At 56.8% G+C, this 49063-nt stretch carries 48 protein-coding genes and 1 pseudogene; 23 read left to right on the top strand and 26 right to left on the bottom strand.

From position 1 onward, the window contains the following. Positions 1-29: 29 nt before the first annotated feature. The 3 genes and pseudogenes from KP708_RS13715 to spt all read left to right on the top strand — a co-directional run. A pseudogene (locus KP708_RS13715) lies at positions 30-1175 on the top strand (fatty acyl-AMP ligase); the annotation flags it as partial. Between the two features lie 113 nt (positions 1176-1288). Continuing rightward, positions 1289-1543, top strand: a complete 255-nt coding sequence (locus KP708_RS13710; RefSeq protein WP_046899528.1) for an acyl carrier protein — start codon at positions 1289-1291, stop codon at positions 1541-1543. Next, positions 1540-2733, top strand: a complete 1194-nt coding sequence (spt, locus tag KP708_RS13705) for a serine palmitoyltransferase (RefSeq protein ID WP_215748761.1) — start codon at positions 1540-1542, stop codon at positions 2731-2733. Before KP708_RS13710 ends, spt begins: the two co-directional genes overlap by 4 nt. 81 nt (positions 2734-2814) lie before the next feature. On the opposite strand, the gene KP708_RS13700 is transcribed toward spt, so the two are convergent. Further along, positions 2815-3747 (bottom strand): hypothetical protein, encoded by a 933-nt coding sequence (locus tag KP708_RS13700; RefSeq protein ID WP_215749398.1) that lies wholly within the window; start codon positions 3745-3747, stop codon positions 2815-2817. Further along, entirely contained in the window at positions 3740-4690 is a 951-nt protein-coding gene (locus KP708_RS13695; RefSeq protein WP_202206698.1) for a diacylglycerol kinase family protein, read from the bottom strand. The genes KP708_RS13700 and KP708_RS13695 overlap by 8 nt, the downstream gene beginning before the upstream one ends. A 123-nt stretch (positions 4691-4813) precedes the next feature. Between KP708_RS13695 and KP708_RS13690 the strand changes: the two genes are divergently transcribed. The 6 genes from KP708_RS13690 to KP708_RS13665 are packed head-to-tail and all read left to right on the top strand — an operon-like array spanning position 4814 to position 10610. Continuing rightward, positions 4814-5722, top strand: coding sequence for a metallophosphoesterase (locus KP708_RS13690; RefSeq protein WP_215757200.1), 909 nt, complete (start codon positions 4814-4816; stop codon positions 5720-5722). Next, positions 5719-6870, top strand: a complete 1152-nt coding sequence (locus KP708_RS13685) for an LptF/LptG family permease (protein WP_215748763.1) — start codon at positions 5719-5721, stop codon at positions 6868-6870. The genes KP708_RS13690 and KP708_RS13685 overlap by 4 nt, the downstream gene beginning before the upstream one ends. Beyond that, a complete protein-coding gene (locus tag KP708_RS13680) occupies positions 6867-7967 on the top strand; it encodes an LptF/LptG family permease (RefSeq protein ID WP_215748764.1) in 1101 nt (366 codons plus the stop codon). The genes KP708_RS13685 and KP708_RS13680 overlap by 4 nt, the downstream gene beginning before the upstream one ends. Next, positions 7964-8761, top strand: coding sequence for a sterol desaturase family protein (locus KP708_RS13675; protein ID WP_215748765.1), 798 nt, complete (start codon positions 7964-7966; stop codon positions 8759-8761). The genes KP708_RS13680 and KP708_RS13675 overlap by 4 nt, the downstream gene beginning before the upstream one ends. Next, a complete protein-coding gene (locus tag KP708_RS13670) occupies positions 8758-9513 on the top strand; it encodes a nucleotidyltransferase family protein (RefSeq protein WP_215748766.1) in 756 nt (251 codons plus the stop codon). The genes KP708_RS13675 and KP708_RS13670 overlap by 4 nt, the downstream gene beginning before the upstream one ends. Continuing rightward, on the top strand, positions 9510-10610 hold the full coding sequence (locus KP708_RS13665) for a glycosyltransferase (protein ID WP_215748767.1): 1101 nt from the start codon (positions 9510-9512) through the stop codon (positions 10608-10610). The genes KP708_RS13670 and KP708_RS13665 overlap by 4 nt, the downstream gene beginning before the upstream one ends. Here KP708_RS13665 and KP708_RS13660 read toward each other — a convergent pair. Further along, positions 10576-11466 carry a hypothetical protein gene (locus tag KP708_RS13660; RefSeq protein WP_215748768.1) on the bottom strand — a complete coding sequence of 297 codons (891 nt, stop codon included), beginning with the start codon at positions 11464-11466 and terminating at the stop codon, positions 10576-10578. The two genes, KP708_RS13665 and KP708_RS13660, sit on opposite strands and share 35 nt — an antisense overlap. 66 nt (positions 11467-11532) lie before the next feature. Between KP708_RS13660 and KP708_RS13655 the strand changes: the two genes are divergently transcribed. The 3 genes from KP708_RS13655 (at position 11533) to KP708_RS13645 (ending at position 13829) form a co-directional block, all read left to right on the top strand. Continuing rightward, positions 11533-12060, top strand: coding sequence for an MmcB family DNA repair protein (locus KP708_RS13655; RefSeq protein WP_211513083.1), 528 nt, complete (start codon positions 11533-11535; stop codon positions 12058-12060). 9 nt (positions 12061-12069) lie between these two features. Next, positions 12070-12858 carry an inositol monophosphatase family protein gene (locus tag KP708_RS13650; protein ID WP_215748769.1) on the top strand — a complete coding sequence of 263 codons (789 nt, stop codon included), beginning with the start codon at positions 12070-12072 and terminating at the stop codon, positions 12856-12858. A 92-nt stretch (positions 12859-12950) separates the two neighbouring features. Continuing rightward, positions 12951-13829, top strand: coding sequence for a lipid-binding SYLF domain-containing protein (locus tag KP708_RS13645; protein WP_046899537.1), 879 nt, complete (start codon positions 12951-12953; stop codon positions 13827-13829). A 37-nt stretch (positions 13830-13866) separates the two neighbouring features. Here KP708_RS13645 and mltG read toward each other — a convergent pair whose 3' ends face one another. The 8 genes from mltG to KP708_RS13605 all read right to left on the bottom strand — a co-directional run bounded on the left by mltG (position 13867) and on the right by KP708_RS13605 (position 21744). Then, positions 13867-14907, bottom strand: coding sequence for an endolytic transglycosylase MltG (gene mltG, locus KP708_RS13640; protein ID WP_215748770.1), 1041 nt, complete (start codon positions 14905-14907; stop codon positions 13867-13869). An 18-nt stretch (positions 14908-14925) separates the two neighbouring features. Next, complete coding sequence (gene fabF / locus KP708_RS13635) at positions 14926-16209, bottom strand: beta-ketoacyl-ACP synthase II (protein WP_202206687.1); 1284 nt, start codon at positions 16207-16209, stop codon at positions 14926-14928. 120 nt (positions 16210-16329) lie between these two features. Next, entirely contained in the window at positions 16330-16569 is a 240-nt protein-coding gene (locus KP708_RS13630) for an acyl carrier protein (RefSeq protein WP_007282219.1), read from the bottom strand. A 202-nt stretch (positions 16570-16771) separates the two neighbouring features. Then, positions 16772-17512, bottom strand: a complete 741-nt coding sequence (gene fabG / locus KP708_RS13625) for a 3-oxoacyl-[acyl-carrier-protein] reductase (protein WP_215748771.1) — start codon at positions 17510-17512, stop codon at positions 16772-16774. 12 nt (positions 17513-17524) lie between these two features. Then, the gene (fabD, locus tag KP708_RS13620; protein WP_099210196.1) at positions 17525-18469 is read right to left on the bottom strand and encodes an ACP S-malonyltransferase; all 945 of its coding nucleotides are present in this window, start codon (positions 18467-18469) and stop codon (positions 17525-17527) included. 71 nt (positions 18470-18540) lie between these two features. Next, positions 18541-19287 carry a DUF2987 domain-containing protein gene (locus tag KP708_RS13615; RefSeq protein WP_215748772.1) on the bottom strand — a complete coding sequence of 249 codons (747 nt, stop codon included), beginning with the start codon at positions 19285-19287 and terminating at the stop codon, positions 18541-18543. A gap of 26 nt (positions 19288-19313) precedes the next feature. Next, on the bottom strand, positions 19314-20192 hold the full coding sequence (locus KP708_RS13610) for a bifunctional 2-polyprenyl-6-hydroxyphenol methylase/3-demethylubiquinol 3-O-methyltransferase UbiG (protein WP_215748773.1): 879 nt from the start codon (positions 20190-20192) through the stop codon (positions 19314-19316). A gap of 124 nt (positions 20193-20316) precedes the next feature. Next, complete coding sequence (locus KP708_RS13605) at positions 20317-21744, bottom strand: carbohydrate porin (RefSeq protein WP_371822676.1); 1428 nt, start codon at positions 21742-21744, stop codon at positions 20317-20319. A 455-nt stretch (positions 21745-22199) separates the two neighbouring features. On the opposite strand from KP708_RS13605, the gene KP708_RS13600 reads away from it, so the two are divergent. Continuing rightward, positions 22200-22979, top strand: a complete 780-nt coding sequence (locus tag KP708_RS13600) for an acetoin reductase (protein ID WP_046899847.1) — start codon at positions 22200-22202, stop codon at positions 22977-22979. Positions 22980-23030: 51 nt separating this feature from the next. On the opposite strand, the gene KP708_RS13595 is transcribed toward KP708_RS13600, so the two are convergent. The 4 genes from KP708_RS13595 to KP708_RS13580 all read right to left on the bottom strand — a co-directional run bounded on the left by KP708_RS13595 (position 23031) and on the right by KP708_RS13580 (position 27557). Next, positions 23031-23762, bottom strand: a complete 732-nt coding sequence (locus KP708_RS13595; RefSeq protein ID WP_215748775.1) for a glycine betaine ABC transporter substrate-binding protein — start codon at positions 23760-23762, stop codon at positions 23031-23033. 73 nt (positions 23763-23835) lie between these two features. Then, positions 23836-25995: a M13 family metallopeptidase gene (locus tag KP708_RS13590; RefSeq protein ID WP_215748776.1), complete on the bottom strand. Its 2160-nt coding sequence runs from the start codon at positions 25993-25995 to the stop codon at positions 23836-23838. 14 nt (positions 25996-26009) lie between these two features. Further along, entirely contained in the window at positions 26010-26642 is a 633-nt protein-coding gene (locus KP708_RS13585; RefSeq protein ID WP_215748777.1) for a Dabb family protein, read from the bottom strand. A 93-nt stretch (positions 26643-26735) separates the two neighbouring features. Then, positions 26736-27557 carry an acyl-ACP desaturase gene (locus tag KP708_RS13580; RefSeq protein WP_215748778.1) on the bottom strand — a complete coding sequence of 274 codons (822 nt, stop codon included), beginning with the start codon at positions 27555-27557 and terminating at the stop codon, positions 26736-26738. Between the two features lie 116 nt (positions 27558-27673). On the opposite strand from KP708_RS13580, the gene bioB reads away from it, so the two are divergent. Next, the gene (gene bioB / locus KP708_RS13575) at positions 27674-28699 is read left to right on the top strand and encodes a biotin synthase BioB (RefSeq protein WP_202206803.1); all 1026 of its coding nucleotides are present in this window, start codon (positions 27674-27676) and stop codon (positions 28697-28699) included. Positions 28700-28746: 47 nt separating this feature from the next. Here bioB and KP708_RS13570 read toward each other — a convergent pair whose 3' ends face one another. Beyond that, the gene (locus KP708_RS13570) at positions 28747-29301 is read right to left on the bottom strand and encodes a flavodoxin family protein (protein WP_215748779.1); all 555 of its coding nucleotides are present in this window, start codon (positions 29299-29301) and stop codon (positions 28747-28749) included. Positions 29302-29411: 110 nt separating this feature from the next. On the opposite strand from KP708_RS13570, the gene KP708_RS13565 reads away from it, so the two are divergent. Beyond that, on the top strand, positions 29412-29819 hold the full coding sequence (locus KP708_RS13565) for a helix-turn-helix domain-containing protein (RefSeq protein WP_215748780.1): 408 nt from the start codon (positions 29412-29414) through the stop codon (positions 29817-29819). Positions 29820-29924: 105 nt separating this feature from the next. Beyond that, entirely contained in the window at positions 29925-31229 is a 1305-nt protein-coding gene (locus KP708_RS13560) for an Hsp70 family protein (RefSeq protein ID WP_215748781.1), read from the top strand. Between the two features lie 4 nt (positions 31230-31233). On the opposite strand, the gene KP708_RS13555 is transcribed toward KP708_RS13560, so the two are convergent. The 6 genes from KP708_RS13555 to KP708_RS13530 all read right to left on the bottom strand — a co-directional run bounded on the left by KP708_RS13555 (position 31234) and on the right by KP708_RS13530 (position 38395). Further along, positions 31234-32679 carry a glycoside hydrolase family 32 protein gene (locus KP708_RS13555; RefSeq protein ID WP_215748782.1) on the bottom strand — a complete coding sequence of 482 codons (1446 nt, stop codon included), beginning with the start codon at positions 32677-32679 and terminating at the stop codon, positions 31234-31236. An 81-nt stretch (positions 32680-32760) separates the two neighbouring features. After that, complete coding sequence (locus KP708_RS13550; protein ID WP_215748783.1) at positions 32761-33585, bottom strand: hypothetical protein; 825 nt, start codon at positions 33583-33585, stop codon at positions 32761-32763. Further along, a complete protein-coding gene (locus tag KP708_RS13545; RefSeq protein ID WP_215748784.1) occupies positions 33582-34535 on the bottom strand; it encodes an MlaD family protein in 954 nt (317 codons plus the stop codon). The genes KP708_RS13550 and KP708_RS13545 overlap by 4 nt, the downstream gene beginning before the upstream one ends. After that, entirely contained in the window at positions 34535-35263 is a 729-nt protein-coding gene (locus tag KP708_RS13540) for an ABC transporter ATP-binding protein (RefSeq protein WP_202206671.1), read from the bottom strand. Before KP708_RS13540 ends, KP708_RS13545 begins: the two co-directional genes overlap by 1 nt. Position 35264: 1 nt before the next feature. Continuing rightward, positions 35265-36080 carry an ABC transporter permease gene (locus KP708_RS13535; RefSeq protein WP_215748785.1) on the bottom strand — a complete coding sequence of 272 codons (816 nt, stop codon included), beginning with the start codon at positions 36078-36080 and terminating at the stop codon, positions 35265-35267. Then, positions 36077-38395 (bottom strand): adenylate/guanylate cyclase domain-containing protein, encoded by a 2319-nt coding sequence (locus KP708_RS13530; RefSeq protein ID WP_215748786.1) that lies wholly within the window; start codon positions 38393-38395, stop codon positions 36077-36079. The genes KP708_RS13535 and KP708_RS13530 overlap by 4 nt, the downstream gene beginning before the upstream one ends. Before the next feature lie 289 nt (positions 38396-38684). Here KP708_RS13530 and KP708_RS13525 point away from each other — a divergent pair, with 289 nt between their 5' ends. Together KP708_RS13525 and hisI are read left to right on the top strand one after the other, a co-directional pair. Then, entirely contained in the window at positions 38685-39494 is an 810-nt protein-coding gene (locus KP708_RS13525; protein ID WP_215748787.1) for a folate-binding protein YgfZ, read from the top strand. Further along, positions 39491-39901, top strand: coding sequence for a phosphoribosyl-AMP cyclohydrolase (hisI, locus tag KP708_RS13520; protein WP_215748788.1), 411 nt, complete (start codon positions 39491-39493; stop codon positions 39899-39901). The genes KP708_RS13525 and hisI overlap by 4 nt, the downstream gene beginning before the upstream one ends. Here the strand turns inward: hisI and KP708_RS13515 are convergent. From KP708_RS13515 to KP708_RS13505, 3 genes are read right to left on the bottom strand one after another with little or no spacing between them, the layout of a single operon-like run. Next, positions 39895-40671: a ribonuclease T2 family protein gene (locus KP708_RS13515; protein WP_215748789.1), complete on the bottom strand. Its 777-nt coding sequence runs from the start codon at positions 40669-40671 to the stop codon at positions 39895-39897. The genes hisI and KP708_RS13515 overlap by 7 nt on opposite strands. After that, positions 40668-41516 carry an S-formylglutathione hydrolase gene (gene fghA, locus KP708_RS13510; RefSeq protein ID WP_215748790.1) on the bottom strand — a complete coding sequence of 283 codons (849 nt, stop codon included), beginning with the start codon at positions 41514-41516 and terminating at the stop codon, positions 40668-40670. The genes KP708_RS13515 and fghA overlap by 4 nt, the downstream gene beginning before the upstream one ends. 2 nt (positions 41517-41518) lie before the next feature. After that, positions 41519-42634 carry an S-(hydroxymethyl)glutathione dehydrogenase/class III alcohol dehydrogenase gene (locus KP708_RS13505; RefSeq protein ID WP_046899562.1) on the bottom strand — a complete coding sequence of 372 codons (1116 nt, stop codon included), beginning with the start codon at positions 42632-42634 and terminating at the stop codon, positions 41519-41521. A gap of 234 nt (positions 42635-42868) precedes the next feature. Between KP708_RS13505 and KP708_RS13500 the strand changes: the two genes are divergently transcribed. The 5 genes from KP708_RS13500 to KP708_RS13480 all read left to right on the top strand — a co-directional run bounded on the left by KP708_RS13500 (position 42869) and on the right by KP708_RS13480 (position 47309). Further along, the gene (locus KP708_RS13500) at positions 42869-43744 is read left to right on the top strand and encodes a bestrophin family protein (protein WP_064274069.1); all 876 of its coding nucleotides are present in this window, start codon (positions 42869-42871) and stop codon (positions 43742-43744) included. A gap of 53 nt (positions 43745-43797) precedes the next feature. After that, entirely contained in the window at positions 43798-44385 is a 588-nt protein-coding gene (locus tag KP708_RS13495) for a CarD family transcriptional regulator (protein WP_046899564.1), read from the top strand. 157 nt (positions 44386-44542) lie between these two features. Beyond that, entirely contained in the window at positions 44543-45343 is an 801-nt protein-coding gene (locus KP708_RS13490; RefSeq protein WP_211503771.1) for an SDR family NAD(P)-dependent oxidoreductase, read from the top strand. A 3-nt stretch (positions 45344-45346) separates the two neighbouring features. Continuing rightward, a complete protein-coding gene (locus KP708_RS13485; protein WP_099210234.1) occupies positions 45347-45727 on the top strand; it encodes a response regulator in 381 nt (126 codons plus the stop codon). A gap of 4 nt (positions 45728-45731) precedes the next feature. After that, positions 45732-47309: a tetratricopeptide repeat protein gene (locus tag KP708_RS13480; protein WP_215748791.1), complete on the top strand. Its 1578-nt coding sequence runs from the start codon at positions 45732-45734 to the stop codon at positions 47307-47309. On the opposite strand, the gene KP708_RS13475 is transcribed toward KP708_RS13480, so the two are convergent. Beyond that, positions 47303-49063, bottom strand: a 1761-nt coding sequence (locus tag KP708_RS13475; protein ID WP_215757199.1) for a translocation/assembly module TamB domain-containing protein, incomplete at its 5' end; no start/stop codon positions are given. The genes KP708_RS13480 and KP708_RS13475 overlap by 7 nt on opposite strands.

Genomic DNA, 49063 nt, shown 5'->3' with positions numbered 1-49063 from the left:
CGTGGGCGCGGAGATGTGAATAAGAGACAGATGCACGCGCGATTGCCCGTGACGGTCTCAAGGTTTATCCCGCAGAAGATCCCCGCGATGATCGCTGCGTGTCCTGGCTGCCACTCTACCATGACATGGGCCTGGTCGGGTTTTTCCTGACCCCCCTGACATGCCAGTTAACGGTKGATCTGCTGCCGACCCGCGAATTCGCMCGTCGCCCCCATGTGTGGCTGGACCTGATTTCGCGCAATCGCGGCACGATCGCCTACAGCCCCTCCTTTGGCTACGAGCTATGTTCGCGTCGCAGTGGCCAGGCAGATCTGGACCTCTCCTGCTGGCGCATTGCGGGGATCGGCGGCGACATGATCCGCCACCATATCCTCGAAGGCTTTGCCGAGCGTTTTGAATCCAATGGATTTGATGCTCGCGCGTTCGTTGCCAGCTACGGTATGGCCGAAGCAACACTGGCCATCAGCTTTGCACCGTTGAATACCGGTATTCAGACCGACACGATCGATCTGCGCACGCTGGAAAAAGACGGCCTCGCCAAGCCTTCCAATGATCCTTCTCACGCGCTCCGCACTTTTGTGCTTTGCGGTGAAGCCCTGCCTGAGCACGAGATTGAAGTCCGTGACCCGCTCGGTAACATTCGGCCTGAGCGCCACGTTGGTTGTGTTTTCGTCCGTGGACCAAGCCTCATGTGTGGCTATTTCCGCCGGCCGGAAGAGACAGAAGCGGTTCTCGATGCTGATGGCTGGCTGAACACTGGCGATCTTGGCTACCATCTAAACGGCCAGATTGTCGTAACAGGCCGCGCCAAGGACCTTATCATCATCAACGGCCGGAATATCTGGCCGCAGGATCTGGAATGGTCTGCCGAGAGCGAGATCAGCACACTCCGATCCCGCGATGTCGCAGTCTTTTCCGTGGAAACGGAAACTGGCGAGAATATCGTCGCACTTGTTCAGTGCCGTGCAACGGAAGAAGAAAGTCGCAACACGCTCCGTGATGAAGTCACGAGCCTGTTCCGCCGTCAGCATGGTGTGGACGTGCAGGTTATTCTGGTTCCGCCCCGCACCCTTCCACAGACGTCTTCCGGCAAGCTGACGCGTGCCCGCGCCAAGACAATGCTTCTGTCAGGTCAGTTCGATCTGCAGACCGAGCCAACCAACTCCGCAGCCTGACGGACACACCTGACCGCTTTTCCTCTCCCTGCTCAGGGAGGGGGTGGCGAACAGACGTGCTTTGACGCATAAAGCGCTCACAAACTGCATAGTAAGACCGAGAGTTCAATTCCATGACTGACAGCGTCGCCGGCATCTCCGGAATGATCATAGAAAAGCTGCTTGCCAACCCGAAAGTGCCGCGGGACATCAATGGCAACAGCAAGATCGTCGAAGATCTGGCTTTTGACAGCCTCGCCGTCATGAACTTCGTCATGGAAATTGAAGATGAGCTGGACGTGTCTGTGCCGCTCGACAAGCTGGCAGATATCCGCACCATCAATGATCTGGCTGCTTGCCTTCATACACTGAAGGCAAGCCACGCGTGATTGACATCTTTGCAAAACACGCCGCCCTCCGGGCAGCCTATGACGGATTGACGGCCGTTTCGCCACGCAACCCGTTCGAGGTCGTGATTGAACGCCCGCTCTCAGCCACGGTCGGTCTGATTGAGGGGCGCGAGACGCTTCTGTTCGGAACCAACAATTATCTGGGCCTCAGCCAGTCAGGACACGCAGCGGAAGCCGCGATTGAGACAGCCCGCACAATGGGCGTCGGCACAACGGGCTCCCGGATTGCCAATGGCACTTTCGGCCTGCATCGCAAGCTGGAAGAGCGCCTCGCTTCTTTCTTCGGCCGCAAGCACTGCATGGTGTTCTCTACGGGATATCAGGCCAACCTCGGCACGATTTCCGCGCTGGTCAACAAGGACGATGTGCTGCTTCTGGATGCAGACAGCCATGCCAGCATTTATGACGGCGCAAAACTGTCTGGTGCGCAGGTCATCCGTTTCCGCCACAATGATCCGGTCGATCTTGAGAAGCGCCTTGCACGCCTGAGCGATCATCCTGGCGCCAAGCTGATCATCGCAGAAGGCATCTATTCCATGACGGGGAACGTTGCCCCGCTGGACAAGTTTGTCGAAATCAAGAAGCGCCATGGTGCTTACCTGATGGCTGATGAAGCACATTCCTTTGGTGTGCTGGGTGAAAACGGTCGCGGCGTTGCGGAACTTCAGGGCTGTGAAGACGGCATCGACTTCGTGGTCGGGACGTTCTCAAAGTCGCTCGGGACAGTGGGCGGCTATTGTGTGACGGATAATGATGGCGTTGATCTGATGCGCCTCTGCTCTCGCCCGTATATGTTCACGGCCTCCCTCCCCCCGGAGATCATCGCGGCAACGCTGGCTGCTCTTGATGATATGGTTGCGCATCCAGAACTTCGCACCCGCCTTCAGGACAATGCTGCACGTCTTCATGCCGGGTTGAAGGCCGCAGGCCTCCAGACAGGCGAGCATGTTTCGCCGGTGGTTGCCGTAACGCTGGAAACGGTGCCTCAGGCTGTCGGGTTCTGGAATGCCCTTCTTGAGAACGGCGTTTATGTTAATCTGTCTCTTCCGCCCGCAACGCCTGACAACCGTCCGCTACTGCGCTGCTCGGTTATGGCCGCTCACAGCCCGGAAGAAATTGATCAGGCAACAGCTGTCTTCAAGCAGGTCGCCGAGCATTTTCGAGACTGAGTACAGCGTCGCTTAAAACGCAAAAAAGGGACTGTCTGGGACAGTCCCCTTTTTCTGTGGGCTTTATCCTGAAAAATAACGTCAGACAGCTCTGCGTAAGCGCTTCATACGCCAAAGCAACGCAGGCAAAGTTAGCAAGGGATGGCGACGCTCAAAATCAGAAAGGGCTAGATCCAGCCCTGTATGGCGCTGAATTTTCCATGCCAGATAAGACGCGCCATTTTCAAAAGTAAAMGCAGCCTTCACCAGTCGGGCGACATTTCGCGGTTTGCCTGACGTCCCAACAAGCGCCCACCGGCGAGCCGCTCGTTTGCGCAGGGTTGCCGATATTGTAGGTTCAAGCATCTGACCCGATGCAGCATAACCAAGATGCGCACGCGCCCATCCCAGTGTCAGCATGCTACTGAACCGCTTCTCTTGGCCTGCGAGCAGGCTGTTCCCGCGCCCTTTTTTCTCAACCCTCAATTCAGATGCATAGGTATGAGCAAAAAGTGTTTGCCAATACTCAAGGGCTGTCATGCGCGGAGCGCCCAGAAGAGCTGCCCAACAGGACGCCGTCGTCACACACCTTGCCAGCAGGTCCAGCAACACATCCGCTGCCCGCTCATCCCGGACCCACACCAGACGTACAGGCTGACAGAACCGTGCCCACAGTGTCGTATCGAGCGCGCCAAGTGACGTACGGTCTTCGAACTGCTCCCGCGACAGCACCGCAATCTTTGCCCGCAACGTGCGACTACCGTCCTTGAACTCCGCGTAGCGTACATTTGGGGGAAGAAGCAGGTTGCCCGTTCGGGCGACCATACTGCCGGTAAAATCCTTCGAGCTTTCTGTCACGATATAAAAATCGAGAATGCCTTCCGGGTCCGCTGCACGAAGCACTGACCCATAGAACAGAACACCCAGAGGTGGACGCGGGAACGCACGGGCCAAAGCATCCGCGAAAGCGACAGCCCTCTCATCAACAGGCGTCGTCAACTCTTTGATCAGGAGTTTTTCAAGGGCATCAGGCATGGAGGAAACGGAAGGCAGGCCCACGTTCAAGGCGAATACGTCCACTCTCTGAGGGCGTAAAAACTTCCCCGTCGAGGACAAAATCACTTCTGGTTTCAAGCATCATGTCATCTGTCCGACCGCTCACATAGTCTGGATGACGACGCAACCAGCGAGGCGCTCGCCCACACAGCAGCGCAGCAGTCGCGCGGGCAAGGTTTTCCGGATAAGCGCTGACGTCAAGATATCGAAGACCTTCCACATTCGGCTCCGCATCCCAGAAGGGCCAGATTCCGTGGGAAAGTCGTGACAGCCCCGTTGAAAGGAACATGAAGCTGTTCCCGTCATAAGCGTGGCCGGACGTTTCAACCCGTAAGGGCTCGCCCGCCAGCCAACTCTTGCGGCTTTTCCGGAACAACAGACTGACAACGGTGCTGAACAGCGTGAAACCCACGGCCAGATCATGCGGAGCAAACCGCACGACGGTTGGAGAATGCGCGGTACGGACAGCTCTCGCGTAGCCTGTACAGCCCCCGAACAATCCCAGAACCGGCTTACGGTCGGTATCGGGCCAAGACAGGCAGATAGGCGTGCGAGTACTTGATCGCATGGCAGCTCCCTGCTCCAGGCGATCAATGGCTTCCATTCCCCTCAACCCAAACCCGACATCACCCGCAATGAGGTTGGTGTTCCCCGAGGCAATGACAGCGATGTCCGGAAGACGATCAGCAGGGTATGCGCGGGCGATAGCTGTCAGCGCTGCGCTGATGGTTCCGTCTCCACCATCAATGGCGATGGTTCGGACTCCCTGCCTGCAAAGGTGATGAACATGTTCTGTCATTCCTTCACGGCTGTCTGATGGAACGAAATTCTCTCCGAGAAGCGCCTTGGCCTCCGTAGCGAATACGGAACCGCCGCGCCGGTTCTTGCGGCTGCGAGCATTATGAATAAGGGCAAATCGCACTATAGGGGGAATTCTTCGTTTTTGTTCGGAGCTATGCGGGCGGGTCTAGCACGGCTATGATGTTTCGGCCAGAATGCGAGCTTCCCCTTCCGGCAGAAAGACTGACAAGGCTTCATTTTCCCAATGCCCCATGATCTTCCCGCAGAAACGTCTTCTCAGCGGGAGACGTGCGCCGTCGTTCTGGCCCATCTTTCGGMCCCCCACCTCCCCCCGCCTCCAGTGCGCTGGTGGGAGGCTCTGAACAAGCGGGCCCTGAGTCTCATTTCCTGGAAAAAGCACCGCCAACACGTTCATCTGGCGGCCACATGCGCGGCAATCGTACAGGACATCGCCAAGGCTGACGTGGATGCCGTTCTTGTCAGCGGAGACCTCACAAACTTTGGCACACCTGCGGAGTTCACCCTGGCTGCCGAGTGGCTTGAAAAACTACCCGCGCCGGCACTTGTCATTCCAGGCAATCATGATTGCATGATCCGGCAGTCCCCAGAAAAGGGGATCCTGCAATGGAAAAAATGGTCCGCAGCGACTTACCCGTACGCGCGCATCCACAATGGCGTTGCCGTTGTCGGCGTGAATTCCGGCATTTCGACCCCACCCTTCATGGCATACGGCCGCGTTGGCCGCAGACAGCTCACCCGACTGGAAGCATTACTGAACCAGCTGGGCGATGCCGGGCTCTGTCGCGTTGTCATGATCCATCATCCGCCCCGTAGAGGGCTTGTGCCGTGGCGGAAGTCGTTGCTTGATCATCCCGCTTTGACAAAGCTTCTACAGAGGACGGGCGCGGAAATCGTTCTGCACGGGCATTCCCATGATGCGACTCTGACTCATATTGCCGGAACCGACATACCGCTGCTTGGTGTCGCGTCAGCGTCTCTGACGGATAAACGCGCCCATCGGCAGGCCTGCTGGAATCATCTGAGCATTCGGCCTCGAAAGAGCGGTTGGACGATTGACCTTGCCCGTCACCGGCCGGATGGAAGCATCACGGAACAGGCGTCCTGGTTCCGCCCTCAAGGCAATGCGACATGAAGCAGCGCGCTTCCATTCTGGACAGGTATCTGTTGTGGCAGATGATGCCACCGTTCGTCATTGCGCTGTTCGCCATGCTCGTGGCGCTTCTTCTGGAGCGCCTGCTCGTCCTGTTCGACTATCTGGCATCAGCAGGAAGCTCGCTGGCGACCTGTATCGCGCTGCTCACTGACCTCCTGCCTCATTATTTCGGGATTGCTCTCCCTGCGGCACTCTGCATCTCGGTCTTTCTCACCATTCACGGGATGAGTGATAACAACGAGATCGATGCCCTTCAGGCTGGTCGCGTATCGCTCCTGCGGATTAGCCGCCCTTTCATGATTGTAGGCCTGCTTTTGGGTGCTGTCAGCGTGTTGCTCTACGGCTATATTCAGCCGGTTGCGCGATATGATTACCGGGCAGGCTTCTACTTTGCAGCCCATACCGGCTGGGCTCCCCATCTTCAGGCAGGAATGTTCGCATCCACGTCTGACACGGCAGTCATGACCGCAGACAGTGTCAGTCATGGCGGCACACACATGAAGCGTGTCTTCATTCGGGAAGTGAACAAGAAAGGCGTTGCCCACATCATTACGGCCCGCAGGGGCATGCTCACGATTTCGGACAAGACACGCAGCACGCAGATGGATCTCTGGGACGGCGAGATCGTCGATGATCCCTTTCCCGGCGCGACAGACCATAAACCAACGGTGACGCATTTCTCCCACGTCGTTCGGGTTATTGATCACCCGGCGAAAGAGACATCTTTCCGCTCCCGAGGAATTGACGAGCGGGAACTGACGCTCTTTGAACTCGCGCATGACCTGCGTTATGGCGTCCCCGGCATCGAATACCGGACGCTACGGGCAGAAATAGATTTCCGTATCGCCCACGCCCTTGCCATCCCGTTCATCCCACCTCTGGCTGTGGCGCTGGCCATTGGCTCACGACGCAGAAAGTCCGTATGGGGACTGATTGCCGTTTCCGGTATCCTTGTCGGCTTTGATCAGATGCTCATGTTTGGACATAGCCTGGCCGCAACTGGCCGCCTCCCTATCTGGCTTGCCATCTGGGTGCCTGAAGCGATCTTCTGCATTGGCTGTCCCGCCACTTTGCTGCGTCGGTCACGCGGCTCCTGGAAACGCCGCAAACTGGTTCGCCCCTCATGACCGCCCACGCACCTCGATATGTTCTGTACCGCTATCTGAACCGCGCGCTTTTGGGGCGCTTTATGCTCTGTGGCGGCGTGCTGGTATCTTTGCTTGAGATCCTCGCTCTTCTTGAAAAAACAACGCCTATTCTCAACCGGAATCTGGGCTTCAAAGGCATCCTGACATTTGCGCTGCTGCATCTTCCTGCACTCAGCGTCGAGATCATGCCACTGGCATTCATGGTCGGGGCCTTGTTCCTCCTGATGCAGATGACGCTATCGTCAGAAATGTCGGCCCTGCGCGCCGCCGGACTTTCTACAATCAATCTTTACAAGCGCTTTCTGCCTGCCGTCCTGATTGTGGGTTTCACCGGGGCAGCCATGCAATACTGGCTTATTCCCCCTTGCGAAAATGCGCTTGCCACATGGTGGAACAAGACCGACCCTGACGCAGCAAAACCCGACACGCCCGCAAAGCGCATTCTCTGGTTTCGCGCCGGGCCGACTCTGGTGCGTATCGGTCAGTATGCCAACGGTGGTGCTTTCCTTCGGGATGTGACCATTTATAACCGTGATCCTGGCGGTCTTCTGACAGGAACCGAGCACGCCGCAACCCTGACTTATGATGGCAAGGACTGGCACCCCACCGGAGCGCAGGACCTAACGCTGACGGATAATGGCGCTTTTGTAAAAATCACGGGTGGTGACAATAATTTTGCCATTCCGGCGACGCCATCAATGATCATGACGTTGTCGGAAGATAACGCCGCCGTGACCCCAAGTCAGATCAGGGCTATCCTCCACAAGGGGGCACCTGCCAGTCTTCCACGCGCCACGTACCGCATGGCGCTCTTCAGTGGCATTATTCTTCCGCTGCAGGTCGCAGTAATGCTTTTATTAGCGCTACCAGTGATCTATATCCCCCCTCGGGCAGGACTTCGAAACCCGCTTCCGGTCTATGTGCTGGCCGCGGGAATGGGCTTCGTGATCCTGCAGGGAATGATTTCCGCACTGGGCAATGCCGGAACGCTTGGTGCGCCGCTGGCCGCCTGCGCGGGTCCGCTTCTGGGCGCCCTTCTCGGGCTGACCTGGGTCCTGAGGATGGAGGAAAAATGAGCAAGTCCAAACCATGGCAGAACATGTCGTCCCTCCGAACGGGGCGCAGCTTCGACCTTGGAAAGATGTCGCTGCCCCAGTTGTGGATTGCCTACCTCACCTACCCGACCATTCTTCTGTATTTCGTACTGATCGTTGCAGCAGCTTTCGCAGCACTTCACTTCTCCCATAGCCTGCTGACAACGCTGATACCCGTTCCTGTCGTGATCGTGGTGTATCCGCTGGCCTGGTATATGATCCATCGCTTCATCCTGCATGGGCGCTGGCTATACCGGAACCACTGGACCGCTTCGCTCTGGAAGCGCATCCACTTCGATCATCACCAGGACCCCCATCTACTGGACGTGCTGTTTGGATCACCCCTGAACACCGTCCCGACCATGGGCATCATCACCATGCCGATCGGATACCTGATCTGCGGCTGGAGCGGAGCATTCTGCGCCTTGTCCACAGCCCTCGTCATGACGTGCATCTACGAGTTCTTTCACTGCATCCAGCATCTGGCCTACAAGCCGCAGTGGAAATGGGTTGCGCGGATCAAGCAGCTCCACGTGCTTCATCACTTCCACGATGAGAACGGCAATTACGGAATCACGAACTACGTACCAGACCGCTTTTTTGGCAGTTTCTACGGTGAAGCCCGTGAGCGTGCGCGTAGCCAGCACGTCTTCAATCTCGGCTACGATCTGGATGAAGCCAAGCTCTATCCCTGGGTTATGGACCTGACGGGCTCTCCGCCAAAGGATCGTCCAGATGGTGCGCGCCCGACCTCCGACAACAGCCGCACAGCGTGAGCCTTCCCGTTCTCGTACTCGCTGGTTCTCGTGACGGTGAGCGTGATGTTCTGGCACAACTCGGGAAGGTCTCGCACAAAGCGCTCCTTCCGGTCGGCGGCCAACCCATGCTGGGGCGCGTCCTGCGCGTACTGGAGAGCATGCCTGCTCTCGGGCCGATTACGGTCAGCATCGAAGCACCAGACCGTATTCGGGACATTTCCGGCGAGGCCCATGTTCTTCAATCGGCACCGTCTCCCAGCGAAAGCGTTGCGGAAGCTCTCATCAAAATCGGGACGCCCTGCTTGGTGACAACGGCTGATCACGCGCTGTTGCGTCCAGAATGGGTTTCAGAATTTCTTGGTAAAACGGCTGGATGTGATCTTGCCGTGGGCGTCGCTCTTCGGGAAACTGTAGAGCGCGACGTCCCGACCACGAAGCGTACCTATATTCGCCTCGCGGATATGAGCTTTTCCGGATGTAATCTTTTCTGGATGGGCACGCCTCAGGCTGCGGAAGTGGTCGAACTGTGGAAGCGGCTTCAGAAAGACCGGAAACGCCCCCTGAAAATGGCGCGAACACTGGGGTTCGGAACGCTTCTTCGGGCACTGACAGGCCGCCTGGATTCCACGGCTCTGTGTCGTCGGATCGAAGTTCTGACGGGCGCCAAAATACGTCTCGTGCCGCTTTCTGACGGTCAGGCCGCCGTAGATGTCGATAAGCCTTCTGACCTGACACTCGCTGAACAGCTTCTGGCACAACGGTCTTCATGAAAATTGCTTACGTCATCAACTCGCTCGAATGCGGTGGCGCGCAGCTTCCCATTCCGGACATTGTCTCCGTTCTCCAGCAGCGAGGTGGCGAAGTCACAGTTTTCAGCCTCGAAAAGCGTGATGGCCTGGCCATTCCCGTTCTGGAAAGCCACGGCATTGAGGTTCGTGTGCGGTCCGGCGGCAACAAAGACCATTTAGCGGCCTGGCGCTGGCTACGCGATGAAATGGAAGCGTTTCAGCCCGATCTGATCTGGACGTCCCTGACCAGAGCCACACTCCTTGGCCAGCGCGCAGCCAACAGGCTTGGTGTCCCAGCGGTTCACTGGCAGCATTCCGCCCAACTGAAATCCGCCAACCGTCTTCTGCTTCGGCTTTTATGCCGGAAAGCGAAACTGTGGATTGCGGACTCTCCAACGGTTGAAGATTTTGCCCGCAGAAGTCTGGGATTACGGAACCGCGTTCTCCCCTGGCCGATTTTCCGTGCCAATCCTCACAGCCCGAAGGCAAAAGCCTGGCGTAAGGGACAGACCGTCCGTATCGGCAGTCTTGGCCGACTGCATGCCGTCAAAGGGTATGATCTGCTTTTCGAAGCCCTGGATCTACTCCGCGACCACCCGGATCTGCCGCCCTACCGACTTTTTCTTGCAGGAGACGGTCCCGAAAAAGAAACACTGGAGCAGATTGCCAAGGAGAAAAAACTCCCTGTCGATTTTCTGGGGCATTGCGACAAGCCGTTCGATTTTTTGTCGACGCTGCATCTGTATGTTCAGCCGTCCCAGTGGGAGGGCATGTGTGTTGCCGCCCATGAGGCCATGGCCTGCGCGCTGCCCGTAATTGCCACGCCGGCCGGCGAAATCCCCCACACCATGGAAGACGGGCATTCCGGTCTTGTGGTCCCGTTCAACAACGCCCCGGTTCTGGCCAGTGCGATTGCTGAACTCATTATGACACCGGGGAAGCTCAAACCTATGGGGCGCCTCTCCCGGGAGCGTGTTCTGGAGCGGTTCGGCCCGACAGCGTTTCTGCGTCAGGGAAATGCCGTTCTGGACCGAATTCCTGGCTTCAACCCAGCCTCAGACGACGCTTCACATTCATAAGATCCCGACGTGGGCCAATTCCAACACGCTTGACGTCAACAAGTGTCACCTGCCCAGCGGCTGAAAGCGTGTGGAAACCGTCCGGAAAACGACGGCGCAACACGGCAGGCGCATCCAGCACATCACTTGGTGTCACTTTCGGCAACCCGCGCTCAAGCCCTTCAATCTTCAGCAGACGGATGCCTTGGCCATAAGTGTCACGGCAGTCTTGCGTGGGAAGGAAGAGCTCTCCATCGACAACAACCGGAGTACCACCCGGACGCGCTCCCGTACAGTCACTCAAAAACAGTCCGAGATGTGTCCACGGCCCCGTAAGACCGTCTGCTACGGAGATGTGCAGAGCGCTTTGCCGTTCATCTCGTGTGCCTGCGGGCGTCCAGAACATCCACCAGCGCTCGGCGTAATGGAACGGCGTGGCGTCAATTGCGGCCTCTCGGAAATCAAATGCTTCGACCTTTTCCCATTCCAACGGAAAAGCTTTGGCCCGATACAGGGTCAGGCGGCCTGAAGCACTGGCCTCGGGCAGCATATATGTCTCCCCGCCATGCTCAAAGACGTACGGGTAGGACAGATGCCAGTCCTCACACAGGACAGGCTGTTGCTGAATCAGCTTTCCTGTCCGGTCATAGACCAGAACATCAATGGTGCCTTTGGGGGCTCGGTAGTCGAAGGCTTCCGCAAAAACATGCAGCTTTCCGTCCCGCCAAAGACCAAAAGGATCGGCCAGAAACCTGTGATCTCCGATATCCGGCAGGGTCGTCACCTCAAACCCGTTGAGACTACCCGCTCGGATCAGGTCCGCCAGAGGAGCGTGGATAATGGCGCAACGCCAGTGGTCCGTGCGTAGAAACGGCATGCCGACTCTCCTTGAAAAACGCGAACAGGGGCAGACGTAAAGCGCAGATCCGGGCAATATGGAACCATGAGTTCGGTCCTTTCCGAGATCCCGCCTGGTTTCCCTGAACGACAGTTTGCCATCCGGCGTGCTGTTTTGGGGCTATGTCGCGCCATGGGCTGGGCAGCAATTAACGAATTTGCTCTTCCCTCGGCCGGGCGTCGCGCAGACGTGATGGCCCTCCTGCCGGATCACAGCCTGTCCTGCATTGAGATCAAATCCGGACTCCGCGATTTCCAGACAGATCAGAAATGGCCGGATTACCGGAACTGGTCGGACAGGCTGTACTTTGCGGTGGATGATGGCTTTCCGCTAGAAGTTCTGCCTCCGGACGTTGGCATTATCACTGTCAGTCTCAGCATGGTGCCCAGTAGCCTCTTCCACAGTGTGGTAGCTGAATGCGCCATCATTCGTGATCCCGCAGAACACCGGATCGCACCGGCACGTAGGCGGACAATTCTGCACCTGTTTGCCACCACGGCCGCCAGTCGCCTCATGTCTCTTGAGGATCCGGCCATCACAGCCTCCCTGCGCGCAGCACGCCGCACAGAATAGGATATGTCCATGAGTTTTGACCCTATTGCCGTCCGTCTTGAAGCCGCCCGCAGTGTCGTCCGGGATGCAGCGGCGCTCGCCCTTTCCATGCGCCCTCAGCCTGGGGGCCCGACTGGCACTCTCAAAGGCCGTCAGGACTATCTGACGGAAGCAGACGGAGCTGTTGAAGCCCTCGTCAGCCGTCGGATTCAGGAACTCTTCCCGGAAGATGGTTTTCAAGGCGAAGAAGGCGGCCTGACACGTGAGGGGCAGTTCCGTTGGGTCGTGGACCCGATTGATGGAACCTCCAATTTTGCACGCGGGCGAGACCGGTGGTGCGTGTCGCTGGGTCTGCTTGAGGGCAATGTGCCCGTTGCTGGCGTTATTGAGGCTCCAGCCCTCAATGAAGTGTTTACTGCTCAGAAAGGCAAAGGCGCCTTCCTAAACGGAAAACCCATCAAAGCCTCCCCTATCAGCAACCCGCAGGAGGCCATGATTGAGATGGGATGGTCCTGCCGGGTGTCGACCGAACTGTTTGGTGAAAAAATCGGCGCAATCATGTCTCTGGGCGCCATGCCGCGTTCAGGTGGGTCTGGGGCCCTGGCGCTGGCGGACGTCGCATGTGGTCGCAGCGATGGTTACCTTGAAATCGTGATCCAGCTTTGGGATGTCGCCGCAGCACTGATCATTCTGAAAGAAGCTGGCGCTACTGTCTCTCCTTTCCTTCAGACAGGCGGTCTGACAGGAGGCGCCACTATTCTCGCGGCTGCTCCCGGTATCGCCCAAACCCTGTCAAACGCCGTGAAGGTGGAAATCTGACACGACCTGCCGCCCCCGCACTCGTGATTTGGCCTTATTTCACGCATAGTGCGGGGTAGATCTATTTTTGCCGCTAGCAGAAGGTAAGTTTTATGACCCTGTCCGGTCTCCTGCGTTCGACCGTTCTTGCCGCCACAGGGTGTGCAACGCTCGCTGCGTGTTCTGGCACAACCACCACCACAGCAAGCGAACAGCAGATCGTTGTGGATAAAGCGACGCTGGCTGTTCAGGACCTGTTTGCAAAAACAACCTCGACATCCCGCTCACAGCAGCTTCTGGCGGAAGCCAAAGCCGTCATGGTGTGCCCGTCTGTTCTGAACATGTCTTTCGGTCTGGGAGGCTCTGGCGGTCGCTGCGTCCTCATGAGCCGCGATGCGCGTGGGTCATGGTCTGATCCCGCATTTTACCGTCTGAGCACGGGGTCTCTGGGTGTTCAGGTTGGCGTCCAGAACTCCGAGATGATTTTCTTCATCATGTCCCAGCGCGGCATTCAGGCCCTGCTGGATAGCCAGTTCAAGTTTGATGCGACAGCATCCGCATCTTTCGCCACGATCGGGACTGGTGTTGAAAGCAGCACGGCCGGAGCAAAGAATACGGACATCTATGCGGCACAGAAGGCTCAGGGTCTTTATGCGGGCGCCGCACTTGGTGGCTCCAAGCTGACAGTAGATAGCGGCGCGAACCGCGCTTACTACAATCAGGCTGTTGGTCCTGAAGACATTATCGTGACGATGCGCGTCAACAATCCGTCTGCCGATCCGCTTCGTCGCATGATGATGAACATTGCGAAACTACCAACAGCCTCCACGGCCCGCTCAACAAGCGCAACAGCTCCAGCCTCTCAGGGGAGCACGTCAACGGATATCGACCCCGTAAGCAGCAGCCCCTACCCCAGCAACTACGACACCTCTAAGCCGTACAGCACCCAAACGCGCGGCGTGCAGAGTTCATCTCTGAACCCTGTGAAGTAAGCCAAAAAAGCCCCGCATGTGAAAATTCGGGGCTTTTTTATTGTGGGACGACCGGGATTTTCTCTCGGTATGCCCGGATATTTCGGTCCTGCTCCTGGAGTGTCTCAGAGAAACTATGACCACCCTCACCCGTAGCGACGAAATATAACGCCTTCCCTTCGGCCGGATGGGCCGCAGCCTCAAGAGACGTCTTACCCGGTGAGCAGATTGGCCCCGGTGGTAGGCCGGTTTCCAGGTAGGTATTGTATGGGCCAGAGACCTGAAGATCATCATGTGTCAAAGGACGATCCAATGTCCCCAGACCGTCACTTAGCCCATAAATAACGCTTGGATCTGTCTGAAGGCGCATGCCGAGTTTAAGACGGTTCAGGAAGACGCGCGCCACCATTGGACGTTCAGTCGGTACCGCTGTTTCCCGCTCGATCAGGGATGCAAGCGTCACCAGATCCTGCGGGTTTTGGATCAGGCTATCCAAGGCTTCCACATCACGCTTGTCCCATATGGACTGCACCTGAGCGTCCATCATGCGCTTCAGGCGATCAACCATGGATTGCCTTGCAGTGCCACGGACATAGGCAATAGTCTGAGGAAGGACGCTTCCCTCCACGATTTGAGGGACGTCTCCCGTCAGGAAAGGTGCTTTGCGAAGAATATCCGCAATCTTCAGCGCCGTCAGACCTTCAGGAACAGTCAACTGATGGGAGACAGGCCTACCATGCCGCAAAATTTCCAGCACATGAGCCACGGACGCTCGGGCGGGAAACTGAAGTTCCGCCGCATGAATCTGTCCGTCCCGATGCGTAAGAAACGCTGACAGCCGGAAGAAGGCTCCGGAGGACCATGTTGGGGAAAGAATTCCGTCATCCTGAAGAGCTTTTGTAACCGTCGCGTTGTTACCACGCGGAATGACAAAGGCTTTTGTTTCAGGAAGCGGACCAGGGTCAGTGTAATGACCGTACCCGGCGACGGCTCCTGCGACAAAGAGCAGCGGCGCCATAAAGATTGCCAGCTTACGGCCAGCCTTGGGGGGAAGAAGAGGTTTTCTGTTTTCTTCGCCGTCCGGCTGGCTTTCAGGCATAAATCAAAACGACTCCGCTTAGTCCTTGCAGCGCTTCAGGATAATGCTGGCATTCGTGCCGCCAAACCCGAAGCTGTTGGACAGAGCGACATCAACCTTACGCTTCTGAGCCTTCAAAGGCACACGATCGATTACGCTCTCGCGTGCCGGATTTTCAAGGTTCAGCGTGGGCGGCACGATGCCGTCACGGATGGCCTGAAGGCAGAAGATCGCCTCCACAGCACCCGCTGCGCCAAGAAGATGACCGATGGCGGACTTGGTAGAGGACATCACCAGGTTCTTGGCATGGTCGCCGAAGAAACGTTCGACCGCATCCAGTTCCAGATCGTCAGCCATGGTGGAGGTGCCATGCGCGTTGACGTAGTCGATATCGGATGCCTGAAGACCACTGTTCTTCAGGGCGGCCTTCATGGCGCGGAATGCACCTTCATGACCCTCTGCCGGGGCTGTGATGTGATGAGCGTCGCCGGACAGGCCATAGCCGCCGATTTCGCCATAGATCTTTGCACCACGGGCTTTGGCATGTTCGTACTCTTCCAGCACGACCACACCGGCGCCTTCACCCATGATGAAGCCATCACGATCCTTGTCCCACGGGCGGGAAGCCTTGGTCGGATCTTCATTGGAGCCAGTGGAGAGCGCACGCGCCGAGCAGAAACCGGCAATACCCAGCGAACAGATGGCAGCTTCCGCGCCACCGGCAATCATGACGTCTGCATCACCGTACTGGATCAGACGGGACGCATCGCCAATCGCATGCACGCCTGTAGCGCAGGCTGTAACGACAGCATGGTTCGGTCCCTTGAAGCCGTAACGGATCGAAAGGTGACCGGAAATGAGATTGATAAGCGCAGACGGGATGAAGAACGGTGACAGACGACGGGCCTTGCCGCTCGAAACTGTCAGAGAACCTTCATAAATCGTCTGCAGACCACCGATACCGGAGCCGATCATCACGCCTGTGGCGCAGCGATCATCTTCGTTCTCAGGCTTCCAGCCCGAGTCTTCGACGGCCTGGATGGCAGCGGCCAGACCAAGATGGATGAAGCGATCCATTTTCTTCTGGTCTTTGACCGGCACCCAGTCAGACAGCGTGAGACCGCCCTCTTCGGTCGGCCCCTCAGGAACCTGACCAGCGACCTGCGCAGGGAGTTCGGAAGGATCAAAATGGGTAATACGCCCGATACCGGACTGCCCTTCGATCAGACGCTTCCACGTCAGTTCCGCACCCACCGCAAGTGGGCTGACAACACCGATTCCGGTAACGACGACGCGTCTTCCGTTGATTGCATTCCCGCTCATCGATGCCTCATGTCTCACGTTGTAAACGACCATACGATGCGGCCTGAAGACCGCTCCGTGTATCCGCCCCTGGTAATTGAGGCGGGATGGGACCAGCCCTAGACCAGTCCCGAAAGCGCCTTAGGCAGCCTTCTGCTTCTCGATGTAGTCAATCGCGTCCTTGACGGTGGCGATCTTCTCGGCTGCATCTTCCGGGATCTCGACGGAGAAAGCTTCTTCGAAAGCCATGACCAGCTCAACCGTGTCGAGGCTGTCTGCGCCCAGATCGTCAATGAAAGACGCTTCCGGCGTGACCTTGCTTTCTTCAACGCCGAGGTGCTCGACAACGATCTTCTTCACCTTGTCAGCGATATCGCTCATCTGTTTGTTCCTTCTGCCCGTTCAGGGCGTTACAAAAAACTCGTATTGCCGTCTGCCAGTCCGGGAACCCATCAGGGCTTCCAGCGCAGGCCACCTCTCCTTTCGGAAAGGCGTTGCCACCGGCCGAACCGGACATCGGCCTTCATCAGACCGGGCAAAGCAGCGCGCGATTAGCACGCTTTGACCTGAAACGCCAAGCGTCTCAGACCATGGCCATGCCACCGTTGACGTGCAGGGTCGTTCCCGTGACCCAAGCAGCCTCGTCAGAAGCCAGATACACCACTGCCGCGGCCACGTCATCCGGGTTTCCCATCCGACCGAGCGGAATGGAGCCAACCAGCTTTTCGCGGATACCCTCAGACAGCACATCCGTCATCGGCGTTTCAATAAAACCAGGAGCCACAACGTTGACCGTCACACCGCGAGGACCGGCTTCCTGAGCTAGTGACTTGCTCATGCCAACGATGCCAGCCTTTGCCGCTGCATAGTTAGCCTGACCCGCATTTCCTGTCGTTCCAACAACAGACGCGATGGAAATGATGCGGCCAGCGCGACGGCGCAGCATACCCTTAAGGGCAGCGCGGGCCAAACGGAACGGGCTTTCCAGATCCACCGTCATGACCTGCGACCAGTCACTGTCCTTCATGCGAATGGCGAGCGTATCGCGCGTCAGACCCGCATTGTTCACCAGAATGTCTAGCGGAGCCCCGGCTACTTCTTCAGCCTTGGCCACAAGACCATCAGCTTCAGACGCATCCGACAGGTTAGCAACCGCAATATGCGTGCGCTCACCCAGGCTGTCTGCCAGTTCCTTCAGAGCCGCTTCACGCGTGCCGCTGACAACAACCGTTGCGCCAAGGGCGTGAAGCTGACGGGCAATAGCTGCACCGATGCCACCGGATGCACCCGTGACGAGTGCGATCTTGCCAGAAAGAGAGAACATGGTTCGTTGTCCTTACAGAGCCTTGAGCAGGGCTTCGATTTCAGCAGGTGTGCCAGCATTGTCCGTGGCAAGATCAGGAGCAATACGACGCGCCAGACCGCACAGCACCTTGCCAGCTCCCAGTTCATGCATGTTTGTCACGCCCATGGCCGCCATGGCCTGAACGCTCTCGCGCCAGCGGACCGTTCCCGTAACCTGCTTCACCAGAAGGTCGCGGATCGCATCAGGATCCGTGACCTTCGCAGCAGTCACATTGGCAATAACCGGGACGCTTGGCGCATTCAGTGTAGCCGTTGCAAGCGCTTCGGCCATTTCACGACCGGCAGGCGCCATCAGCGACGAGTGAAACGGCGCAGAGACCGGAAGCTTCACAGCCCGCTTGATGCCACGCTCCTTGGCAAGAGCAATGGCGCGATCCACGGCATCCATGTGTCCAGACACAACAATCTGGCCACCGCCGTTATCATTGGCGATCTCAAGGACCTGTCCCTCGGCGGCATCTTCGCAGATGGACTGCGCCTGCTCAGCCTCAACTCCGAGAAGGGCTGCCATGCCGCCCTCACCTGCAGGAACAGCCCGCTGCATTGCCTGACCGCGCAAACGCAGCAAACGGGCACCCTCAGCAATACCGAGCGTGCCAGCAGCAGCAAGAGCAGAATATTCTCCAAGAGAATGACCAGCCAGCAAAGCGGCCTTGTCTGCCAGTTTAAAGCCACCTTCGGTTTCAAGGGCGCGAACAGCAGCGAGCGATACGGCAAAAAGTGCTGGCTGCGTGTTCTCGGTCTTTGTCAGTTCGTCCGCTTCGCCGGAGAACATCAGCTTTGACAGGTGCACTCCGAGGGCATCGTCAACTTCCTGAAAAACGGCACGGGATGAAGCAAAGGCATCATGCAGGGCCTGCCCCATTCCGACTGACTGACTGCCCTGACCCGGAAAGACAAAAGCGTGAACCGACATGGATCCCCCTGCTGGCATGAAAAACAGGCTCAGGGTGATGCTGTTTCACACGCGATCTGTCAAATTCTGCGTTATCTGTCAGGTGTGAATGTCGCGTATGCCTCACCGGGAATTTTAACCCGGACCCGCCCAAAAGGCTTGCTGGAACGGAATACCGTATCCTCTGCATAGTCCTGCGGACGAAGCAGAACAGTCATTGGTTCCCTGCTCACGTTTGACGCCAGCACCCGGACGGTACCACTCGTCACCGCCTCAAAATTCGCTCCCGGAGCAATATCTATCTTGAGCCGATGAGCATCCGGCATGAACCAGGACAGGATCACACCCGTCAGATCACGGATGCACGCATTGACCTGACGCAGCCAGTGACGAGCCTCTGTGCCGGTAAATGTCTGCGCCGCAGGCAACGCGACCACCAGAGACAGCTCCGTTCTGACATTATGCCCGATGGCTTCTGTCTGAAGGACTGGCGGGTTCTCTGCCTTCAGGCGGTCTGTCAGCGGGAAATGCATGTCCCGGTCCTGGCCGAAGAACAAAGGGATATCCCCATCCCGGCTATGAACCATAAGGCGCGCTTTTGAGGGGTAATCATGGTCAGGCAGCAACTCGCCTGTGAAATGGAGTGAAAGACCCTCTTTTGCCGCCTGCGGAAAGCGCTCAAACCGCTCATAGATGCGTGCAATGTCCTGATATGTCGCAACGCGCACGTCATGTCGGCCAGCGACAATGAGATGCTCCTCGGAAGCACCCCGCGCCTCGTGAAGCCCGACACAGGAAAGGAATGCGATGAAACATCCCATCAGAAGACGATAGGTCATGAATTTACTTTACAACAAATGATGTCTTATTCAATTTTTTGCAGAACAATCAGAACCTGCGGCAGCCTTACCGGATTATCCAGATATTCGATCAGGCGAAACATCCCGCCCCAAGCTTTAAGAATATAGTTCCGTGGTATGATGGCCTCTCCATAATGCGCCTGAGGCTGAGGACGCTTTGCAGACGCGGCATGCAGGAACCGCCCTGCTTCAAAATGTGAATTTGCCTGCGCCTCATCCACAAAACTATTTGCACAGGCTTCATGCCATGGATGCTCCAGCTGCATTCCAGAAGCACGACGCAAGCGCTGCTCTGCACAAAACGACAGAAACCGCCGGCTCTGCGTCGTAAAGACAACCAACCCATCTGGCTTCAGAAGCCGATGAAACTCCCTCATCCAGTGGCCGGCCAGAAATTCATCCAGATGTGAAAATGTCGACCAGGACGTGATCAGATCCAGCGTACCGGGCACGAGCGGCAATGGGGGCACCAGCCCTGCCTGCAAGAAGGGAAGAAATGGATTGGCGCGCCGTGCCGCCATGAGAAAGCGGTCCGTATGCTCGACACTGACGAGGGACTGTGATCGCACGTCCTTCATAAAAAGACGCGCCATCCGCCCCCACCCACATCCGAAATCAAGAACGGAAGTCTCGGGCTTCACAGGCCTTCCCGCGTAGGCGCAATACGCTTTTATTTCTCGATAAAAGACATGCGCCTCATGAATGGAAACCTCCCCGTGATGCCCATGAATTTCACGCTGAAGATCATCCGGGGGGAACTCAGGCATCCTAACGCCCCGCACCTCGTGTCCGCTAAGGGACGAGACCAGAACATGCAGCCATTCTTCATCTGCAAGCCCGTGAAAGGCTTCAAAAACAGCATCCGTCCTGTCGGAGTGGGTCATTCTTCTACCGTTACGCCATGTCAGTAACGATTTATTAACGCACTTCCACCAACAAGAGAACCAAGCCGTCGCCCCCTGAAAAATTCTGCCCCGCGCTTTTCAGATACAACGCAAGCAAGAGTTCTCACATAAACTGGATATGGCTCTTGAACCCCAAAAGAGCAGCATCCCGCAAATTGTATTGGGCATTCGGGTGAATGTAATACTCAAACAAAGGCGTGAAAATCACTCCCTTCACAACGTGGATAGCGTAGTTGAACTCCATCACGACCGCATCCTGCTGAACACCTGTCGCATGATTGGGAAGTGATTGCCCTTTCCGGATCAGCGCAGCTTCACTTCTGCTCACACCGGATGCAATCTTGGTGTAGGTCAGAGAAAATCCGAGCGTATCGTAGGGTCGAGAGTTCAGAAATCCGCGGTTAATCAGTGCGCCATAGACGAGATACCGGCGCAGGGACGTATGGGGATCATTGTAAATAAGCCCCGTCATCGCCGTCAGGCCTGAGCCCTTTGCCCGGTAGTGCAGCAGCTGCTGATCCAACATGACCCATGTTGACCAGGACGCGCTTCGCTTTTTATGCGCAAGTCCGCTCTCTGCATAAGAACCGTCATACAGATCGTAATAGTTGTCAGTTTGCGGGGTACTGAAGAGCTGGGCCCCGAATTTGTAATGACCCGGCAAGGTGCCATGCCCGAAAACCGGTTCCCAGGCTGTTTCGATCGGTGCCGTATAACCGATGATATTGGCCCCATTGAACTTGAATCCGGTTCGATGCTGATAGACCTGATAAATCCCGTTTTCGATCGGATACACCCCTGTCTGAACATAGACAGAATGCACCGGCCTTCCCCGGACCCGAAATCCCCAGGTTGCAGCAGGATAACCCGCGTCAAAATTCGTGTCCGTAATCCCTTTGGGACGACCGCAGAAACTACCGTTCTGGAAATTGCAGAACAAAGGGCTCGCTGCAAAATCCGAAATTTCTGACATACGACCAGCCGCAATCGCCAGACGCCCACCGTAAAGCGTCTCTTCGCCGTACATATAAACCAGATGCACGACAACATTTCCGCCACCGCCATAATCTTCGGAAGCATGATTGAGCCAGTCACCAAACATGCGATTGGCCGTCGTACCGTATCGACCCACCGTAATCATGTGCGTCGCAAAACCACGCAGACCAGCAAGCTTTTCCCAGTCAACATCAAGCTGCATGGCATACTGGCCCGCATTGCTCGCGCCCTGCTTGTAGTTTTCAAATCCCGGCGTTGTTCCGCGCGTCGGCTTCGTTATCGCTCCGGCAAATTCATTCGTATTATCGACGAGGAAATTGATGCCACGCTTACGCAGCCAGTCTGACAAGGGATTGGAGACGATAGCCTCGGGATGGGAAAATGCTGGCACGGTTGTTTCACGCGATGCGTGCACAGGAAGAGGCGTTGAAACCAACTGACTTGGCGCAGATCCAATATCGCGGTCCATGACCTGAGCCAAAGCAGGCAGCGATACGAAAATACTGAAAAACCACACGAACCGTGCGCTTTTCAGAGCATAACCCAGCACACGAAGATGCAAACCTGGCGCCCCCATTTGAACAGGAATAATGTTACATCACGACCTCTGAAACGAATTGCGTCCGATCCAGAGTGAGTATGCAGAATCCCTACGCCACGGAGCACCTGTAGCGTAATTAACATTTTAGAATTTCTCGCAAATTTGATTAATAATTCATAAATACAAAACAGTTAAAATGTTTTTTAATATTTATTAAAAAGTAATAATACTTATATAAGTAAAGTATATTTTATATTTCTATTCAAAATAATGAAAAAAGTTAATTTAGAAAATTGCTCATGTAATATTTATTGCGTGCGAAACACATTTACGTGCCCATTTTCGAAAACATGTCTTTTTTTGTGGAAAATCAAAGCCTGAGAGCAGAAGACGTTTACCATTCACGCGAACCACATTTCGTGGCGCATGAAGAGAGAGGAAATTTCTGCATGTCTCTTTCTGGTAAAATTGCCGCTGTAACCGGAGCGGCTCAAGGTATCGGCAAGGCCATCGCTCTTCGTCTGGCGCGCGAGGGAGCTGACATTATTCTATTGGATGTCAAACAGGAAACCGTTCAGCAAGCCGCCAAGGAAGTTGAAGCTCTTGGTCGACGTGCTATCGCTCTAACGGCTGACATCAGCAATCGCGATGAATTTCAGAAGACCCTGAAAGAAGCCTCCAGCCAGCTTGGCGGCCTCGATATCATGGTCAATAACGCCGGCATCTGTCAGGTGAAGCCTATTCTGGACGTCACCCAGGAAGAAGTTGAGAAGATTTACCGCATCAATGTTCAAGGCGTGATCTGGGGTATTCAGGCTGCGGCCAACATTTTCAAAGAGACCGGCAAGAAGGGCAAGATCATCAATGCCTGCTCCATTGCTGGCCATGAAGGCTTTCCCCTTCTCGGGATCTATTCTTCCACAAAGTTCGCAGTTCGCGCACTGACGCAGTCGGCCGCCAAAGAACTGGCAGCCTTCGGTATCACCGTGAACTCCTACTGCCCGGGCATCGTCGGAACGGATATGTGGGTCGAGATCGACAAGCGCATGTCTGAGATTACCGGCGCCGAGCTGGGCGCAACGTACAAGAAGTATGTTGAAGGCATTGCGCTCGGACGGGTCGAAACAGCGGACGACGTTGCTGGCTTCGTCGCATTCCTGTCGGGCAAAGACTCCGATTACATCACCGGCCAGTCCATCCTGATCGATGGCGGCCTCGTCTACCGCTAAGGCTGTAGATACAAAAAAGGGCCGGAGAAGTCCGGCCCTTTTTTGAAATCATCAAGCATCCCGCGGGATAAGGCGTCCACGCTGCCATGCTTCCGCAGCATCATCGGGGTCCTGCCCTTCGACGCCAATATTGTAATCCAGCGCACTCATGACCTTGTTGCCGAGCATCATCTCGGACAACTCGTCAAGAAGATCTGTGTCTGCCTTGCGCGCTACATCTTCCCGCAGAACCATGCGCGCAGACATTTCCCCGCCAAGCAGCTTGTCAGGGTCCTCAACCAGCGTCAGCAACGCAGTATGGAACACGGCGTGAGGCTGAGTGGCGACAACAAGGGGAGATTCCCCGTCAGCCTGCGCCTTTTCCAGACGGCCGATCAGAGCGGCCTCTCCAACGACTTCAAGCGGCAGGGAGGAAAGAGCTGGAAGCTGCTTGAGTGCCTTTTCAAGAACCTCGCGGCTGTCATCCGCAACGATGACGCGATCCACCTCGGCTGATGTCAGCGTATTGACAGAGCCAAGAGAACGAAGTGCTGCAAACGAAATCTGCGGCTGATACAGATCCCCGATCACACGAAAGCCCGGACCAGCGAATTTTTCATCACGCGGGAACCAGGCAGAGACCAGAAGATCAATCTCGCCCTGCTCCATGGCTTCAGCCACATCTTCAGGATCGAGGTCTACGAACTCGACGTCCACCTCATGCGCTTCGAGAACACGGGCGACCGCACTGGCACACCCGGCATGAAGCGAGGTGTACAGATGGCCGATCGTCATTTGCGTCATGAGGCAGTCCGTCAGTCAGAAAATTGAAACGTGAGACCGTGGATAAGCCTCACGCTTCATTTTGTCACGACCCTTACCAGATCTTTACGCGCTGATCCGGGGCCAGATAGAGCTTGTCGCCCTCTTTTACGCTGAATGCATCATACCAGGCGTCAATATTATGCGCTGGCATGTTCACACGCGTTACGGCCGGGGCATGCTCGTTCGAAAGCATCTGCTGGCGCAGCGCATCCGGACGATCCTTCTCACGCCACACCTGTGCCCAGCCCAGGAACACGCGCTGATCGCCTGTCAGACCATGAACGGTTGTCTGCGGCTTGCCATGCAGGGAGTCATGATACGCTTGCAGGCCGAGGTTGAGCCCGCCGGAATCCGCAATGTTCTCGCCCATCGTCATCTTGCCGTTCACGTGCGTGCCCGGCAGTGGCTCCTGCGCGTCGTATTGTGCACCCAGACGATCCGCGAGTTTCTGGAAGGCATCAGAAGATGCTTTGGTCCACCAGTCATTCAGGCGGCCATGTTCATCATAATGACGGCCCTGGTCGTCAAAGCCATGACTCATCTCATGACCAATCACGCCACCGATGGCACCGTAATTCACAGCCATATCGCCCTTCGGATCGAAGAACGGCGGCTGAAGGATGGCAGCCGGGAAAACGATCTCGTTCATGGTCGGATCGTTGTAGGCATTCACCGTCTGCGGCGTCATGCCCCACTCGTCACGGTCCACCGGCTTGTCGAGTTTGTCCACCTCATGCTGCCAGTTGAACGCCACACCACGCACGGCATTGCCATATACGTCGCCCTGACGAACCACGAGGTTGCTGTAGTCCCACCACTTTTTGGGATAGCCAACCTGAATGGCGAAGTGATCCAGCTTGTTCAGAGCAGCCTTGCGGGTCTGCTCGTCCATCCATGTGTTGTGCTCAAGGCGATCATGGAAGGAAGACTTCACCTTCTGCACCAGCTCCGTAATCTGAGCCTGTGCTGACGGCGGGAAATAACGGGCAACATAGATCTTGCCAAGAGCCCAGCCCATGGCACCATTGGTCACGCGTGTCGCACGCTTCCAACGAGGAGACTGCTGCGCCACGCCCGACAGCGTGCGGCTGTTGAAGTCAAAGGACGCGTCAGAGAAATCGTGAGACAGATAAGCTGCGGCGTTATCTGCCAGATGGAAGGCAAGCCAGGCCTGAAGCACGCTGTAATCAGCCTTCTTCAGAACGCGGGACATGGCAGCGATGCCATCGGGCTCACGCACGTCCACCTTGCGATCGGCAATATTTTCGGCCGGAAGCCCTGCAGTCGTCAGGAACGCGACCCAGTCAAAGTCTGGAGCGATCTTTTGCAGCTGCGTGACCGTCATCGGGTTGTAGAGCTTGAGCGGATCGCGCGTCTGGTCGCGGGGGATCTCAACCTTGGCAAGCGCCGTTTCAAGATCAACAACGGCCTGCGCGTTCTTGGCTGGATCAGCCCAGCCGACAAGCGTCAACATCTTGGCGACATAAGCCTGATAGGCCTTCTTCTTGTCGGCCAGCTTCGGGTCTGTGTAGTAGCTGATATCGGGCAGACCGAGACCACCGCTGACACCAATGCTCATGCCCTGATCGAGCATCAGCATGTAATGTTCCGGATCTTTCTGATCCTGCTCAACACCAATCTGGAATGTCGAGAACGCCATGGACTTCAGAGACGTACCAAACGCTTCTGCAAGGCTCTTGGCATCACTGACCTTGCGGATCTTCTCAAGATCAGCGGCTAGCGGCTTGGCCCCCAAGGCATCAACCGCCTTCTGGTCCAGATAACTGGCGTAGAAAGTGCCAATCTTGCCCATGTCGTCAGACGGTTCGGCAGAAACATGCTTCTGCGCTTCGCTCAGGATCGCCTTCTGGCGCTCCATGGACAGCTCATACAGAATACGGAACGGGCCGTAGCTGCTCATATCCCCCGGAATTTTCAGGTTCTTGAGGTACGTGCCGTTGGCATATTCGAAAAAATTGTCGCCTGGCTTGACGCTATGGTTCATGCCGGCTTCATCAAAGCCCCAGCCTGAATTGTAACCGGCGGCCTGCGCGCTAGCGGCAGTCAGGCCCATAGCCAGTGCAAGCACACTCGCACCCTGCGTCAGGCGGCGTTTAACAGAAACTGTAGTCTTCACATTATGCCTCATGTTCTGGCGATCGCCGTAGCATGAGGCATAAAAGATCATTTCGTCAAAAGGTCGTCCATACAAACGGAGACTTTTTGTTACTTCCCGCTTTTGCGGGTTGTCTTCCGCGCTTTGTCCGCAGGTGCGGAGACTGCCAGCACGTCATAATCAAAAACCATGACCTTATCGAGATATGGCCCGGCAAATTCCTTGAAGGCCTCATGGGCGGGGTCGAAGAAGGCCGGATCTGTCACGACGGGCTTACCAACGTAATAGTTCCGATCCCCTTCCGAGCGAAACGTCACGAGAAATGCCTGCTGCAGACCACCCTCTACACCTTCGCCGCTGTTCTGAAACCCGGTCTCAATGCTGACCACTACGGGACGACCGTCCGGGCGCCGGCTGTCTTGTGCAAGATGCAGAAACCGGCCGGACACTTCCGCACGCTGTGCCGTCGTGGCGTCCTTTTTGTAGCGGAACATCACCATGTGACGCACTGTCCCCACACGCCAGTCCGCCGCTGTAAACTGAGCGTATCCGACCTGTCGGGCAAGCTGCTGTGAAGCCACCGTTGCCGCTGCCGGTGTATCGCTTGTCACCGGGCCTGACGTCGCGATCGGCAAGGAGTATGGATCTGCTTTGGCTGAGAAGCCCTGCGACAGCCCTGCAATGGACAGAAGGGCAGCGGCTCCCCAGATAAAGCGACGGGACAGAAGTGGTCGAACGTCCATTCTCAAGCTCCAGTTACCAGACAGAAAATGCAGTTCTTCATGGCACGAAACGGCCCCTTCCGTCTTGTGAATTTCCGTAAGTCTGACGAACCGTCAGGCCGCAATCTGGCGCTGAAACGATTTGCGACGCCACTGGATCAGTCGATACACCCCATTCGCTGCCAGCTTCTGCCAACGGGAATGCGGGGTGAAGCCGATTGTCTTGAAGATCATCGCCGTCACACGATCAATGTGCTTCTGCTGATAAAATCCCATGGCTTTGGACATGTAAGCCGCAATGCACCGCTTGTGGTCATAGGGCATATCCGGGGATTCATTGGTCGTGTGATAGGCGGACGCCAGCTCATCGTCCTCACTCTCGGTCACACGCCCAAGAGCAATGCGTGTCCGTGCCCAGACACTGAGCTTCTCGCGCTTCAGATAGCGATGCATGTGATCATAGAAGAGTTTGAAATGCCGGTATTCATCGGCGGCAATCTGCTTGCAGATAGCTTTCAGCAGGGGCTCATCTGTCGCATCCGCCAGCGCCGTGTAAAAAGACGACGTTCCCGTTTCCACCATACAGCGCGCGATCAGTTCGCCCGTGCGGGACCCGCGGATAGACGCATCGACGTCTGCATCAATCTTGTAACTTGCGCGATAGCGCTCAAAAGCCTCTTCATAGTCCCAGCTCGGATCGGCCAGCATGGCCCAGCGGCCGAGAGCATCTCCGTGCTGAACTTCTTCCACTGCCCAGTTGGCGGTTGCTGCACTGAAATCCGGGTCTCCCACAAAGACGCGTCTCAGATATTCAGCATAGTCCAGACCATTCTTTTCAACGACTGAAGCAGACTTCACCAGAGGAATGATATCCGGGTCCACGCGGGATGGATCAAAGGAATCCCAGTCCATCTGCTCGATACGCCAGTGTTTCATCGCTTTGCCTCGTCCGTTTTCCGGCTCATAATCATGACGATGAGATGACACGCCGGGGCCATTTTGGGTAGGTGTGACGCAACAACGTTGGAGAAAGCCCCGTGACGGCTCAGAAAATGACACAGCCAGACGTCCGCCACGACTGGACGCGCGCTGAGGTTGAAGCGCTGATCAACCTCCCCTTCCCGGACCTGATGTTCCGCGCCCAGGAACTGCACCGTCGTTATTTCGACCCCACAAAAGTGCAGATTTCCACGCTTCTTTCGATCAAGACCGGTGGTTGCCCCGAAGACTGCGCCTACTGTCCGCAGAGCGCCCGACACGAAAAAAGCGTGAAGGCCGAGCGCCTGATGGCCGTCGAAAAGGTGATGACCGAGGCACGCGCAGCAAAGGCAGCAGGCGCAGGCCGATTCTGCATGGGCGCTGCCTGGCGCTCCCCGAAAGACCACGATCTCGACTCCGTCTGTGAGATGATCGAGGGCGTGAAGTCTCTTGGTCTCGAAACCTGCGTCACGCTCGGGATGCTGGACTCCGTACAGTCCCAGCGCCTGAAAGATGCCGGGTTGGATTATTACAACCACAACCTCGACACCTCTGAGGAATTCTACGGCTCCATCATCTCCACCCGCACATATCAGGAGCGCCTCGATACGCTCTCCAACGTGCGCGATGCCGGCATCAATGTCTGCTGTGGCGGAATCGTGGGTATGGGCGAAGATCTGTCCGACCGCGCTGGCCTGCTGATGACGCTCGCCAACCTACCGAAGCATCCCGAGAGCGTACCCATCAATCTGCTTGTTCGCGTTGAAGGCACACCGTTAGGTGAAGCTGAAGCGGTCGATCCGATCACCTTCGTCCGTATCATCGCCACAGCCCGTATCATGATGCCGGAAAGCCATGTCCGTCTGGCAGCAGGACGTGAAAATATGACGGATGAGGCACATGCTCTGTGCTTCCTCGCAGGTGCCAACTCTATCTTCTGTGGTGAAAAGCTCCTGACCACGCCAAACCCTGCTGAACACCGCGACCGTCAGCTTCTGTCCGCTCTGGGCATGACGCCGATGGTTCAGTCTGAAGCAGAAATGGGCGCACTGCGTCCTGCCGTTCCGGACGTCGCTGCCTACGAAGCAGCTCTGTCCTAACCAACAAGGGCGAGGCATTCTGTGCGCCTCGCCCTCATTGTTACCGATTAAGCCTTCAGACGTGCTGCAATATCCGCCACACGGCGGCCATAGCGCTCAGCCGTCAGCAAGTCCCCCTTCTGCACACCATCGACACCCGCATTTGCCGGTGCCCGTGCCAGAAGCCCGACTGACCCACCCAGATTGTTCGGGTCGTCGCCCGTCGCTTCAAGAGTGTTGGATGGCAGCACACCCAAACTCACCCAGATCCCACCATGCTGGGATGCCAGTGTCTGGAGCGTAATCAACGTGACCTGCTTATCCCCACTTGGGCTAGCGGAGTTCGTGAAGCCACCAAACACCTTGTCCTGCCAGCCGCGCGTGAACCAGATCTTGGATGTAGCATCTGCAAATTTCTTAAACTGCCAGCTCACGTTGCCCATATAGGTCGGCGTTCCAAAAATGATGGCATCCGCCTCGTTCAGCGCAGCCCATTCGGCCTCGGTAATTTCGCCGTCAGCACTAATCGCCACGAGTTGGGCCTGAGCTCCCTGAGCCACATGCTCCGCCACCACCTTGGTGTGCCCATATCCCGAATGATAGACGACCAAAACTTTAGACATCGTTCCTGTCCTTCAAACCAGTTTATACGATACGTGGTATCCATTGGATACCAACAGTCTTCGTGGTATTATGCTAGCAAATTCGGGACAAGAAGGCACTTTCCAGACACATGGTTACCTTGCAGAAACCAGACACCCCCACACGAAACCTCTGCTTCAACGTCTATGCAAAAGAGTGCCCTACACGCCTTGTGCTGGACCGGCTTGGTGACAAATGGGCCCTTCTCGTGCTGGACCGCCTTCAGAATGATGTTGTGCGCTTCAATGTCCTCAAGCGGGACATCAATGGGATTTCGCAGAAAATCCTGTCTCAGGTGCTGAAAAACCTTGAGCGCGACGGGCTTATTTTAAGGCAAGCCTATCCAACCGTGCCTGTCACTGTTGAATATAGCCTCAAACCTCTCGGAGAGACCCTGATCCAGGCTGTTTCAAGCCTCACGCACTGGGCTGAAACCCATATGGCTGACATTCAGGACTCTCAACGTCTTTACGATGAAGCAAAAAACAGCGCACTCTGACATTTTGCGCCTTTCATAAAGCCATTTTTCAACTTTTCCCTTGGCCTCGTAGCCGTTCTTTCCTAAACCCTCGCCCTTCGCGAATTCGGGACGGGACCAGCCAAAATGACGACGCAACCTCTTAAAGCGCCAAAAATTCGCGTCGGCATCGACTTTGGAACGACCAATAGTGTCGTCGTCATCGCAGATGAACAGGGCAACACGCAGCCTGCCATCTTCAACTTCATTGACAGTCCGTCTTCCGAAACCTGCCGCACCCTGCTCTGTCTCTGGATGGATCAGGAGGGCAATCGACGCGTTCTTCAGGACGCTATCGGGCTTGATGCCATCGAAGCCTATTTAGATGATCCGGCAGAAAGCCGCCTCATCATGTCCATGAAAACCTATCTGGCTCAGGGCTCATTCCGCGAAACACGTGTTTTTGCCTCGACAATGACGCTTCAGAACCTGATCGCCCGGTTCCTGCGCTCCCTGATGGACAAGGCCGGCATTACACCAGAGCAGGTCAGCACAACGATCGGCAGGCCCGTGCGCTTTGCGGGTGAACTGGCTGACGACGATCTGGGTGTGAGGCGCCTGAAGGAAAGCTTTGTCGAGGCAGGTTTCGCTGAGCCAAACGTCGTGCTTGAGCCCGAAGGAGCAGGCTGGCGCTTCATGCAGCGACTGGATGCACCAGCAACCGTGCTGGTGGGAGACTTCGGCGGCGGCACAAGCGATTTCTCTGTCATGCGCTTTGACCCCCATGGCACACCGCGCACCGTCACGCTGGGTCATTCCGGTGTCGGGATCGCGGGAGACCAGTTTGACTTCCGTATTATCGACAATGTCGTCGCACCTGCACTCGGCCGGGACACGACATATCGGGTGATGGGTGGGCAGCCTCTTCCCGTCCCTATTGAATGGTATGCGAGCCTCGGGCGCTGGCATCGCCTGTCCCTGATGCGGACCCCTCAAACCCTTCGCAGCATTGCAGACGTCGCAAAGACGGCCTCCGATCCGCAGAAGCTGCGAAATCTGCTGCGTCTGATTGAAGATCAGGAAGGCCAGAACCTGTATCGGGCGATTGGTCAGGCCAAAAGTGATCTCTCACGGCACGACAGCACGATCCTGAAGTTCAGCCACCGGGACCTGAAAATCGAGCAGACCATCACGCGTGCAGATTTCGAAAGCTGGATCAAACCCGATCTGGAAAAACTCGCAGCAGCCATTGACGATGCCCTGAACGTTACGGGCCTCGGCATTGACGATATCGATCATGTCTTCCTCACTGGCGGCACGTCTTTCGTTCCGGCTGTTCGGAAGCTGTTCACGGATCGCTTTGGTGAAAGCCGCGTCGATGGCGGATCAGAATTCGTCTCCGTTGCTGAAGGTCTGGCCCTGATCGAAGTGGAAGCAAGAGCCTCGGCCTGAATGTTCAGACCGGGCTACTGGTCAGGCGATCTGGAGAAATGGGGCTCATCGCGCGGGCAGACACAACGGCCTCACGGAATGTTCCTTCCACAGACAACTTGAAGGCCACATTCGTATTTCCATAAGCCCGGGTCGTGAGACAGACACCTGAAGAGGTGAAAATTTCCACGACCGAACCATCTACGAAAATATCCAGCATATTGTGGGCGGCCAATGGCAAGGGTGCGGAATCTCCATTGGCCATCAATTCTTTTCCGGGCCGGTATGGATCGTAATCAAGCTCCAGAAATGGCCCCTCCCCTCCAAATGTCAGGCGCCCCGCCTCGGTTCCGGTGAAAGTCAGACGCATTCGGCCGTTCGGCCCATCGGGAGCGGCCCAGGACGAGGGCGTGAGTTGGCGGAAATGCGGGCCTTCCAACGCAGCCAGATTGGGATGGGGTGCAAGACGCAGAGCGGCATCTCGGTCAGCCGTGAGAACCCGAGGCAAAGACATGACACCACTCCAGCCCGCTTCCATAGCCCCATGACTGCGCTCAGGCTTCTCAGGCACCCAGCCCCAGAGAACACGCCGCCCGTGCTCATCCAACATGGTCCGTCCGGCGTAGAACGAGCCATACCCAAGCGGCTGAATAATGCGCGGATGAAATGCGCCTTCGCTGTAAATGCCTGAAGCATAATAAACAGTGCTGCCCAGCGAGTAGATCAGAACCCAGGTATCGCCGAGCGCAAAAAAGTCCGGGCATTCCATGGCATCGTCGTAAGCGCCAGCCTGATGCGTGGGGCCATAGAAAAGAGCGCGATAGGTCCAGTCTTTCAGATTTTGGCTATCGTATTTCAGAATGACGCCACCCGGACCAAACTCGGATTGCCGAACGTTGGCGCCCAGCAGCATGTGCCATCCCTCGTGATCCTTCCAGACGAGCGGATCGCGAAATCCATCAACATGCAGTCCTGGCGGGGGCTCAGACAGAACCGGCACGGGGTTCTGCTTCCAGTGCATCATCTGGAGATCAGATGTCGCCGTGCACTGCACGGATGGCTCAATCCCCGTGTAAAAAGCGATCGCCTGATCTTCAACGATCACAACGCAACCACTGAAAACTCCGAGGGCATCTGGTCCCCCGGGGACAGGGCTCATCGCAACGGGTTCGTGACGCCAGTGAACGAGATCAGAGCTGGTCGCGTGGCCCCAGTGAATGTTTCCAAACGCAGCTTTGTCCGGCCCCCACTGATAGAACATGTGATAGCGACCATTGACCCAGACCGGGCCGCAGGGATCGTTCATCCACCCATAAGGGGCAATCAGATGATATTGAGGGCGCAACCGATCTGCAGCCATCGCGGCGGCTGACGGAAGACGATAAGGCCGCGCCTGACTCCTGTGCGTCCGCTCCAGAGCCAGCAAGGCCGCTCCAGACCCAAGAACCATTCGCCTAGATATGTGCCTCATCTTTTCTCCCTCTCGTTCCGATTTCGTTACTATCGAATGAGAGGAGCAGCTCTGGCAATGACGGAAAAAGTTTTCCTTTGATCAGCGAATGGCTGCTGCAGGCGCACTCACGGCAGAGACAGTGATGGAAGCTTTCTCCACATGGCCAGTCTGCTGCACGCTCCGGCTCGAGAGTTCCTGCTGTCGTAAAGCGGCGGCGGTGTTCATGTCACCCTGTGCTTCAGCAGCTTGAGCCGCGACAAGCAGAGCACGCCGCATCCCCTCATAATCCTGCGCATCCCGTCTCTTCTGCGTCAGGGACATGGCCTGTTCCAGCGCACGTGCTGGCGCATGATTCAGGAGTGCCAGACGCGCAGCCAGATCCTGATGATCCAGCATGGCAGCAGGCTCCTTTGAGGGAGCCAACAACGCTTCCATACGGGCCAACTGCGCTGCGTCACCCTGATCCGAAGCCCCCAGACCGGCCAGATAAGCCGCACGGTTACGAATACCCACATCAGGCGACTGAAGCGCCACGAGCGCGAACGCCTCAGAACCCGTCAGGTCATGCTGCCGATAGAGCGCTGCACTTCTGACAAGTTCCAGATCACTGGTCTGACTGTACTGACGCAGCTTCAGAGCTTTTTCGGTACGATCGAGTGCTGTCAAAGCATCCGCAGGCTTGTTTTCTTCCAGCAGGGCCGTCGCAAGATTGAAGCCCGCATCGTGGATCTGGGCGGCATCATCCCGGATAAGGGCACGGTCCATCGCCGCACGGTACTGACTTTCGGACTGGTCTGGATGTCCAAGCTCAAAAGCGCTCCGCCCTGTGTCCATAGCGTTTTCATAAGCCTGATCCGGATCAGGCCCCTTCGTCACAGACGAGCAACTCGCCATGGCAAGACACAGCAGAATCATACGCTTCATGGACGGACAGCCTCCGCGGGCAGACGATGACTAGGCGTTTTCTGCGCTGTACCACCCAGCAGCCACAGCCCCCGGAGCTGATCTGTCAGCTTGCGTAAACTATTGGCACTTGCTTCCGCCTGAGTGATGAGTGCCGGAAGCTGGGCCGTTGCGGCGCTGGTATGGGTAATCGTTTCCTGCACCTGCGGCATGCTCTTGCGAAGGGTGTCCGTGGCCGCCTTGGCATTATCCATCGTGCCATCAGCTTTCGTCATGACACCCCCAAGCTGCTTTTCGATCGGCTGAAGGCGGGCGATAACTTCTGTAAGATTTTCCAGCGCCTGATTGGCTTTCTGCAGGGTATCATCCTTTGAAAGAAGCCCGCCAACCGTGCCCTTGCCAGCCCGCATGTCCGTCAGCATGTCATTGACCTGCTTGGTAATGGCCTGAACGCTATCCATTGCGGGGACGAGTTTGTTTCTCAGGTCCGTAACCGTCTGGGTGATCACGTCTGCCGGGTTTGCCTCCACTGTCGCGTTCAGCACGGCATAGCCCCAGTCCATGTCTTCCCCACGGCCACGGCCCAGTTCGATATAGCTGGCGCCGGCCACCACGAAACGATGCCGGATCACCGCAGCACTATCCTGACGGATGAAGGGCACAAACTGTGGCTCGATGTAGCCCTCGGCATACATGCGGCCAGTGCTGTTCAAATCCAGATGGCGAATTTCACCGGCATGTACGCCCATGATCTCAATGTCGTCACCAATAGCCAGCCCGGCCACGCCGGTTTCCGGCAGGACAAAGTGAATCTTTTTCTCGGGTGTCAGCCACTGCTTGAGAAAGCCGGCTTCTGCCACCGCCACAGCAAAGAGGACGATGGTCACAAGGACCAGCAATCCCACCCATTCATCCGCATAGCGGTTCTGGAAAAGCGGGCGGGCAGTGTCAGGGCGGCGTACGCGAAACATCAAGACCCTCGCATCGAAAACAGTCCATCATCATACAGACGGAGGCGAATGGTCGCATCCGCTTCATAAGCCCCCCAGGCGCTGTCATTCGGGGCGAGCCAGACAACGGCACAGCCCCGGTCACGCGCATCCGTCAGAGCAGACAGAAAAGCGTTCATGAGCGGAGGGTTGGCACTTCCCATCGGATTTTCCAGCAGAAGAAGCGCGGGCTCCCCCAGAAACGCACGCACGCAGTCAGCCCGGCAACGATCCAGAGGAGACAGCTTGCCCGGGGAAACGACTGGCAACCCGGGCAGACCAAACTGCATTCCCAACTGCACAGCCTGTTGCATCAACCGTTCCTCGGGCACCCGAGTATGATGCAGTTGTGGCCAGAGGATGTTCATATAAGTGCCATACAGGTCAATCCAGCCGCCATTGGCCACCATTCGACCAATCCGCCCCCGGAGGGCAGCAGCACGCCGTTCGTCCAGATCAGACCACTCAAGGCCCATACAGCGGGCAATACCGTCTTCCAGATCCACCAGCCCGACACACATATCGGAGAACAGGCTGGCCTGCTGCATATCCCGACATTCAATGAGAGCGCAGTCACCCGGGTTCAGGCGCAGGTTGTAGCGTACAGAGGCCAGACCACTGCCATCAAAGCGCGGCCGGGCATCCAGCAACTCCAGAATAGGATCGAGGATGTTCAGTTCAGCAGGTGGGACCGTCTTCTCGTCGGCCATATCAACCGAGCCAGACGCTGAGGACGACGTTAATCGTCATGATGGACAGGATGCCACGCGCAAATCCTCTTGGCATCAGCGAGGACAGATCGTCTTCGGTTGTGGCATCCATCCCGGACAGGCAGGAGCACACTCCCACCGCAAAGCCACTGAAAATGAATTTGGCCGGAATGGCGAAATAGTCGACCGGGTGCATACTGCTCACCACCTGATCCAGAAACGCCCAGACCGGCATGGTGATGACGCCTTCAACACGGCATACGGCGTAACCGACCAGCAACGCTGTCAAACTGAAGATGATGCCCAGCGTGAACCCACTGATGGTCATGGCGAGACTTCGCGGGAGCAAAAACGCCACGAACGGATCAATCCCCATGCCCGTCAGAACGCGCATCTGACCACCCGTCGTGAGGGTTCCCAGTTCCGTTAGCATCAACATCCCGGAACGCCCCAGAAGAATGACGCCAACCAGCACCGGAGCAATCTCCCGCACCATCACGGTGGACAGGATCGAGCCTGTCATCTGGGCCATCCCGGCAAAACCCAGCCAGTAGACGGCCTGTGCCACAATCCCGAACCCCGTCAGAGCGGCCGTCACCAACACACTGAGAAGACCGCCGCCTGTGGCCTGCTGAAGAGAATGCCAGAATTCGATCCGCACAGTCCGGCGCCATGACGTCGGCGACAGACCAACACGAATAACGCCCCAGGACGCACCAATGACCATCAGGGTGAACCGCATCTGGGTCCGGGTAAAATGCCCCAGAGTGCTCAGGGCATTCTGCACGCGCGGAATACGATCGAAGCGGGTTTTCATCGCCGCCCTGCCAGAATGAAGCTGCGGGTCACGCCGCTGTTTGGCAGATAGAACATACCCCGGGCTCTGAAGAGGAAATGCTCCCGAAGCTGAAGATAGGCCTGTTCCGAAACCTGAATTGTCCCGGCATCTGGCGCGCTGGCGGCCAGAAGCTCAGCCACATTGATAGCCTCGCCCCACAGGTTGAAGACGGACGGCTCCTTGCCGAGCATCGCAGCCATAACAGGCCCAACATCAATGCCCACGCGGAAGACCGGATCAATATCTACGGATGCCAGCAGGGACAGGCAGGCTTCACGGATGGAGACCGCAGCATCTGCCAGACGCAGCACGGCACCCGGATCGGGCTCCTGCGAACATCCGCCAACCAGCACCAGACGGTTGCTCACCACCTGAACAGAGAACAGCCCTGTTTCCCGGGCAATGCGTTGAATATCCTCGCTGAGCGACGAGACAACTTTCATGGCGCGCTCGGCGCTGTGGCTATCCATTGCATAAGGATCAGCAAAGGAAATCACCATGACCGGCACCTGCGGATAAATCCCACTTGGCACCACGCCGTCCTGAACACCCGAACCCGGTGGCAGGAGGAATCCCTCATCGTAACGCGTGTCTTTCAGCTCATGCGACACGCTCGGACGCGCCCCAGCCTGCTGGATGCCCTGATCCAGAACCTGAGAAAACCGCAATGCCACGACCGACGAGACAATCGCGACAATATGCTCCATCGCGTCTGCTCTGGCTGGATCTTCCAGAATAATGACGCCAACGGCCTGATGCCCACGCATAACCGGATGAAAGACGAGCGACCTGGCATCAACGGCCCGCATGATGATGCGCTGGAAATTCTGACTGCGTTCATCCTGACGCGCATCTTCAATGAAAAGGGAATGCCCTTCCATCAAGGCATCAAAAAGCTTGCTGTGCTCGCGTTTCGTAATCTCGATGCCTGTGCTGTGGACATCCCGCACCGGATCGAAAGCATCTTCGCACAGCAGGCGTTCTCCATCCGGAAGCAGTCGCCAGAGGCTGGCGCGCCGGGAGCCAGTCCGCGCCGCCAGAGCTTCGGTCAGGATCGGGACATCGTGAGACGCTTCGAACAGATCCGGAGTACTGGCAATTTCGTAGAGAGAAGCATTTTCTGCCCGCATCTGCTCACGACCGATTTCAATCCGCTTGCGCAGCCGGTCGATACGACGCCCCTGTATGATCAACCCAAGGGCCAGCAAAGACGCCAGTCCAACAACCAGAGCCGAGAACCAGAGGTTCTGACGACGCGCCGTAATGGCAAAGTCCGAGAAATCGTTTTCTGGCGCGTTCAGCAACAAGACCCAGCGCCTGTGCACGAAAGGAAGCGTCGCGGCGATGGTGACGTAATTCTTGTTGCGCGCCGTCACGAGGCCCGGTCCAGGTCCTTTAACCTTGAAGGTATTCAGGGCCCGAATGAAAACAGGCTGCGTCTTTGGATCGAGCTGCATATGAGCGGGATCAAAAGACGGCTCCGATCCGTCTTCGCTCATATTATGCCCGGCGATGATCTGCCCCTTCATATCCACGATCACGGCTCGACCACTGCGGCCAACCTGAAGCTCGTTGAGAAAAGACGTCAGCCGGTTCAGGGAGATATTGGTAGCAAAGACTGCGCGATGCCCATCTTTCATCGGGAACGCGATGGAAGCGGTAATCGTAAATTCGCGAGCCGCCAAATACGCGTAAGGATTGGTCCAGTAGAGCGCCCCGTCTCCCCGTCCAATCCGTTTGATGGCCCCTTGAAACCACGGGCGCACCGTGACGTCATATTTGTCAGCCGGATCCGAAGCCGTACTCAGATACGTGCCATTCTGATCCACATACGTGTGTCTATAGACCTCATGGCCATTCTCGACCTGAAAATGAGTCTGCTCGTAGTCCTTGCCGTGCCGTGTCACCATCCAGAACTGGCCCTGATCACTGGCCAGATAAAAGCTGTCCACCTGAGGCGTATGAGCCAGCATGGAACGGCCATAAAGCATGAACGAGTCTGGTGACGCATCCGTCAGCGGTGAACCGAACATGTCCGGAGCAATACTTGCGCTGTCAGACGCCGGGGAAAGGTAATTCCGGACCTCTTCCGTCACATACTTCTGCTGACTGCGCAGCAGATCCGAGGAAAGCGCAATCGCGCCCTGTCGGGTGGTCCGATAGTTGTGCAGGCTGATCGTAATAATAGCCGCAATGACCAGCAACACACCAACAATAGGCCCAAGAAACTGCAGAACCCTTTGCCGGCTACTGGCGGGGCTTCGTGTCGGATCAACAATCTCGGCAGCTGACAAGGGCGTGTTACTCCGGAACTACGGATAGTCTGATGGTATTTCTGACAGGCTTTGACATGACAATATCTCCTGCCCATTCATCTGCCGCAACCCATACGATACTGAACGAACGCTCGAACCCGCAGGTTTTTTGCCTGCTTCCAATAAACTTTCGTCAATTCTTGCTCTGTACAAAGAGGCATCTTAATCCGTATCGTACAAGTCCTCTTTCATTCACCTCCAAATGGCAGCATATCATCCGTCTGCATGTCTGCCTCGCCTTTCATTCACGCATGCCCTGGTGCCTTCCATGATTGAACTGCTCCCCCGCCGCTCTGTTCTGACCTTTTCAGGCGCTGACCGAGCCTCATTCCTGCAAGGGCTGATCACGAATGACGTTCAGACACTTGTCCCTGACACTGCCGTCTGGAGTGCCCTTCTGACGCCACAGGGCAGATGGCTAAGCGAGTTTTTTCTCTTCATCGATGGCGACCGCATCCTGATGGACTGTCCATCAGAGCATGCAGAAATGCTGGTCAAAAAGCTGTCCCGCTTTCGTCTGCGCGCGGATGTCAAAATCGAACTGACAGAGTTTCATGTCATTGTTGGCGCCACGGAGACGGTGCCACCTGAAGCGCTCTGCTCCGCGCCCGACCCGCGCTGCGAGAATGCTGGATGGCGAGCGATTGTCTCCCAGCTGCCTGTCGAAACCACACAGGGCCATGACTGGCTGGACCGACGTCTCGCTCTTGGCCTTCCCGACACGGACGATTTCGAGAGCGAAAAAACGCTCGCACTCGAAGCCAATCTGGACCTGCTGCACGGCGTGTCATGGAAGAAGGGCTGCTACATGGGGCAGGAGCTGACAGCCCGCACTCATTATCGTGGCCTTCTCCGCCGCCGCATCCTGCCCGTCACGGTGAAAGACGGTACATTTCCAGAAACAGGCGGCATTCTCACGATGGGTGACAAAGAGGTCGGTGAATTGCGCTCACGCCATGGATCGCACGCTCTGGCCCTCCTGCGGCGTGAAGCATGGCTGTCGCCAGAACTTGCTTTTGAGGGCAAACCGGTCTCCGTTGTGTGGCCTGACTGGTTCCCTCTGGAGATGCGTTCGTGACCTATACCCCGCCTGCCCCCGCCATCGTCGATGACATTGTCAGCCAAACGAAGTTCGATGCGAATGGTCTGATTTCTGCCATCGCGCAGGACACGAAAGGCGTCATTCTCATGCTTGCGTGGATGAACGCGGATGCTCTGCAGGAAACACTTTTGACGGGACGTGTATGTTACTGGTCCCGGAGCCGACAGTCTCTCTGGCGCAAAGGCGAAACGTCAGGCCAGCAGCAGCATCTTATCGAAGCCCGGCTGGACTGTGACATGGATGCCGTACTGATGATTGTGGATCAGACTGGCGTCGCCTGCCACACCGGGCGTCGCAGCTGTTTTTATCATGGCGTCACACCAGATGGGCTGCGCGACACCGCACAGCCCGAAATCAGCACCAAAGAACTATACGGTCACTGACTGACGTTAACGGGCACCGCTGCTCCCGGCAGCGGCCAACCCGGCATCACGAACGTTGCCGGGCAGTTGTCCTGCACCTGCGGGGACGAAAGATAAGCACCATTCCCCGGAAAGACTGAAAGCTTCTTCGGGTCCAGAGTGAACCAGAACTGCGTCAGGACAACCCGACCCTCGTGGTCCGCCTCACACTGAAACTGAAGTGCTCTTTCCTCCCGAACGCCCGTGAGTTGCACGAACATCGACAGCAGATCGTCTTTCTTTACCTGAAAGCCGCTATGCTGTGCGAGCCACTGTCCATAGGCCGAAGACGCAAAACGATCCCGCAGGATCATGGACGTGACGAAGAACTTGTCAGCGTCATATCCGAAACAACGCGCATGCTTGGTATATTCATGCACATGCAGCGGGTGCTTGAGGTGTGGCACAACGCTTGCCAGCGCATTCTCAGTGGCAGGCTGAAGCTTTGGCGGCGCGTCGTCATGGTCATAAATATCGCACCCCTTTATCCACCACTGCTGCACCGGCACCGCCTGCGCTTCCAGAGCATGCGGCTCGGATGCCCAGAGCCCATGCAGCCCGATCAGATGGTTATGAGGTTGCCCCGTGAGGCATCCTCCGCCCGTTGCACAAAAGCCGGGCTGCCAGGTCAGGGCCAGTGTATCGTGGCTAAAATCTGCATGCGTGACCGGCGTCAGGGCTGGCCCGACAGGGGCCTGCGACGAGACGCAGCCCCCCAGAACAAGCAGGGCGGCAACTACAAGACGTCTCATGCCTTCAGTCCTTTGGCGTGATGGCTCAGATGATCAGCAATGACAGTCTGGATAAACCAGTAGGAATGGTCACTGTCGTCATGCCGGCGCATGTCCAGCGCTTGCCCACATTCTTTTGCAGCTTCGACAAGGGCGTCCGGACGGAGGTCAGCGAGATACTGATCCTGAAGCCCCTGATCCACGAGAATTGACGTCGGATGCTTATGCCCGCTCCGCAGCAAAAGCGTGGGATCACATTCCTTCCACTTCGCAGGGTCTCCGCCGAAATAGGCATCAAAGGCTTTTCGCCCCCAGGGAATAACGCTGGGATGACAGATGGGCGCGAGGGCTGAAACTGTTTTCCAGAATTCCGGATGGTTTAGGGCCTGATTGAGAGCTCCCATGCCGCCCATGGAATGGCCCATAATTCCGCGTCGATTTCCATCTAGCGGAAACAGGCTTTCGGTCAGAGCGGGAAGCTCTTTCCGGATATAGCTCCCCATCCGGTAATGGGCACTCCATGGCGCGTGCGTTGCATCCACGTAGAACCCAGCCCCGGTTCCTAAGTCATATTCATCATCTTCACCGGCTGTTCCGGTGTTCCGCGGAGACGTATCAGGCGCCACAAGCGCAATGCCGTGTTCCGCAGCGAAACGCACGGCATTGGACTTGATGAGAAAAGTCTCGTGCGTACAGGTCAGACCGCCGAGAACATGGATAACCGGAACCTTTTCTCCCGCCAGAGCCTCTTTGGGCAGAAAAATCCCAAAAGTTGCAGGTACGCCCAGTTCAGACGACTGATGCCTCAGAAAACGGACAGACCCGCCACAACAGGCATGCTGCCCCACCGTCTCAACATCAGTCATGCTCAATACTCCACGACGCTGCGGATGCTCTCGCCACGCGTCATGAGGTCAAAACCGTGATTGATTTCGGAGAGCTTGAGTTTGTGGGTGATGAGGGAATCAATGTCGATCCGTCCCTCCATGTACCAGTCCACAATTTTGGGAACATCTGTGCGGCCTCTCGCCCCACCGAAGGCTGAACCGATCCAGCGGCGACCCGTCACAAGCTGGAATGGGCGCGTGCTGATTTCCTGCCCTGCGCCGGCCACGCCGATCACGCAAGACACACCCCAACCACGATGAGCACTTTCCAGAGCCTGCCGCATGAGGGTGACGTTCCCCACACATTCAAACGTGTAGTCTGCGCCACCGCCGGTCATCTCAACCAGATGCCCCACCAGATCACCGTTCGGGCCCAGGTCCTTGGGGTTAACAAAGTCCGTCATGCCAAACTCGCGGGCCATCTGCTCCCGGGCCGGATTGACGTCAATACCGATGATGCGTGTCGCCCCGACCATCTTGGCGCCCTGAATGACATTCAGGCCAATCCCGCCAAGCCCAAACACGGCGACAGTCGATCCCGGTTCCACCTTGGCCGTGAACATGACTGCCCCGAGCCCAGTCGTGACACCGCAACCAATGTAGCAGACCTTGTCGAACGGAGCGTCAGGACGGATTTTCGCAAGGGAAATTTCCGGAAGAACCGTAAAATTCGCGAAGGTCGAGCACCCCATATAGTGATGGATGGGCTGGCCCTTGTATGAAAACCGGGATGTCCCATCCGGCATGACGCCCTTGCCCTGTGTGGAGCGGATGGACGTACACAGATTGGTCTTGCGAGACAGGCAGGACGGGCACTCACGGCATTCCGGCGTGTAAAGCGGTATGACGTGGTCGCCCGGCTTCAGATGTTTGACGCCTGGCCCCACTTCCCGGACGATGCCCGCACCCTCATGCCCAAGAATGGCCGGAAAGAGGCCCTCAGGGTCCTGACCGGACAGCGTGTACTTGTCTGTGTGACACAGACCAGTCGCCTTGATCTCGACCAGAACTTCACCCGTTTTCGGGCCTTCAAGCTGCACGGTGTCAATTTCAAGAGGCTTTCCGGCCTCAAAGGCAATCGCGGCGATGACATCCATCTGAACTGGCTCCCTGATATATGTGTACAAAGTGTCTCATGAGGGAAACGGGACGCAAGAGCCGCGTTACGCTTTACACTCTTCTCCTGCCCGGACACTTGACGCTCGAAAGGTTTCTTTTCCGGTTCGAGTGGCAAAAGAGTGCAAGAGAGTGGACATCTTTTGGTGTTGGCCGGTCACACTTTTCACGGTTAGTTTCACCGGCCATACCGTTTTCAGGCAAGGAGCACAGGCTTGATCGTCAATCGCCAACACGGGCTAGCCATTCTTTTCAGAGAGTCCTTGCCACCTCTTCTGATTCTGGCGCTCTGGGACCTCGTGGTCGTCATTCTCTTCCAGATCTACCATCAGGAGTGGATGGACCAGCCAGCGCTGCCAATTTCTCTCATGGGCTCCGCACTGGCCATTTTCCTGGGCATGCGCAACAACGCGGCCTATGCCCGGTGGTGGGAAGGACGAACCCTCTGGGGCTCCATCACGAACAACTGCCGGTCGTTTGGCCGTGAGGCTGCATCCCTGCTCGGCGGGCGGCCTGATCTGGCCAGATTGATGGCAGCCTACCCGCATGTCCTGCGCGCAGCTCTGCGTGGCGACAAGACGGGCGAGGAAGTAGATCGCCTCCTTCCGTCCGACATCCGTGAAAAAGTCTTCGCCTGCTCCAACACGGCCAACGCCCTGCTTTACGAAATTGGCCTTGGTGTGCAGCAGGAAGTGGCTCTCAAGAATATTGACGGCGCCGTCCATGGCACCGTGGATCGCATCCTGTCCGACATCGCCAATGCGCAAGGCGGCCTTGAGCGTATCCGCAATACGCCGCTCCCGGTGCAGTATTCGGTCATTCCTGAAATCGCGACGCATCTTTTCTGCATCATTCTGCCGCTTTCTGCCGTGCAGACCCTGGGGTGGATTACGCCGCTTGGTTCCAGCGTCATCGGGCTTCTGTTCCAGATGCTGGATCGCAGTGGCCGTGACCTGCAGGAACCGTTTATTGCCAGCGTTCATGCCCTCCCGATGCACACGATGGCGCGGACAATCGAGCGTGACCTGCTTCAGCCAATTGGAGAGCCTGCTCCTGGCATCATTCAGTCCAAGCACGGCGTTCAGCCCTGATTGGACATGATAGTGCAGGACAGGAGGGGGTTTTTCTGGTATCATCCGTGGCTATGAACACCTTCAAGACCCCCCCGAAGGGCGGCATGACCGACGAAATGGCTCGTGCCGCAGCCAAGTACACCGCCCGTCAAACCGACCCTGAACACGGCACTGACCCGTTCAGCGAAGGTGACTCCATCGTCTATGCCGCCCATGGCGTAGGCCGCGTGGAAAAGATTGGTATGGTCGAAGTGGCCGATACCATGATCGAGATGATCCAGATCTCGTTCCCCGGCAATCAGATGATGCTCCGCATTCCGCTTGCGAAGGCCCGTAAGGCTGGCCTCCGCAAGATCGTGACGCGGGATATCGTGGACAAGGCGATGACGGTCATCAAGGGCAAGCCGCATGTCAGCAAAGGCATGTGGGCCCGTCGTGCTGTCGCCTATCAGGAAAAGATCAACTCCGGTGATCTGATCCAGATTGCGGAAGTTCTTCGTGACCTGCGTCGTAACGTCGACAGCCTTGATGGCAGCTTCTCCGAGCGTAAGCTTTTCGAAGCTGCACAGGAGCGCTTTGTTGCGGAAGTTGCCGTTCTCGAAAATACGGACCCCGCAACGGTCCTCGAGAGCCTGACCAAGACCATGAAGGCCGCCTGAGCCTTCCAGAATTCTGTGATGTTTTCGCGTAATTACGAAAACATCACAGTTTGAAAAGCATCCTTCAGGCCGTTTCCGCGTTGGCGACACGGAAGGCCGCTCCCGGATGCCCTATCCCATCTTTAAATCACTGACGTTCAAGGAGAGGTGAGGACCTATGCCCGCCCCTTACAGCAATCGTTTCGCCGGCAAGAAAGTACTCGTTACGGGTGCGTCCCAAGGTATTGGTGAGGCAACAGCCTTACGCTTTGCAGAAGAAGGCGCTCAGGTTGCGCTGAATGGCCGCAAGGAAGACAAGCTGATTGCTGTCCGCGACAAACTTCCAAAGGTTTCTGGCGGTGAACATCCGATCGCCACAGGTGACATCTCCAAGGAAGAAGACGTCCGCCGCCTGATGCGCGAAAGCATTGAAGCCATGGGTGGACTGGATGTGCTGGTTTGCAATGCAGGCTACCAGATCGCCTCCCCGTCTGAAGACATCAAGCTGGAAGACTTTGAAGGCGTGATGGCCGTCAATGTGACGGGCGTGATGCTTCCCTGCCGCGAAGCCATCAAGTACTGGCTCGAAAACGGCATTCAGGGCGCGATCATCGTGAACTCCTCTGTGCACCAGATCATCCCGAAGCCTCATTATCTCGGTTATTCCGCCTCCAAGGGCGCCGTGGGCAATATCGTCCGCACGCTGGCTCTGGAATATGCAAGCCGTGGCATCCGCGTAAATGCTGTTGCGCCTGGCGCAATAGTGACGCCGATCAACATGTCCTGGATCAACGACCCAGAGCAGTACAAGAACGTGGCTGACCACATTCCAATGAAGCGCCCGGGTGAAGGACGTGAGATCGCGGATGCCGTCACATTTCTGGCTGCCGAAGACAGCACTTACATCACGGGTCAAACCCTCTTTGTTGATGGCGGCCTGACGTTGTATGGTGACTTTGAAAAGAACTGGTCCTCGTAATTTATGACATCTTCCCTCACTGTTCTCATCATTGAAGATGATTTTCTGATCCGGACCTGTCTTGTGGAGTTTCTGCAAGACAGTGGGATTACAGTGAGGGAAGCCAGTAACTGCGCGGAAGCCATTGCCTGTATTTCCGCTGAACGCAGCCTTGATGCTCTCGTGGCAGATATGTCTCTTCCTGATGGCGACGGCATGAGCCTTAGCCATCAGGCCAGAGAAAAATGGCCTGATCTCCCCGTGATTTACATTAGTGGTCATGGAGACCTTCGGCGGGATGAAGCCTCTGACAATCCGGCTCTGGCCCGCTTTATCTCCAAGCCTTATTCGCTTGCAGCCATTCTGAAAGCACTTCGGGAGATGGCTGAACCTGTTTCAGGATAACACTGTGACGGCTAGCCAAAGTACTTCTACGACAGACGGTGAGGCCCTCACCCGCGCTGAAAACGCCATACAGGCAGGCAATCCGAAAAAGGCACTGGACATTCTGGAGCCACTCCCCCCGAGTGACGCCGTTCATCTGGCGAAGGGACGTGCTTTTTTCCGTTCCGCTCAGTACGCGCAGGCTGCGATAGAACTTGAAGCAGCGAGCAAGCCATTCGGCGGCCATGCCATCACTGTCCTCATTGAGGAAGCAGCTTCCCTTCGGCGCCGGGCTGATCTGCTCCTGCTTATCAAGGAATGCCGTCACCTCTCTCCGCAAGACACACGTCTTCTGGATGCCTACGGCACCATTCTGATGCATATGGGGCGCTTCGATGAAGCCGATGTCGCCTTCCGCGAGAGCCTGCAAAGACGCCCTAACGATAAAAATACCCTTAACCTTCTCGTCATGAACCTAACGGAACAGGGCCGGTTTGACGAAGCGTTATCCATTATGGGTGACCTGCGCCGCCAGCATCCGGAAGATTGGAAGATCGGCTGCAATACAGCTGCGATCCTCAACAACATTGGCAGGCTGGAAGAATCCGCTAACGTCTATCGAGAGACCATCCCGCTCGCTCCATACGAACCAGCCCTGCGACTGAACCATTCCATTGCCATGCTCAAGAGCGGTCGAATGGCGCAAGGATGGACAGAACATGAGTGGCGCTTTGGCGTCCCCGGGCACACCAACCTGCCCAAAGAAACCCTCCTGCCCAATATTTCCCCGACTCTCAATCTTCAGGGCAAGCGCGTGCTCGTCACGCAGGAGGAAGGATTGGGTGATACGTTGATGTATCTTCGGTACATCCCTGCGCTGGCACGAACAGGCGCAGTGGTACACATCTGGGGATCTTCAACACTGGCAGATCTGTGCCGTCGCGTTGAAGGGGTAGCCGTTGTTCAGCATGGCGGCGAGGCACCTGCTTTTGACTATCACTGCCCCTTCATCAGTCTTCCCCGCGCATTTTCGGCCACACCTGACGCCATGGGCGCTCCCGTTCCTTATCTGACGGCTGATCCTGGCAAGGCGTCTCAGTGGAAAAAATCCCTGAAGGCTGATCGTAACCTGCGCGTTGGTCTGGTCTGGGCCGGCGGCGCACGCCCGGAAAACACTGGCGCGCAGATGGTGGACCGTCAGCGATCAATGCCTCTTGCGGCGCTGGCCCCTCTCGCGGATGTAGAAGGCGTTACGTTCTACTCCCTGCAGAAAGATGACGCTGCGCTTCAATGCCTGGATTTTCCAGCCCCGCTGGTGGACTTCATGCCCCAGTGTCTGGACATGGACGACACAGCCGCCTTGGTGTCCTGCCTTGATCTGATTATCTCCGTGGATACGTCCATGGTTCATCTGGCTGGGGCGTTAGGCAAACCGGTCATCATGATGGACCGTTTCAACAATTGCTGGCGTTGGCTCCACGAGCGCGAAGACAGTCCGTGGTATCCACAGATGCGGATCGTCCGCCAGACCCGTTTCCGGGAATGGTCGGACGTCGTGACCCGCGTGAAGGTCCTTCTGGAAGACGCCGTTCAGGCTCAGTAATCAAATCCGTAAGACAGACCCACACTCGAGCCGGGATCGTTCTCTGGCGTGGTAAAGCCTGTCACCTGGCCGCCCGTCCCGACCGTCGTATTGAGCTTCAGCCGCTTGGTCAGATCAATCTGGACCTGAGCCTGCGTACCGGAGCCAGAGGTGGCCTGTTTTGCGCCGACATACACGCCCTTCATAACGTATTTACCCGCTTCAACGCTGGTCCCACCATTATCAACGCCACCACCGCCACCAACAGCTAGTCGGTCCAGACCAAGGGCATTCCGCACCTTCCCAAGTGGATCGAATGATGACCCGCCGGCAAGCTGTGCGACGGCGGCAGCAAGCTCCGCAAGCTGCGTCGTAGAGAGTGAATGGGCATCCGTTCCAAACAGCAGAATGGCCATGACTTCATCGCGAGGCTGAGTCGGTACAGACGAGAAGTCAATTTTCGGCGCACTGGCATAACCCGTGACAAGAAGGCTCGCGAGCGTTCCCTTGGCATTACGGTCCGCGCGGAAATCCAGTGTCGGGTCCAGCTTGTGATTAACGCCTGTTCCGTTGAACGCGACGCGACCATGCGTGAAGTTCAGGTTAATTCCGGCCAGATTGAAGTTGCCCCGCTTGAGATCGAAACCCCCTGTAATGGACGGGGCACTACTCGTGCCGCGTACATGCAAGCGGCCCTGCATTTCCGCATCCAGGCCATGCCCCTGGACCACAAACTGTCCCGGCGAAATTACATCAATCCCCAGTCCGATGATGAGGCTGCTGGTATTGTCAGGTGCCTTCTGCCCCGGCCGGACTACGTCAAGCTGCGCGACCGATGCTGGCATCGAGTTTGGAATATTGACCGTCACGCTTGGCAGGACAATCTTTCCATCCACATCCACACGCGTCGTGGCCTGACCGTGGATGTGCAGGTCCGTGTTGATGACGGCTGTTACAAGATCACTTGAGACAGGGCGGGCCTTGTCAGAAATAACCTTGATGTCCACCGGCAGACCGGGACGGAAAATTCCAACCGTACCGTCAAGTGCGATCGTTCCCGGTCCGGCGTGAGCCAGAACATGCTCCAGCGTGAGGCTATCGCCCGAAGCGACAACAGCACCATTGATGTCCGTCAGACGAACACCCTGTGCATAGTGGTCAAATGAAACGTTCTGGAGTTCCACACGTCCCGTCGCCCGTGGCTGGCTGGCCGTCCCGGCGACGTTCAGATTAATGCCAACCTGCCCTTTCGTCGCCATTCCACTCGCACCGAGCACGCCATTGGCAACGGAAAGATCGACATGACCTGTTGTGGCCAGTGCAATCGCTCCTTCCTTGGAAAGAGGCGCCGTTCCCCGAACAGCCAAGGCGACTTTCGGCCCTGCTCCAAGTGTCACATCAACTTTGGCCATCTTTCCGGCCAGACCGATATTGGCCAGAATTTCAGCTGCGGGCAGGGATGCTGCGGGGCCTGTCTGCATTTTCAAGCCATGCGCCGTCAGTGCGACAGTCCCGGTAGGAGCGTCAATCGTTCCCGCCAGATTGGCCTTCGCAGAAATGACACCACTTGCAGCAAGTTCGGGGGCAAAGGGCTTGGCTATGGCGGGGGTCAGTCGGTCAACAGTTGCTGTCAGAGCCAGACGAGGTTTGATGGACCCGGCAATATCAATCGTTGCAGGCGCGACACCCTGCGGAGCCAGTGTCGCCCGCAGATGATCGACCCCCATGATATCTCCGAAAGAGACATTCGCAGGGCCACCCAGCCGGATATACTC

Origin of the sequence: Gluconobacter sp. P5H9_a, from assembly GCF_018812085.1 — a bacterium.
GTDB lineage: Bacteria > Pseudomonadota > Alphaproteobacteria > Acetobacterales > Acetobacteraceae > Gluconobacter.
The sequence above is the reverse complement of the archived record's forward strand: the minus strand, read 5'-3'. Positions and strand labels throughout refer to the sequence as shown.

Excerpts from the sequence above, each read along its gene's own strand:
- KP708_RS13710 (WP_046899528.1), top strand. The coding sequence starts at position 1,289 with ATGACTGACAGCGTCGCCGGCATCTCCGGAATGATCATAGAAAAGCTG.
- KP708_RS13685 (WP_215748763.1), top strand. The coding sequence starts at position 5,719 with ATGAAGCAGCGCGCTTCCATTCTGGACAGGTATCTGTTGTGGCAGATG.
- KP708_RS13680 (WP_215748764.1), top strand. The coding sequence starts at position 6,867 with ATGACCGCCCACGCACCTCGATATGTTCTGTACCGCTATCTGAACCGC.
- KP708_RS13675 (WP_215748765.1), top strand. The coding sequence starts at position 7,964 with ATGAGCAAGTCCAAACCATGGCAGAACATGTCGTCCCTCCGAACGGGG.
- KP708_RS13665 (WP_215748767.1), top strand. The coding sequence starts at position 9,510 with ATGAAAATTGCTTACGTCATCAACTCGCTCGAATGCGGTGGCGCGCAG.
- KP708_RS13660 (WP_215748768.1), bottom strand. The coding sequence starts at position 11,466 with ATGCCGTTTCTACGCACGGACCACTGGCGTTGCGCCATTATCCACGCT.
- KP708_RS13655 (WP_211513083.1), top strand. The coding sequence starts at position 11,533 with ATGAGTTCGGTCCTTTCCGAGATCCCGCCTGGTTTCCCTGAACGACAG.
- KP708_RS13650 (WP_215748769.1), top strand. The coding sequence starts at position 12,070 with ATGAGTTTTGACCCTATTGCCGTCCGTCTTGAAGCCGCCCGCAGTGTC.
- KP708_RS13645 (WP_046899537.1), top strand. The coding sequence starts at position 12,951 with ATGACCCTGTCCGGTCTCCTGCGTTCGACCGTTCTTGCCGCCACAGGG.
- mltG (WP_215748770.1), bottom strand. The coding sequence starts at position 14,907 with ATGCCTGAAAGCCAGCCGGACGGCGAAGAAAACAGAAAACCTCTTCTT.
- fabF (WP_202206687.1), bottom strand. The coding sequence starts at position 16,209 with ATGAGCGGGAATGCAATCAACGGAAGACGCGTCGTCGTTACCGGAATC.
- KP708_RS13630 (WP_007282219.1), bottom strand. The coding sequence starts at position 16,569 with ATGAGCGATATCGCTGACAAGGTGAAGAAGATCGTTGTCGAGCACCTC.
- fabG (WP_215748771.1), bottom strand. The coding sequence starts at position 17,512 with ATGTTCTCTCTTTCTGGCAAGATCGCACTCGTCACGGGTGCATCCGGT.
- fabD (WP_099210196.1), bottom strand. The coding sequence starts at position 18,469 with ATGTCGGTTCACGCTTTTGTCTTTCCGGGTCAGGGCAGTCAGTCAGTC.
- KP708_RS13615 (WP_215748772.1), bottom strand. The coding sequence starts at position 19,287 with ATGACCTATCGTCTTCTGATGGGATGTTTCATCGCATTCCTTTCCTGT.
- KP708_RS13610 (WP_215748773.1), bottom strand. The coding sequence starts at position 20,192 with ATGACCCACTCCGACAGGACGGATGCTGTTTTTGAAGCCTTTCACGGG.
- KP708_RS13600 (WP_046899847.1), top strand. The coding sequence starts at position 22,200 with ATGTCTCTTTCTGGTAAAATTGCCGCTGTAACCGGAGCGGCTCAAGGT.
- KP708_RS13595 (WP_215748775.1), bottom strand. The coding sequence starts at position 23,762 with ATGACGCAAATGACGATCGGCCATCTGTACACCTCGCTTCATGCCGGG.
- KP708_RS13585 (WP_215748777.1), bottom strand. The coding sequence starts at position 26,642 with ATGGACGTTCGACCACTTCTGTCCCGTCGCTTTATCTGGGGAGCCGCT.
- KP708_RS13580 (WP_215748778.1), bottom strand. The coding sequence starts at position 27,557 with ATGAAACACTGGCGTATCGAGCAGATGGACTGGGATTCCTTTGATCCA.
- bioB (WP_202206803.1), top strand. The coding sequence starts at position 27,674 with ATGACACAGCCAGACGTCCGCCACGACTGGACGCGCGCTGAGGTTGAA.
- KP708_RS13570 (WP_215748779.1), bottom strand. The coding sequence starts at position 29,301 with ATGTCTAAAGTTTTGGTCGTCTATCATTCGGGATATGGGCACACCAAG.
- KP708_RS13565 (WP_215748780.1), top strand. The coding sequence starts at position 29,412 with ATGGTTACCTTGCAGAAACCAGACACCCCCACACGAAACCTCTGCTTC.
- KP708_RS13560 (WP_215748781.1), top strand. The coding sequence starts at position 29,925 with ATGACGACGCAACCTCTTAAAGCGCCAAAAATTCGCGTCGGCATCGAC.
- KP708_RS13555 (WP_215748782.1), bottom strand. The coding sequence starts at position 32,679 with ATGAGGCACATATCTAGGCGAATGGTTCTTGGGTCTGGAGCGGCCTTG.
- KP708_RS13550 (WP_215748783.1), bottom strand. The coding sequence starts at position 33,585 with ATGAAGCGTATGATTCTGCTGTGTCTTGCCATGGCGAGTTGCTCGTCT.
- KP708_RS13545 (WP_215748784.1), bottom strand. The coding sequence starts at position 34,535 with ATGTTTCGCGTACGCCGCCCTGACACTGCCCGCCCGCTTTTCCAGAAC.
- KP708_RS13540 (WP_202206671.1), bottom strand. The coding sequence starts at position 35,263 with ATGGCCGACGAGAAGACGGTCCCACCTGCTGAACTGAACATCCTCGAT.
- KP708_RS13535 (WP_215748785.1), bottom strand. The coding sequence starts at position 36,080 with ATGAAAACCCGCTTCGATCGTATTCCGCGCGTGCAGAATGCCCTGAGC.
- KP708_RS13525 (WP_215748787.1), top strand. The coding sequence starts at position 38,685 with ATGATTGAACTGCTCCCCCGCCGCTCTGTTCTGACCTTTTCAGGCGCT.
- KP708_RS13515 (WP_215748789.1), bottom strand. The coding sequence starts at position 40,671 with ATGAGACGTCTTGTAGTTGCCGCCCTGCTTGTTCTGGGGGGCTGCGTC.
- fghA (WP_215748790.1), bottom strand. The coding sequence starts at position 41,516 with ATGACTGATGTTGAGACGGTGGGGCAGCATGCCTGTTGTGGCGGGTCT.
- KP708_RS13505 (WP_046899562.1), bottom strand. The coding sequence starts at position 42,634 with ATGGATGTCATCGCCGCGATTGCCTTTGAGGCCGGAAAGCCTCTTGAA.
- KP708_RS13495 (WP_046899564.1), top strand. The coding sequence starts at position 43,798 with ATGAACACCTTCAAGACCCCCCCGAAGGGCGGCATGACCGACGAAATG.
- KP708_RS13490 (WP_211503771.1), top strand. The coding sequence starts at position 44,543 with ATGCCCGCCCCTTACAGCAATCGTTTCGCCGGCAAGAAAGTACTCGTT.
- KP708_RS13485 (WP_099210234.1), top strand. The coding sequence starts at position 45,347 with ATGACATCTTCCCTCACTGTTCTCATCATTGAAGATGATTTTCTGATC.